Source organism: Sinomonas atrocyanea (assembly GCF_030811715.1).
GTDB lineage: Bacteria > Actinomycetota > Actinomycetes > Actinomycetales > Micrococcaceae > Sinomonas > Sinomonas atrocyanea_A.
In genome coordinates, this window is sequence record NZ_JAUSRH010000001.1 from 503,919 (window position 1) to 558,892 (window position 54,974).

Consider the following 54,974-nt stretch of genomic DNA (forward strand, 5'->3'; position numbering starts at 1 on the left):
CTCATCATGAACGACCTGTCCAAGTCGTTCGGCAAGGACTCCGCCTACACCGTGGGCCTGGTGCTGCTCCCTGTGGTCTTCCTGCCCATGCTCGGTTACGGGCAGGCGCGCTACCTCGGCAAGGGAGCCCTCATGGCCCCCGGCGGCTACGGCCAGCAGCCCCAGCAGTACGGCCAGCCCCACCAGGGCTACGGGCAGCAGGGCTACGGGCAGCAGGGGTACGGCCAGCAGCAGCCCGGACCGTACGGCCAGCAGCAGCCCGGACCGTACGGCCAGCCGCAGCAGGGGTACGGCCAGCAGGCCAGCCCGTATGGCCAGCAGCCCGACGGGGACGAGCAGCGCCGCTGACCTGAACCGGTCCCTCCGGAAGCGCGGCGCTGGCGGTCAGCCCCAGCCGGCCAGGCGCAGGAGCGCCGCAGCGGCGGCGCCGGCGACCACGACGACGAGGAACGGGGCCCGCAGCAGCAGTGCGACGGCGGCTGCGGCGAGGGAGCCGAGCCTGGCGTCGAGCACGAGGGACTGCCCGCTCGCGAACGTGTTGACGGCGGTCAGGGACGCCAGCAGGCCGATCGTGACGGTGCCCGCGACGCGCAGCATGCGCTCGTTGTCCATCCACCGGCGCGGCAGCAGGTAGCCGAGCAGCTTGAGCGCGTAGGCGGCGGCGCACGCGAGAATGATCCACGCCCACAGGCTCACGCCCGGCCCCCGTTCCGGCCGTCGTCCGCGTTCCGGCCGTCATCCCCGCTGTCCCGGTCGTCCCCGTGGGGATCGCGGCGGGAGTAGGGGTCCAGGTCCGGCCCCAGACCCTCGACCCCCGCGCCCGCGGCGGGCCGTCCCGCGGCCGCCCTCGCATGGCTCAGCCACCCGAGCACGGCGGCGACGAGCGCGGCGATGAGGATCGGGACGCCGGGCGGCACGAACGGCACGGCGAGCACGGTCGCGAGGGCGCAGACCACGGCGATGGCCCACGGCTCGCGGCCCTTGAGCCGCGGCCACAGGAGCCCGAGGAAGGCGGCCACGGCGGCGCCGTCGAGCCCCCACTGCTTGGGGTCGCCGAGCGCGTTGCCCGCCAGGGCACCGATCGCGGTGAAGACGTTCCAGAGCACGAACACCCCGACGCCGGCCACCCAGAATCCTCGCCGCTGCTCGGCCGGCGCCTCCTGGCCCACAGCCGTGGCGGTGGACTCGTCGATCGTGAACTGGGGAGCCACGAAGCGGCGCCAGCCGGCGGGCGCGAACATCGCGTTGAGCTGCATGCCGTACACCGCGTTGCGCACGCCGAGCAGGGTCGCGGCCGCGGTCGCCGCGGCACCCGATCCGCCGCCGGCGACCACCCCGATGAAGGCGAACTGCGAGCCGCCCGTGAACATGAGCAGGCTCAGCGCCACGGTCTGGGGGACATCGAGCCCCGAGGCGACCCCGAGCGCGCCGAACGAGATGCCGTAGAGGCCGGTCGCCACGGCGATCGAGAGGCCGATCCGCGCCGCCGGCGAGTGCCGCAGCGGCACCGGCCCGCCGCCGTCGTGCGCGGGGTCCTGCCGAGGATCCGCCTCAGCCAAGGGCCGCCCCCAGCTGGGCGAGCACCTCGGCGGGGCGGTTCGTGGTGATCTGCTGGATGCCGACGGCGAGGCAGTGCTCCACGTCCTCGGGCGCGTCCACGGTCCAGACGCGGAAGGTGAGTCCGGCCTCGAGCCAGGCCCGCACGCGGTTCGGGTGGTCCCGCACGTAGCGGATCCCGGGGCCGGCGATGCCGGCGCGGCCCTCGTCGAGGATCGCCTCGGCGTCGAGCTGGGCCGCCTTGAGCACGTTGGCGACCGCCCCGCCAGTGAGGGCCCCGAGCGCGGCCGACTGCCGCAGCTCCTCGACCGAGACGTCGTCGACGAGCATGCAGACGTGGCGCGCGGGGACCGAGGCGAGGAGGTACTCGATGGCCTCGGCGTCGAAGCTCATGAAGCTGATCTGGATGCTGCCGACTCGCGAGGACTCGGGCTCCCAGCCGCGCGAGCGCAGCGCCTCGAGCACGCGGTCCTCGAGCGCCCGGCGGTAGGGGCTGGGGTGCTTGAGCTCGATCGCGAGCCCCACCTCGCGCCCGGAGGCCGCCAGCAGGTCCAGGAGTTCGGGCAGCGTCAGCAGCTGCTGGCTCTGGGCTCCGAACTCGTCCGGGACGCGGACGCCCTTCCAGGAGGAGAAGTCGAGCTCGCGGAGCTGGGCGAGGGTCCGCTCCGCCACGGGCCCCGTGCCGCTGGAGGTGCGGTCCAGATTCGGATCGTGCAGGAGGACGAGGTGCTGGTCCCGGGTCAGGTGGACATCGCATTCGACGCCGTCCGCGCCGTCGGCGAGCGCCTGGAGGTAGGCCGCGCGCGTGTGCTCGGCGAAGCGCGCGCTCGCACCTCGATGGGCATAGACAAGGGGGCGGGTGGTCATGGCGCAAGGGTATCGGACCCATCCGACGCCTAGATTGCGCCATACCCCGAGGGGTACTACGCTGGAACCAACAATACCCCTAGGGGTATCCCAGACGGAAGGACAGCCATGCTGCTCGAGCGCATCTACGACCAGGATCTGGCGCAGGCCAGCTACATGATCGGCTGCCAGGCCAAGGGCGAGGCCGTCGTCGTCGACGCCCGGCGCGACATCGCCCCCTACCTCGAACTCGCCGCCGCGAATGGGATGAAGATCGTCGCGGTCACCGAGACCCACATCCACGCGGACTACCTCTCCGGCTCCCGCGAGCTCGCCGCGGCCACCGGCGCCGAGCTCTACGTCTCCGGCGAGGGCGGCGAGGACTGGCAGTACGGCTTCGAGGCCGAGCGGCTCCTGGACGGCAGCACCATCCAGCTGGGCAACATCACCGTCACCGCCGTGCACACCCCGGGCCACACCCCCGAGCACCTCTCGTTCCTCATCAAGGACGGCGCCTTCAGCGACCAGCCCGGCTACCTCCTCTCGGGCGACTTCGTCTTCTCGGGCGACCTCGGGCGCCCCGACCTGCTCGACGAGGCAGCCGGCGGCGTGAACACCCGCTTCGAGGGTGCGCGCCAGCTCTTCACGAGCCTCAAGGAGAAGTTCCTGACCCTCCCGGACCACATCCAGGTCCATCCCGGCCACGGGTCCGGCAGCGCCTGCGGCAAGGCCCTCGGCGCCATCCCGTCCACCACGGTGGGCTACGAACGGCTGTTCGCATGGTGGGCCCCCTACCTCGCCGCGAACGACGAGGACGGCTTTGTCCGCGAGCTCCTCGACGGGCAGCCCGACGCGCACGCCTACTTCGGCCGGATGAAGCGCCAGAACCGCCTCGGACCTGAGGTCGTGGGCGGCCGCGGGGCGCTCCCCGAGCTCGCCGCCGAGGCCGTCGCCGAGGACCTGGCCGCGGACCTGATCACCTTCGTGGACACCCGCCACCACACCGATGTCCACCGGGGCACCGTGGCTCGCTCCCTCAACATCCCCGCGGGCGGCAAGATGGCCACCTACGGCGGGTGGGCCTACGACCCCGAGACCGACGCCCGGCCGCTCGTGCTCCTCGCCCCGAACGAGGAGGCCGCGGGCCGCATGTGGGACTCGCTCGTGCGGGTGGGGATCGACAACGTGGCCGGCTTCACGCCCACCCTCGAGGGCCTGCCCCTGACGACCCCCCAGAGGGTGGACCCTGCTGACCTCGAGGACTTCGACGCCGCCCTTGTGCTGGACGTGCGCAACAAGACCGAGCACGCCGCGGGCCACATTCCCGGCTCCGCCCAGCTCAGCGCCGGCCGCGTCCTGTGGCACACGGACCAGCTCCCTTCCGAGGGCGTGATCGTGAGCTACTGCCAGAGCGGCGTCCGCAACTCCGTCGCCGCGAGCGCCCTGCGGCGCGCGGGGCACGATGTCGTCGAGCTCGAGGGCAGCTACCTCGGGTGGAAGGCCTTCTCCGACGCCCAGGAGGCCGCCGCGGCCCGCTGAGCCGCGCGCCGCCCCGCCCCTCAGCCCCCGGATGCCCCGCCTGCCCCCCGCAGGCGGGGCATCCGGCTGTCGGCCCCCGCCGGTAGGGTTGAGGCATGGTGACGCTCAACCGCACCCCCCGCCCGCACGCGGGAGCGGAGTCCGGCCCTGGCCCGACCGATCTCGAGCGGGCCGCCGCCCTGAGCCGGATGAAGGCCCTTGCCCTGTCCCTCCTGATCGGGATGGCCGTCATCTTCGCGGTCTCGTTCGCGCTCCAGGACCGCTACGCCTGGCTCCAGTACGTGCGGGCCGCCTCCGAGGGCGGCATGGTGGGAGCGCTCGCGGACTGGTTCGCCGTCACCGCGCTGTTCAAGCACCCGATGGGGCTGCCCATCCCCCACACGGCGATCATCCCCACGCGCAAGGACGCGATCGGGGCATCCCTGAGCGGGTTCGTCCGGGACAACTTCCTCTCCTCCGCGGTGGTGCGCACCAAGCTCGACAGCCTTGACGTCGCGCGGAAGGCGGGCACCTGGCTGGCGAGCCCCGCGGGCGCCGAGCGGGTCGCGAAGGAGGGGGCCGCCGTCGTGCGCGGGGCCTTCACCGTGCTCAACGACGACGACGTGCAGGCCGTGATCGAGGGCATGGTCCGGCGCCACCTGCTCGCGCCGCCGTGGGGGCCGCCGCTCGGCCGGGTGGCCGACCAGGTCCTCGCGGCCGGCCACCACCACCAGCTCGTGGACCTGCTCGTGGACCGCGCGGCGGACTGGGTTGCAGCGAACTACGAGGCGGTGACGCGCGTCGTCTCCGACCGCTCGCCCTCGTGGGTGCCGAGCTTCGCGAACGACCTCGTCGGCGACAAGATCTATATCGAGCTCTCCAAGTTCGTCGCCGCCGTGCAGTCCGACCCCGACCACCAGGTGCGCCGCTCGATCGATGCCTACCTCCGGGAGCTGGCCCAGGACCTCCAGCACGAGCCGACCATGATCGCCCGGGTGGAGGGGATCAAGGCGCAGGTGCTCGGCGACCCACAGGTCCGCAGCCTCGCCGGCCGGACCTGGGCCACCCTGAAGCGGGTGCTGCTCGAGGCCGTCTCAGACCCGCGCAGCGAGCTGCACCAGCGGTTCACGACGGCGGTGCGGGACTTCGGCGCGCGGCTCGTCGAGGACGAGGAGCTGGCCGGGAAGGTCAATGCCTGGGTGGCGGATGCGGCGTCGTACGTCGTGGCGACCTACCGCGACGACATCGCGGGCGTCATCGAGGATACCGTCGCACGGTGGGACGCCCAGGAGACGTCGGAGAAGATCGAGCTCCAGGTCGGCAAGGACCTCCAGTTCATCCGCATCAACGGCACGGTGGTGGGCGCGCTGGCGGGACTGCTGATCTTCGCCGTGGCGCACGCCGTGTTCGGGGGCTAGGCGGACGACGCCGCGCGGCCGCCTCGGGCGCGCGGCGCGGGCCCGGGCGGCCGGTTCAGTTCGCGGTTCAGTCCGCGGTTCAGTCCGCGAGCGGCTCGATGCCGACGCGTCCCCCGAGCAGCCTCGCGCGGCGCTCTTCGATCTCGCGTTCGACGGCCTGCTGGGGCGACTCGACGGACAGCACGTCGGGCGCGGGCCCGAAGGCCTCTTTGGCGGCGCGCACCACGGCGCGGCCCATCAGGAAGTTGCCGGCGCCCCCGACCACCGCGCCGACCCCAAAGGGAAGGGCTCGGCCCACGAGCGCGCCGCCCTGCCGCTTGAGCAGCCACCTGAGGAAGCGCCGCTGCACGGTGCCCTGGATCGCCTTGACGGCCTGCGACGGCATGGAGCGGTTCAGCGCCACGCCCCACGCGCTGGACGGGTGGCCCCCGCGGCCGAGGGCCTGGCCGCCCAGCGCAGAGAGCAGGGCCGTGCCCTCCTCCCCCAGCATGAGGGCCATGATGGTGGTGCGGGCCCGATCCGGGTCCTCGAGGTGCACCCCGTGGAGCTCCGCGATCGAGGCGGCGTACAGGGCCGTCGCCTCGAGGAAGCCCACGGTGGCGGCGGCGGAGAGGCCCAGCGAGGTCATGGTCCCGAGGCCCGGCATCGCCGCGGTCCCGCCCACCGCGGCGCCCGTGCCCCCCACCGCCGTGAGGTAGCGGCGCTCGAGGCGGCGCGCGAGCTGGGCGGGCGAGTCGTTGGGGTACTGGCGGTGAAGCCGGCGCAGGTTGGCCAGCACGAGGGGGCGCTGCACGTCCACCGCCGCCAGGAGGGCCCGGTGGACGCGCGGGGTCGCCTGGCCCTGGGCGTCGAACATCGTCTGGTGCGCTGTGTCCTGCGCGATCCGCAGGGCCATGTTCTTCTTCGCCATCTGGCAAGGCTAGCCCCGGACGCAGGCCATGTCCCGCGCCCTTCGCGCTCGGCGTAGCCCCAAGGGCCCCTGGGCCGCCGGGACGGCGCGCGCTGTTTCAGAAGACGGCAGGCGGGGAAAAGGACCGGCGACCCGCGCCCCGCGGGCTTGGAGCGCTGCCAGTGCACCGGCAGCGGCGGAAGGAGCTCATTATGGGCATCGGTGCGTCAATCTTCCTCATCGCCATCGGCGCGATCCTCGCATTCGCGGTGACGCCTGGCCTCATCCCCTTCATCGACCAGACGCTCGTCGGCTACATCCTGATCGGCGTCGGCGTGCTGGGACTGATCGTCTCGCTCGTGATGATGAGCGGAACCCGCCCGAGGCGGCGCGTGACGGAGTCGCGGCAGCTCGTGGACCCGGACACCGGGGAGGCCGTCACCCGGCGCGACAGCCGCGAGATCTAGCAGCAGTCCCAGAACCCTCTGGGCCCGGCGGAGCAGGCGCTCCGCCGGGCCCATCTGCGTTTATGTGGAACCTCTTGACTTTCCAACATAAACGCAGATACAGTCAATCAATCCCACATACGTGTGATGGGGACCACAGGCTGGATCAGGGCTCAGAGAGGAGAGGTGCCGGGCATGTCGATGTTCGCCGAAGAGCGTCAGCGGCTCGTCGCAGACCGCGTCGCCGAGGCAGGCCGGGTCAGCGTCACCGAACTCGCCGAGCGCTTCTCCGTCACCACCGAGACCGTGCGCCGCGACCTCGCCGCGCTCGAGTCCGCCGGCGTGCTCCGCCGCGTCCACGGTGGCGCCGTCCCCGCCGAGCGCGGGGCCACCGCGGAGGCGAGCCTCCTCGAGCGGCAGATCCAGAACCTCCTCGAGAAGCGGGCCATCGCGGACGCCGCGGCGGACCTCATCGAGTCCTCCCGGGCCGGCAGCATCCTCCTGGACGCCGGCAGCTCCACCGAAGCACTCGCGGAGCGCCTCATGGGCGCCCCGCTGGACGGCCAGGCCCTCGTGGTCGTGACCAACGCCCTGCCCATCGCGGACAAGCTCGCGGCGGACGCGAACCTCAACGTCCAGCTGCTCGGCGGCCGGGTCCGCCCGCTCACCCGGGCGGCGGTGGGGCCCGCGACGGTCGACGCCGTCGAGCGCCTCCGCCCCGACCTCGCGTTCGTCGGGACGAACGGCCTGCACGCCCAGTTCGGGCTCAGCACGCCGGACGCCGAGGAGGCCGCCGTCAAGGCCGCCTTCGTGCGCTGCGCGCGCCGCGTCGTGGCCCTCGTGGACCACACCAAGTTCGGCGTCGAGACGCTCGTGCAGTTCGCGCGCCTGGACCAGCTGGACACCATCGTGACCGATCGGGCACCCGAGGGGGACGTCGCCGACGCCCTCGCGGAGGCCGGAGTCGACGTAATTGAGGCAGGCAAGCCATGATCGTGACCCTCACCGCGAACCCGAGCCTGGACCGCACGGTCGAGCTCGGCGCGCCCCTGCTGCGGGGCGAGGTGCAGCGCGCCGTGTCGGTGCGGCAGGAGTCCGGGGGCAAGGGCGTGAACGTGGCCCGCGCGCTGCGGGCCTCCGGACTCGACACGCTCGCCGTCCTCCCGGGCGATTCCGCCGACCCCGTCCTCGCCGGCCTCGCCGCCACCGGCGTGCCGTACGCGGCGCTGCCCATCGGGGCGCCGCTGCGCTCGAACGTGGCCCTCACGGAGCCGGACGGGGTCACCACCAAGGTCAACGAGCCCGGGCCGGAGCTCTCCCAGGCCCTCCAGGAGGCCCTGCTCGCCCTCCTCGTCGACCGCGCCCGCGGGGCGTCCTGGGTGGTCCTGGCGGGATCGCTGCCCCCGGGTGTGCCCGAGGACTTCTATGCCACGGCGGCCGAGCGCCTGCGCTCGGCCGCCGACGGAAGCGCGCCGAAGATCGCCGTCGACTCCTCCGGCGCGCCGCTCGCGGCCTCCCTCGCGGGCAGGCCCGAGCTCCTCAAGCCCAACGCTGACGAGCTCGCGGAGCTCGCCGGCCTCGTGGGCCTGCAGGACACCGGCACGCCGGCCGAGCTCGAGGCCTCCCCGGCCCTCGCCGCGAAGGCCGCACGGGCGCTCGTGGATGCCGGGGTCGGAGCGGTGCTCGCGACCCTGGGGTCGAAGGGCGCCGTGCTCGTCACCCGGGACGGTGCCTGGCACGCCACGCACCTTCCCATCAAGGCCGTCAGCACCGTCGGTGCCGGCGACTCCTCTCTGGCCGGATACCTCCTGGCCGACTCGACTGGGGCGGACGCCGAGGGCCGCCTGCGCCAGGCAGTGGCCCACGGGGCCGCCGCCGCGTCCCTGCCGGGATCCACCGTCCCGGCAGCGAACCAGACCACCCCCTCTGCCGTGACCGTCACGGCCCTCTGAGAAGGACTCACCATGACCGAACTCATCGCCCCCGAGCTCGTGGTGCTCGATGCGTCGCTGGGCTCTTCCCCCGCCGATGTGATCAGGCACCTGGCCGGCCTCGTTGCCGACACCGGGCGCGCCACCGAGGTGGACGGGCTGTTCGCGGACGCCTGGGCGCGCGAGCAGAAGACCGCCACCGGCGTCCCCGGAGGCATCGCCATCCCCCATTGCCGCTCCGCCGCCGTGACCGAGCCGTCGCTGGCGATGGCCCGCCTGTCCCAGAAGGTCGGGTTCGGCGCCAAGGACGGCGACGCCGACCTCGTCTTCTTCATCGCCGCCCCGGAGGGCGCCGACCAGGAGCACCTCAAGCTCCTCGCGAAGCTCGCCCGGAGCCTCATCAAGAAGGACTTCACCGCAGCCCTGCGCGCGGCGGCGACCCGCGAAGACGTCGTGGCGCTCGTCAACGACGCCCTCGGACTCACCACCACCGCCCCGGCCCACGCGGGCGCAGCGGCTGGAGCCGACGGCGGGGCAGCGGGTGTGGCTTCGGGCGTCCGCGAAGCGGGCGGCAGCCCCGCCGTCGGCGGAAGCGCCGGAGGCAACCAGAAGCGCATCGTCGCCGTCACCGCGTGCCCCACCGGGATCGCCCACACCTACATGGCCGCCGACTCCCTCGTCGCCGCCGGAAAGGAGAAGGGGATCGACGTGCAGGTCGAGACCCAGGGCTCCGCGGGCTCGACCCCGCTCCCGCAATCCGTGATCGACGCAGCGGACGCCGTGGTCTTCGCGGTGGACGTGGACGTGCGCGACAAGGAGCGCTTCGCCGGGAAGGCGTACGTGCAGTCGCCGGTCAAGCGCGGCATCGACGAGCCGGGCGTCATGCTCGACGAGGCCCTGGCTGTCGCTGCCGACCCGAGCGGGCGGCGGATTGCCCGCGGAACCGCCGGTGCGGCGTCGTCCGCGTCGGGCGCGGAGGGCCGCGAATCCGGCGGGGCGAAACTCAAGCGGGTGCTGCTCACCGGCGTGAGCTACATGATCCCGTTCGTCGCGGGCGGCGGCCTGCTCATCGCCCTCGGCTTCCTCCTCGGCGGCTTCGACATCACGAAGTACGCGGACACCATCGTGGTGAAGAACAACCTCTTCAGCCTGCCGACCGAGTTCGGCCCGCAGGCCCTCGGCCCGCTGGGCGCCTACCTGGGCGCGGTGCTGTTCAAGATCGGCGCGCTCTCGATGGGCTTCCTGGTCCCCGCGCTGGCCGGCTACATCGGCTACGCGCTGGCGGACCGCCCGGGCATCGCCCCCGGCTTCGTGGCCGGCGCCGTGGCCAGCTTCATGGGCGCAGGGTTCCTCGGCGGCATCGTGGGCGGCCTCCTCGCCGGCTACACCGCGCACTGGCTCGCGACGCTGCCGGCACCGCGCTGGCTGCGGGGCCTCATGCCGGTGGCCATCATCCCGCTCATCGCCTCCATCATCGCCTCGGGGCTGATGTTCGTGGTGCTCGGCGGCCCGATCGCGTTCGTCACCAAGGCGCTCAACGACTGGCTGACGGGCATGAGCGGCGCGGCAGCAGTGATCCTCGGCATCATCCTCGGCCTCATGATGTGCTTCGACCTCGGCGGCCCGGTGAACAAGGTCGCGTACGCTTTCGCCGTCGCCGGCCTGAGCGCCGCGAGCGAGGCGAACCCGGCGCCGTACCACATCATGGCCGCGGTCATGGCTGCGGGCATGGTCCCGCCGCTCGCCATGGCGCTCGCGACGGTGCTCGACCACAGGAACTTCAACGCGACCGAGCACGAGAACGGCAAGGCGGCGTGGCTCCTGGGTGCCTCCTTCATCTCCGAGGGCGCGATCCCGTTCGCCGCCGCGGACCCGCTGCGGGTCATCCCGGCGTCGATGCTCGGCGGCGCGCTGACCGGGGCGCTGTCGATGGCGTTCAACGTCTCCTCGAAGGCACCGCACGGCGGAATCTTCGTCTTCTTCGCGATCGACAACTTCTTCCTGTGGGTCGTCTCGATCGCCGCAGGCGTCGTGGTGACCGCTCTGGCCACCATCGCCCTCAAGCGATACGTTGGCAAGAAGGCGCCCGAGGCCGCGGAGCCAGTCCCCGTCGCCGCCTAGCGAGAGAGAGTTCGAGGTCTTGATGATGGAGCAGTTTCACGGTGTCGGTGTCACCCCGGGGCGTGTGATCGGGCGGGTGCGGCAGATGCCCGCACCGGTCGCCGAGCCCGCGGCGGGGCCCGTCTCCGGCGGCGTGGACGCCGCCGCGGAGGGCGAGCGGATCCGCTCGGCGTCCAAGGCGGTCCAGGCGGCGCTGAAGGCCCGCGCGGCGTCGGCCTCGGGGGACGCGAAGGGCGTCCTCGAGGCGACCGCCCTCATGGCGGCGGACCCGATGCTCGTCAAGGGCGCCGTGAAGTTGCTCGATGCGTCCGCGGACGGCGGGGCCCGCTCCGCCGAGCGGGCCGTGTGGGAGTCCGGCGCCGCCGTCGCGGACAAGCTCAAGTCCCTCGGCGGCTACATGGCCGAACGGGCCACCGATGTCCTGGACGTCCGCGCCCGGATCGTCGCAGAACTGCGCGGGCTCCCGGCGCCGGGCATCCCGGCCTCGGACGAGCCGTTCGTCCTCGCCGCCGAGGACCTCGCCCCCGCGGACACCGCGACCCTCGACCCCGCCAAGGTCACCGCCCTCATCACGAGCGGCGGCGGCCCGCAGTCCCACACCGCGATCCTGGCCCGGGCCCTCGGCCTCCCGGCCGTCGTCGCAGCGGCCGGCGTCGAGGCGATCGCGGACGGCGCCGAGGTCTACGTCGACGGGGCCGCGGGCACCGTCCAGACCGAGCCCGGCCAGCACGAGCGGGACGCGGCCGCAGCCTGGACCACGCAGGCGGCCGCCCTGGCCGCGGGGTTCGCCGGAGACAACAGGCTCGCCGACGGGCACGCCGTGCCGCTGCTCGCCAACGTCGCCACCGGCAAGGACGCGGCCAAGGCTGCCGCCGCCGGCGCCGAGGGCGTGGGCCTGCTCCGCACCGAGTTCTGCTTCCTCGACCGGGACACCGAGCCCACCCATGAGGAGCAGGTGGCCGCCTACACGGCCGTGTTCAAGGAGTTCGGCGGCAAGAAGGTCGTGATCCGCACCCTCGACGCCGGAGCGGACAAGCCCCTGCCGTTCCTGACCAACGCGGACGAGCCCAACCCCGCCCTCGGCGTGCGCGGCTACCGCACGGACTGGACCAGCCCGGGCGTCCTCGCCCGCCAGCTCGCCGCCATCGCGCAGGCGGCGCAGGAGAACGAGGCCGAGATCTGGGTCATGGCCCCGATGATCGCCACGACGGACGAGGCCGCCCACTTCACGCGTTTGGCGAAGGACGCCGGCCTGAAGACCGCCGGCGTCATGGTCGAGGTCCCGTCCGCGGCCCTCACGTCCGCGCACATCCTGCAGAACGCGGACTTCGCCTCGCTCGGCACGAACGACCTCACGCAGTACGCCATGGCAGCGGACCGCATGCTCGGCCCGCTCGCGCACCTCAACGACCCGTGGCAGCCGGCCGTGCTGCACCTCATCAAGGCCACGTGCGACGGCGCCTCCGCGGCTTCCGCGGCGACCGGCACCGCCAAACCTGTAGGGGTCTGCGGCGAGGCCGCGGCGGACCCCGCCCTCGCGGCAGTGCTCGTGGGCCTCGGCGTCACGACCCTGTCGATGTCGCCGCGCGCCCTGCCCGCCGTCAACCGGGTCCTGGCCACCATCACCGTGGACGAGGCCAGGCAGCTCGCCGCGGCGGCCCTCGCCGCGCCGACGGCCGAGGCCGCCCGGGACGCCGTACGCGCGAGCCTGCCCATCCTCGACGAGCTAGGACTCTAGCCGCCGGTACCGGCCCGCCGCGCCGACGCAGTACGCTTCCCCCACCAGCCCGACCCCCCCCAAGAACAAGGAGAACCACATGGCAGAACGCACCGCAACGATCGGCTCGCGCGTGGGCCTGCACGCCCGGCCGGCGGCCATCTTCGCCGAGGCCGCAGGCGAGGCCGGCCTCGACGTCACGATCGCCAAGGTCGGGGAGCCTGCCGACGAGGCCATGGACGCCTCGAGCATCCTCTCGCTCATGAGCCTGGGCGCCGAGTACGGCCAGCAGGTTGTGCTGCGGGCCGAGGGCCCGGGCGCCGACGAGGCTCTCGCGAAGCTCGTGACGGTCCTCGAGACGGACCACGACGCCGAGTAACGCCACCGCTCCCCGCCTGGACGGGGACACGAGTGCGGCCGGATCCCTGCGGGGGCCGGCCGCACTCGTGTCTGATCAGGTGCCGGCGCCCTCGGTGGCACGGCCGTGCCGCAGCCCCGTCGGGAAGCCGATCGAGACGGGCGTCGGCTCAGGGGTACTGCAGCAGGCTCCGGCCAGAGCGGCCTCGTCGGCGCTGCCGTCCGATCCGATCCCCGAGCACACGCCCGTTGCCGGGAGCTCCAGCTCGACCGCCTCGGCGGCCGGAGCATCGCCCGCGAGCGCGGCGGCAATGGAACGGACCTGCTCGTAGCCGGTGGCCATGAGGAAGGTCGGCGCCCTGCCGTAGGACTTCATGCCGGCGACGTAGAAGTCCTTCTCAGGGTGGGCTAGGACTGCTGCGCCATGGGGCTCGACGGTTCCGCAGGAGTGGAAGTCTGGGTCGATGAGCGGCCCGAGACGCCGGGGCGCGTCCACCGCCGGATCGAGGTCGAGGCGAACCTCTGACAGGATCGAGAGGTCGGGACGGAATCCGGTGGCGGGGATGAGCCGGTCGACCTCCAGGGTGCGCCCGTCCGCGGCGTGGACCCGCAGACGCTGTCCGTCGATCGTCTCGAGCCGTTCGGTGCGGAAGCCGGTGACGAGCCGGACGGCGCCGGATTCCACCATGGTCTGCAGGCGCGTGCCGAGCTGGCCGCGCGCGGGGAGCTCGTCAGCACTCCCGCCGCCGTAGGCGCGGGCGGGAGCCGCAGCGCGGACGGCCCACACGACCTCCGTCCCGGGGTGCGTCCGGGAGAGCTGGGTGAGCGCGAGGACGCTGTTCGCGGCGGAGTGGCCGCCGCCCACCACGAGGGTCCGGCGGCCGCCGAAGCCGCCGGCGGTGACGTCGGCCAGCGGCGCCGTGACGAGGGCCGCCGCCGTGGCGTCCTCCTCCCCGAGCGCTGGCAGCCCCGAGGTCCCGAGCGGCGCGCGGTGCTCCCAGGTGCCGGAAGCATCGATCACGGCCCGGGCGAGGACCTCCGCTACGGCCCCGTCCGGGCGCTGCACCCGCAGGAGGAAGGGCGCCTGGTCGCGGCCGAGGCTGCTGCCCCTGTCCCGGTCCTTCCGGGTGACGGCGAGGACGCGGTGGCCGGTGCGGATGCGGCCCGCGAGCTCGGGGGTCGCGGCGAGGGGCTCGAGGTAGTCCTCCACGATCTGGGCGCCGTACGGGAGTGCCGTGGGCCGTGGTGCTTCCCAGCCGTGCCGCTCGAGCAGGCGCACCGAGGCGGGGTCGAGGTTGTAGCGCCACGTCGAGAAGAGCCGCACGTGCCCCCACTTGCGCACGGCGGCCCCGACGGAGGGGCCTGCCTCGAGGACGAGCGGTTCGAGGCCGCGCTCGAGGAGGTGCGCCGCGGCGGCGAGGCCGACCGGTCCTGCTCCGATGACGGCGACGGGGTGGTCGGTGCGGATGGCGGTCACCGGTCAGCGCCTCCGGCCGGGAGCAGCTCGGCGATGAGGGCCTCGATGCGGGACTTGATCTCGTCACGGATGGGGCGGACGGAGTCGACGCCCTTGCCTGCCGGGTCCTCGAGCTGCCAGTCCTCGTAGCGCTTGCCGGGGAAGACAGGGCAGGTGTCCCCACAGCCCATGGTGATGACCACGTCCGAGTCCTTCACGGCCTCGGTCGTGAGCACTTTCGGCTTCTCAGCGTGGATGTCGATGCCCTCCTCGAGCATCGCCTCGACGGCGGCCGGGTTGACCGCCTCGGCGGGCTCGGACCCCGCGGAGCGGACCTCGACTCGGCCCCCGGAGAGGTGATTGAGGTAGGCGGCGGCCATCTGGGACCGGCCGGCGTTGTGGACGCAGACGAACAGGACCGAAGGCCTCTCGCTCATGCTGGCACCCCTTTCAGGAGGGCCGCGAGGCTTCCCAGCGCCTCGGTCCGGGCCCGGTAGTACACCCAGACTCCGCGCTTCTGGCGTTCGAGGAGTTCTGCGTCGTGGAGGATCTTCAGGTGGCGGCTGATGGTGGGCTGGGAGAGGTCGAAGCTCTCGTTGAGGTCGCACACGCAGGCCTCCCCTCCCTCGTGCGCGGCGATGAGGGACAGGAGCCGGAGGCGTACCGGGTCGCCCAGGGCCTTGAGCACGGGCGCGGCCTTCTCGGCCTCAGTCTGGGAGAGCGGCATGCCGGAGACAGGAGAGCAGCATGCCGCGGCGGGTGCTGGCGTGGCGTCGAGAGCTGACATATCGAAATATTCACATGTTTCTATGTCTTAGCGCAAGGGCATCGTCAGTGCATGCCCCTACCCCATCGAAGGTCACAACTCAATAACCATCAGTCGGTGATGTTCACCACGCCGTGGTGCGGTGCAGGCGGCAGGTGGCCGGCCGGCGTCGTACGGCCGGAAACCCGCGACTTCATGCGGATTGTGGCGCCCCGCAACCCCCTCGCGCGGAGGTCAGGATAGTGCCCGGGCGCACGCGCGGGCGTGAGTCAGACCACGGTGAAAACCGATCTTCAACTCTCAGATCGAAAGACCCTGCACTAGACTTGAATGCCATGTCACGAGACCAGCGTCAGATGACCGAGCCACAGCGCCCCCGGCGCGTGGTGTTCCGCAAACGCAAGCTGAGGGTCGACGACGTCAACGTCGTCGACCAGCCGATGCTCAAGAGGGCCATCGGCGGGACCATCGTGGGCAACACGATGGAGTGGTTCGACGTGGGTGTCTTCGGATACCTCATCACCACCATGGGACCGGTGTTCCTGCCCGAGGCCGACCGCACTGTCCAGACCCTCTTCCTCCTCGGGACGTTCGCAGCGACGTTCATCGCCCGTCCGGCCGGCGGCGTGTTCTTCGGCTGGCTCGGCGACAAGATCGGGCGCCAGCGCGTGCTCGCGATGACCCTGATCACGATGGCGTCCGCGACGTTCGCCCTGGGCCTCCTGCCCGGCTATGCGCAGATCGGCATCTGGGCGGCGATCCTCCTCGTCGCCATCAAGCTCATCCAGGGCTTCTCGACCGGCGGCGAGTACGCCGGTGCCACGACCTTCGTGAGCGAGTACGCGGCGGACAAGCGCCGCGGCTTCCTCGCGAGCTTCCTCGACATGGGCTCCTACATCGGGTTCGCCCTCGGCGCCGCGATCGTCTCCGTCCTCCAGCTCACCCTGGGCCAGGACGCCATGGTCGCCTACGGCTGGCGCATCCCGTTCCTGATCGCGGGCCCGCTCGGCGCCGTCGCGATCTGGTTCCGCCTCCGCATCGAGGAGAGCCCCGCCTTCCAGGCGGCCCTGGACGCCCAGGAGAACATGAGCCGTGAGCTCGCCTCGCAAGACGAGATCGCCACGAAGGGCCCGCTGCAGATCGTGCGCAGCTACTGGCGCCAGATCGTCGTGGCCATGGTCCTCGTTGCCGCGGCGAACACGGTGGGCTACGCGCTCACCTCCTACATGCCGACCTACCTGACCGAGTCCAAGGGCTATGACGAGCTGCACGGCACCATCCTCACCATCCCGGTACTGGTGGTCATGAGCCTGTGCATCCCGCTCACCGGCAAGCTCTCCGACAAGATCGGCCGCCGCCCGGTGCTCTGGATCGGCGCCGTGAGCACGATCGTGCTCTCGATCCCGGCGTTCCTGCTCATCGGCGTGGGCTCCATCCCCGCGACCCTCGCGGGCCTCGCGCTCATCGCGTTCCCCGTCACGTTCTACGTGGCCAACCTCGCCTCGGCCCTGCCGGCGCAGTTCCCGACGGCGAGCCGCTACGGCGCCATGGGCATCGCGTACAACTTCGCGGTGGCGATCTTCGGCGGCACCACGCCGTTCATCATCGACGCCCTCATCCAGTCCACCGGCAACGACATGATGCCGGCGTACTACCTGATGGCCACCTCGGTGGTCGGCGCGGTGGCGATCTGGTTCCTGCGCGAGTCGTCGCAGCGCCCGCTCCCGGGCTCCCTGCCCAGCGTGGACACCGAGGCCGAGGCGCGCGAGGTGGTCGCACACCAGGAGGATGACCCGCGCATCGACCTCGAGCACATGCCGCTGCCGGAGGTCCCCGTCGCGGTGGCGGACGACGGCGTGGCGCTGCAGCTCCCGCTCGACCACCCGGCTGCCGTCGAGGCCGCCGAGGAGGCCGGCGTGGACCTGGAGGCCACCGCGCTCGAGGCGCAGGTCTCCGGCGAGGCCCCCGTCGCGTCCGGCCCGATCTCCGGCCCGGTGCCCGAGGTCCCGCTGCCGCCGACCCCGGTCAAGAACTAGGCCGGTCAACGGCCAGAGGGCCTCAGCCCTCCACGGCGATCCCGAGCCGCGCGGCCATGAGCTCCGCGAGCTCGGCGGCCTGAAGGCTGCTCAGGGTCGCCCCACGCAGCCCGTCGATCCCGGACACCCGGGAGAGGCGGGCTCCGCGCATGTCCACGTGCTCGAGGGACGCGCCCCTGACGTCAAGCGCGTCGACCTGGGTGCCCTCGAAGGCGACGCGCAGGGCCGAGGCGTGGCCGAGGTCCAGCTCCTCGATCGCGCAGTCCTCGAACTTCACGTCTCGGAGGCGCGCGCCGCGCAGGTTGACGTAGCCGAGCTTGCAGCCGCGCACGAGGACGCCATTCAGCTCGGCGTCGTAGAGCTCTGCCGAGCCGATCCGGGAGGCCTCGATCTCCACGCCGCGCCAGCGGCTCCGCGGTGCCGGCAGGCTCGGGGCGCTGAGCCGCTCGAAGCGGCAGTCGAGGAACGAGACCGAGCGGAGGTCGGCGTCGTGCGCCGTGACGTCGCGGAAGGCGCACTCGGAGAAGGTTGCGGCGCCGAGCTCGAGGCCCGTGAAGTCCACGCCGTCGAACGCGAGCCCCTCGGTGCGGTGCCCGGCCTCCGGGTCGCCCGCAAGACCGGGTTCGAGCCCCTCGAGGACGAGCGGTTCGAGGCGTGGGGCGCTCTGGTCCCGGGCGGCGCGCGGGCCGGCGTTCCGGGCGGTGCGGGGGGAACGGGTCGAGTCTGCCATGGGTTGAGGGTAGCGGTGCCGCGGCGAACCCGGCAGGGCCCTTCCGCACGCGCCTGAACTGGGCTGGGCGGAACTAGGCTGGGCGCATGGCTTCCCCCACAGGCATCCAGGGACTGAGGATCGCGGTCCTCGACGACTACCAGGGCGTGGCCCGGGAGATGGGCGGGTTCGCCCGGCTCGAGGACGCGGGCGCCAACGTCACCGTGTTCCGCGAGCATCTGGGGCACGACGACGACGCCGTGACCGCCGCGCTCGCCCCGTTCGACGTGCTCGTGGCCATGCGCGAGCGCACGCCCCTGACGGCGGCGCGGCTCGAGCGGCTGCCGAACGTGAAGCTCATCGTCTCGACGGGCCGGCGCAACGCGTCGATCGACCTCAAGGCGACGGCCGCCCGCGGCATCCCAGTCTGCGGCACCGGCTATCTCCCCTCTCCCGCCGCCGAGCACACCTGGGCGCTCATCCATGCGGCCACGCGCCGGCTCGACGCCGAGCTCGGCTCGGGCGGATCAGGCTGGACCGAGGACGGAGGCTGGCAGAGCACCGTGGGCCGCGGACTCGAGGGCGCGCGGCTGGGCCTGCTCGGCCTGGGGAACCTCGGCAGTCGGGTGGCGCGCGTGGGCCTCGCGTTCGGGATGGACGTCATCGCGTGGAGCGAGAACCTCACCGACGAGCACGCCGCGGAGGTCGGCGTGCGGCGCGTCGACAAGGAGGAGCTCTTCGCCGAGGCGGACATCCTCTCGGTCCATCTGGTGCTGTCGAAGCGCACGCGCGGACTTGTCGGCGCAGCGGAGCTGGCGCTGATGAAGCCCGATGCGCTGCTCGTGAACACCTCGCGAGGCCCGATCGTGGACGAGGCGGCGCTCGTGGACGCCCTCGAGGCGGGGCGGATCGGCGGGGCGGCCCTCGACGTGTACGACGTCGAGCCGCTGCCGGCTGACCACCCCCTGCGCCGTGCGCCGCGCACCTTCCTGACCCCGCACATCGGCTACGTCACGCGCGAGCAGTATGGGGTGTTCTACCGGGACGCTGTGGAGGACATCGAGGCCTGGGCCAGCGGGGCCCCGGTGCGGCTCATGGAGCTTCCGCCCAAGTAGGCTGGGCCGCCGCACCGTCAGCCAGAAGGGGCCGGAAATCCCGGAATCTGCTTCTCGAACCCATTCTATTCGAATGCATGTTCGAATAGAATGGGGAGACGCGAAGGGGGTGGAGCGCATGGCGAGCGCAGTGCAGTCGGCGACGAAGGGCGCCCCGCCGGACGAGCTCTCGTTCGCCTCACGGAACCCGGGCGTGCTCGCGGGCGCCCTCCATCTGGATCCAGCGGCCCTCCACTGCGCGCGAGGGGTCGCAGACGCGCTTCGCGCCTTTGCGGACTTCGATGCCTACAGCGCCGCGATGCGCGCCTTCCTCGTGGACCGATGTGCGCAGCTGATCGCCGAGGAGCCGCTCGAGGGGCGTGGCGGCCAGCCCGCCCGGCTCAACGGAGAGGTCGCCCACGCCGCCGCGGTGTCCGAGGTCGCCCTCCTCTAGGGAACCTCCGAGGCTGCCGCTGCACGCGCGGTGAACTTCTCCCGAGCGCTCGTGGGCAGGCACCCCGCGGTCCACGAGGCCCTCCTTTCAGGTGATCTGACCGAGGCGCATGCGAGAGTGATCGTCGAGCAGGCGACGACGCTGCCGGAGGGCGCCGCCGAGCAGTTCGGAATCGAAGCCCTGAGGCGCACCCGGACGCGCAAGGGCCATCCTCGGACGCCGGGCGAGCTGCGGCGGGTGGTGCTCGCGCTGCGGGAGCGGCTGCACCCGGAGTCGATCGCCCGGCGGCGGGCCCGGGCCGCAGCCGATCGTGGAGTCTGGCTACGTCCCGAGGACGACGGCATGTGCACCGTGGCCGCCCTCCTGTCAGCCGAGGTCGGCATGGCGGCCTACGAACGCATCGATGCGATCACCCGCGCCGCCCACGCCGCCGATGGCGAGCACCGTACGATGCCGCAACTCCGGGCAGACGCGTTCGCCCAGGCCCTGCTCGAAGCGGGCGCCGCGCCGGGGGATCGCGCACTCGTGACGGACGACGCCGGCTCCTCGCCGGCGGCTGTACTGCCCGCCGATGACCTCGCTGACCTCGTACGGCCCGAGGTGGTGGTGCATGTCCCTGCCGCGGTGCTCCTGGGATCCTCGGACGATGTGGCCGAGCTCGAGGGCTATGGCGTGATCGACGCGCACACCGCGCGCGAGCTGGCGGCCGCCGCGCCGACGTGGCAGCGCCTCTTCACCGATGCAGGAGGGGCGCCGCTCACCCTAGGAAGAACGGCCTACCGGCCTCCTGACTCGCTCCGACGCTTCATCCGCTACCGGGATGGAGCCTGCCGTGTGCCGGGATGCATGCGCGCTGCCCGGCGTTCGGAAGTCGACCACACGGTCGAGTGGCAGGACGGCGGCACGACCGATGCCGAGAACCTCGCCCTCCTGTGCTGCAAGCACCACGCGCTCAAGTCGCTCGCGCTGTTCGCGCTCCGGCGCGAGGGCCCGGACGACGGGCTCGTGTGGACAACACTCCTCGGCTTCGACCACCCGGCTGAACCCCTCGACCGCGACCACATCCTCGGGCCGCGCGCCGTGGATCTGATGGTCGGGGCCCACCCATCGGCCCAGCCGCCGGAACCGTCTGGGCCAGAGCCTCTACCGGACGGGGCTGCTCAGCCGCTTGACCGGCCTCCCGAGCCCCCGCCGTTCTGAGCGGGTAGGCCGCCGCGGAGCAGGACCCTCAGCGCTTGGGGCGCCGCGCCGGCCCGCCGAGGACGCGGTCCGGCAGCACGGCCGCGGCCGCGCGGACGGCCTTGTACCGCAGAGACGGGACGGACACGGACCGGCCGGCCAGGTTGTCGCGGAGCCCGTCGCGGACCACCCGCTCGGCGCGCAGCCAGGCCCAGCCGGGGATCCAGCGCGTCTCCATGCCCATGCGGGCATGGAACTCGGTGCGCACGAGTCCCGGGCACAGGGCCGTGACGAGCACCCCGGAGCGCCGGTAGTGCACGTTGGCCCAGCGGCTGAAGGCCAGCAGCCATGCCTTGGCCGCGGAGTAGGTCCCGCGCGGCAGGAAGGCGGCAACGCTGGCCACGTTGACGATCCGCCCCTCCCCCCGTGCGAGCATGCCCGGGAGTACGGCCCTGGCGGTCTTCAGTGCGGCCTCGACATGGAGCCGGAGGTGGTGCACCTCTTCCTCCACCGGGGTGTGGTGGAAGTCGTGGAGGAGTCCGAGGCCGGCGTTGTTGACCAGGATGCCGATGGGCCGCGAGGGGTCGGCCAGCCGCGTGGTTACGGTGCCCAGATCCACGGGATCTGTGAGGTCCGCAGCGATCACCTCGGTCGCGACCCCGTGCCGGCTGCCGAGCTCCCGTGCCAGGGCGTCGAGGCGGTCCTGGCCGCGCGCCACGAGGACGAGATCGTGTCCCTGGGCCGCGAGCTGCCGCGCGAACTCGGCCCCGAGGCCGCTGCTCGCGCCGGTGATGAGCGCCGTCGTCATGCGCACCAGCCTACCGACCCGGCTCAGGCTGCCCCTCAGCCTGCCTGCTCAGCGCTCCGCGGGGAGGGTGCAACGACCTTGATGACGGCGGAGTCGTCCGCGGCCGCGAGGCCCTGGGCCGCGCCGAGCAGGTAGAGCTGCTCCGCGGCCGCGGCGACGGGCGCCGGGAGCCCCACCGAGCGGGCCGCCTTGCCGACGATCCCCATGTCCTTGACGAAGATGTCCAGGCGCGAGAGGACCTCGGCGCCGTCCTCGGTGTAGGCCTCGAGCATGCGGGGGCCGCGGTTGGAGAGCATGAACGATCCCGCCGCGCCGGCGCCCAGGGCCTCGAGCGTCTTGGCGGTGTCGAGGCCGAGCGCGTCGGCGAGCGCGAGCGCCTCGGCGGCGGCAGCGATGTGGACACCGCACAGGAGCTGGTTCACCGTCTTGAGGGCCTGGCCGTCGCCGGGCCTGTCCCCCACCACGGTCAGGGTCGAGGCGAGGAGCTCGAGGATCGGGCGGGCCTTCTCGAGGTCGGCCGGCGCGGCGCCCACCACGATCAGGAGGTCGCCCTCGCCGGCGCGCACGGGGCCGCCGGAGAGCGGGGCGTCGACGAGGCCGACTCCGCGTTCGGCGAGGCGGGCGGCGGTGCCGGGGATGGCGTCGGTCCCGACCGTGCTCGTGAGGATCACGACGGCGCCGGGGCTCAGCGCGGCGGCGACGCCGCCCTCACCGAACAGGACCTCGTCGAGCTGGTCGCCGTTGCGGACGGCGAGCAGGAGCGCGTCGGCTCCCCTGACGGCTTCTTCCGCAGAGCTGAAGGTCCGGATGCCGGCCGCGGCGGCGAGGTCGAGCCGGGGCTGGGCGATGTCGAAGCCGTGGACGGTGAGGCCGCTGGCGAGGCGGGTGGCCATGGGCAGCCCCATCGCGCCCAGCCCGAGGACGGCCACGGTGGTGGCGGAGGTGTCAGTCATGGGTCTCTCCTGTCAGAGCGTCGCGCTGAGGGTCCGGGTGACCTGGGCGAGGGACTCGTCGTCGCCCACGTTCCCGGCGAAGACGATGTAGGGGATGCCGCGTGCGGGCCCGTCGACGGGCTCCCACAGCGAGACGATCCCGGGGAGCATGGGCCCGCGCACGATCGCGTGGCGGATCTCGAGGCCGTGCGCGGCCACGTCGGAGGACGTGATGCCGCCCTTGGCGATGACGAACCGCGGGGGTGCGGCCGTCAGGACGCGGTTCACGACGCTCACGACGGCGGCGCTCACCGTGCGGGCGATCTCGAGGCTCTTCGCGGGGTCGTCCGCCTTGACGAGGGCCCGCGAGGTGTGGAGGATCACGTCCCCGTCGGCGAGGGCGCGGACGACGGCGTCGACGGTCGCCTCGAGGTGCCCAGCCGCCCCGACGGGCTCGAGGAGTTCGTTCACGTCGAGCTCGACGGTGCGCGCGGAGGAATGCTGCGCGGTCAGCCGGTCGAGCTGGCGGGTGGTGAGGCCCACATGGGATCCGACCACGATCAGGCCCCCCGCGGCGAGGTCCTCGCGCTGGGCCCCTGACGCAGGACCCCCGTACACGTCCTCGGCGGTGAGGGGAGCGCGGACCTCCTGGCCGATGCGGCCGCGGACGAACGGCGGCCCGACGCGGTAGAGGAGCGATGCGCCGCGGCGCTCTGCCTCGTCCAGGCCCAGGGCCAGCGCGCGCAGGTCGTTCTCGCCGGTGACGTCCGCCACGATGGGGGTCGAGCCGCGGGCCGGGGCGATCGCGTCGGCGATGGCCTCCGCACCCGCGCGGATGGTCCCGAGGTCGAGCACGATCACGTCCTCGGCGCGCACTCGGCCGGCGGTCTTCTCCTCGACGTAGGCGGGGAGGTACGAGGTGGAGAAGCCGAACGTCGCGTCCCCCGCGAACTCCGTCTCGCTCACGGGGGTGAGCGTGCCGTCCCCGCTGCGGACGTAGTGCTCGCCGCCGATCGTGACGCGTCCGGCGTCGGGGAAGGCCGGGACCATGACGACGCCGTCCACTGGCTTCCCGCCCTGCGCCGCGATGGCCTCGGCGAGCACGTCCGTCTCGAGCGGGAAGTGGCCGCGGAGGGTGGAGTCGCTGCGGCTGACGAAGGCGAGCGGGATCCCCGCCTCCTCGGCCGCCTCGGTGGCGGCGGCGACGACCTCGCGGTTGCGCTCGGCGGCCTCGGCGGGGCCCAGGCTGCGCGTGTTGGTGAGGACGTAGACGGCGGCGGGGCGGCTGCCGCCGACCCCGGCGGCGAACGCCCAGCGGAAGTCCTCGGCGTCCCAGCGGGTGAGGACGGGCAGGTCGGCCACGGACTGCGTGCCGGTGGGGTCGTCGTCGAGGACCACGAGGACCCGGCCCGAGCGGGCGACGGCGGCCGCGACCTCCCCTGCGGCGATCTCCCGCTCGGCGGGGTAGGCGGCGAGGGCATCTGCTTCGAGGAGCATCGGACACTTCCTTGTGCGGGGCCGGCGATCTGTAAGATGTCTGACATCTAATGTCGATGCTAGAGTTGCACACACTCCGTGCCGGTGCAAGCCGCGCGGAGACTGGACGGGAATCCGGGCGGCCGCCGCAGCGCCGGCCCGGCGGCTGTGAGAAAGGGACCCCGTGGCGCGCAAATCCCTCGTGGGCGAGGTGGCCGACGGGTTGCTGGACCGGATCGTGGCGGGCGAGTTCCCTCCCGGCTCCGCGGTGCCCGGCGAACTCGAGCTGAGCTCCCGGTACGACGTGAGCCGGATGACCGTCCGCGAGGCCATCCGGACCCTCACGGCCCAGAACATCCTGCGGATCGAGCGCGGGCGGGGCACCTTCGTCAACCCGGTGAACCGCTGGAGCTCGCTGCACGCCGTGCTCCGCGCGACGAGCGAGGGAGCGGACGCGGGGGACGCCGCCGTGCAGCTCATCGAACTGCGGCGGATGCTCGAGGCGGGCGCCTGCGGGCTCGCCGCAGAGCGGATCTCAGACCGGGACCTCGCCGCGCTCGACGCGTCCGTGGCCCGGATGCGCGAGGCGCGGGGGGCCCAAGACCTCGAGCGCTTCGTCGAGGCGGACCTCGCCTTCCACGACGTGATCCTGCACGCCTCCGGCAACCCGTTCGTCGCGGTGCTGTTCGAGCCGCTCAGCCGAGTCCTCGCCGAACGCCGGTCGGAGACCTCGGCCGTGCCCGAGATCCAGGAGCACGCGATCGCCATGCACGTGGCGGTGAGCGAGGCGCTGCACCGGCGTGACCCCGAGGCGGCCCGGGCGGCCATGGACGCGCACATGCAGCAGACCCTCGACGACCTGAGGACCTACGTCCTCAACCGCTGACGGCCACCACCGCCGTGGCGCCGAGGTCCTCGTCCTCCTCCGGGAGCGCGGCGAGGCCGGCCTCCGCCAGGATCCCGAGCGCCGGGGCGACCTGCCTCCGGCCCACCTCGATCACGAGCGAGCCGCCGGGCGCCAGCCACTCGCCGGCCCCGGCGGCGATGCGGCGGTGCAGGGCCAGGCCGTCGGCCCCGCCATCGAGCGAGGCGCGCGGCTCGTGGTCACGGGCCTCCGGCGGCATGAGCGCGATGGCCGCGGTCGGGACATACGGGGCGTTCGCGACGATGGCCTTAACGCGCCCGCGCAGTGCGCCGGGGAGCGCCGCGAAGAGGTCCCCGGTGTGCACGCGGCCGCCCCACGGAGCCAGGTTGCGGCGCGCGTACGGGGCGGCCGCCGGGTCGAGGTCGGCGGCGTGGAGCTCGAGCCGTCCGGGCGCCCAGCCGCGCGCCGCGAGCGCCGCAGCCACCCCGGCCCCGAGCGCGGCCGAGCCGCAGCAGAGGTCGACGACGACGGCCGGCGCGGGGCCGCCGTCGTGCGCCAGGGCCGCCACAGCGAGCCGGACGAGCAGCTCGGAGCGGCGCCGCGGGACGAAGACGCCGGGGCCGACGGCGATCCGGAGCCCGGCGAACTCGGCCCAGCCCACGAGGTATTCGAGCGGCTCCCCCGCCGCGCGCAGGGCGACGAGCCGCTCGAGGCCCGCACGGTCTTCCGCGGCCTCGAGGAGGAGGGCGGCCTCGTCCTCGGCGAACACGCAGCCGGCGGCCCGCAGCCGCTCCGCGACGTCCGCGAGGAGCGGCCCCGCCGACTCTGGCCAAGCACTGGTCACGGGGTTAGTCTGCCAGCACTGATCCCACCCCCAGCCGAGGAGGAGCCATGGCAGGCAACACCTACAGCATCTCGGAGATCGTCGGTACGAGCCCGGACGGGATCGATGCGGCCATCCGCAACGGCGTGGCCGCGGCGTCGCAGACGCTGCGCAACCTCGACTGGTTCGAGGTCCAGTCGGTGCGCGGCCACCTCGAGGAGGGCGAGATCAAGGACTGGCAGGTCACCCTCAAGATCGGCTTCCGCCTCGAGCGCTGACCCCCTACTGCGTCCGGGCCAGGAGGGCCTCGCTGAACACCTTCGAAATGTCGGCGGGGTCCTTCGCCACGTAGCTGGAGCCGCCGGTGGCCGCGGCGATCTGCTTGAGCACGGGCTCGTCGGCGTCGGCCGTGATGCCGATGGTCACGAAGATGACAGGCTTGGCCGGGTCCTTCTCCCGGGCGAACGCCGCGAGGAGCTGATCGAGCGTCATCGAGTTGGGCTTCTCGTTGGAGCCGTCCGTGAACAGGATCACCGAGTTCACGGCTCGGGGATCGTAGTTCGCCTTGACGGTGCGGAACGCCGCGAGCGCGGTGTCATAGAGGCCAGTGCCGCCGCCCACGAGGCCACCCAGCGAGCCGATGTCGCCCTGGATCCGCTCGCGCTGGGTCCTGCCGTCGGTCACCGCGTCCATCCGGCGGATCGGGTCCAGCTCCTGGTAGTCCTGCCCCGGGCCGCCGAGGCCGACGGAGAACGCCCACATCCCGAGCTGGGCCGTGTCCGGGAACAGTGCGGCGCCCTTCAACGCCGCCTCCTGGGTGAGCTGCATGCGGGTCTTCCCGCCGGCGTCGAGGCCCATCGAGCCGGAGACGTCCATGACCACGAGCGAGCGGAACGGCACCGCCTGGAGCGCCCACATCTTGGTCGCGCGGGTGAGGGCGTCGGCGGACGGGGCGAGGGCCCTGACGGCGCCGACGAACCCGGCTGCGCCGTCGGGGACGCTGCTGCCGGGGCCCCTCAGTCCGCGGGCGGCGAGGGCGGCGCGGCCGGTGCTGTCGGTCAGGGCCGCAGCGAGCGCCTTCGCGGCATCCGCGGCTCCGGCCCTGCGCGCTTGGTCAGGGGACGTGACCGCGATCGGGTAGTCGGCGAGGGCCGAGCCGCTGGCGGGCGGGGACGCGGCGAGCTTGGTGGACGGCCGCGACGAGGCGTAGTCGATCCACGAGCTCTCGGTCACCACGGCCATCGAGTCCGAGCGCTCGGCGCTGTCGAGGAGGGCCGAGTCCGACTGCGTCCCGGACGGCTTCTGCGCGGCGGTCTGCGCGAGCCGCCCGAGCGAGCCCGCGAGCGCCTTCGGGTCGGACGCCCCGGACTGGCCCTCGGCCACGGCGCCCGCGAGCGCGGTGGCCGCGCTCGCGCTCGAGAGCGGGTCGCCGAGGAGCACCCCGGGGGCGGCCAGGACGTCTGACCACGTCGCGGGGGCCTTCGCCCCCTTGGCCTGGGCGACGACGGCGGGCGAGGAGGCCACGGACGGCACCGCGATCTCGGGCTTGGGGGCGGCGCTGACCGCGGAGACGCGCGCGGAGGTGTCCGCCAGCCAGAGGTCGGGGGCCTGCGTGCCGGCGGCGACCTTCGCGGCGATGGCGGGCTGGTCGGCGACGTCGACCGTGAACTTCGCGCAGGCGGACGGGCTGACCCGGCCGAGGGCGTCGTTGACCGCGGGAAGCGTGGTCGAGTCAGCGAGGAGAGTGTAGGTCTGGGTCGTGGCGCAGTTCGCCGCCGCGGCCTGGGTCAGGCGCGGGACGAGCGCCCAGGCGGCGAGGCCCACGACCACGAGCGCGGAGGCGGCCACGATGCCCAGCAGGGCAAGCCGGCTCCTCCGGCGCCTCGCCCGCCAGCTGCCCTTCGTCCTGACCCGGCCTGCGACCCTGCGTCCCATTCCTGCACTCCTCCCACCACCCCCCTGGTCCGCTTCGGTTGTCGGGCGCACGGAAGCCCCGCGGGGTGCCGCCCCGCCGTCCGCGCGCCAAAATGATCCCGTCCATCATAGGCGGACGGGACCGAACCGGGTGACCGCTCTCACAGGAGCCACGGGATGTCCCGCCCTTCCCACGGGTTCACACAGTCCACAGCCTTCACTCGGGACAGGGCGCGCTGATAGCCTCGTCCCCGCGCGGCATGCCGCCACTGCTGGGGAGTGGTGCGGAAGTCGTTGTCGCGCCAAGGCGCCCGGGCACCGTGGTCAACGGGCCCGGGCGCCTCGGTCGTCAGGGGGTGTGGTGGTGGGCCCCGTGGGTCTCGAACCCACGACCCGCGGATTAAAAGTCCGCTGCTCTACCAACTGAGCTAGAGGCCCGGTGCCCGGCATGCGCCGGACGGCACAACTCTAGCGCAGGGCAACCGTGCGTCGCCGTGCGCCCGCGGCCCGGTCCGGGAGCCCTCATGGGCACGCCCCGGCGAGAGGAGTACCGTACTGGGCATGGACGAGGCAGCCGCATGAGCGAGAACCCAGCATCCAGCGGATCGGGACCGGTCAGGCACCACAAGCCGAAGCCGTTCGCGCCGATCGACTTCGAGCCCTTCGCCGGGGGCGCCGACCCCGCCCGCGTGTCCGAGGCGGCGCACCTCGCCGCGCAGGCGCTGGTGCGTCGCGGGCGCGAGAGCGACGACCCGGAGGTGACCCGCAGGCTCGTCCGGCTGGCCGACGAGCAGGGCCTCGACGCCATCGCCGAGATGTGGTCCGAGAGCCCCGCGCGGTCCCTCCCGGGCGCCCTGTGGCGCCTGTACGCGCTGCGCGCGGCGACGAAGCAGGACCCGGAGCGCATCTCGGTCTACTTCAAGGCGGGCAAGGACACCGCCCAGGTCTCGCACGCCGTGGCCGGCGTGGCCGAGCCTCCCGGCGCCGAGGAGCTCACCGCGATGGCAGACGCGATCCTCTCCGGCGCGTTCGACGGCGAGTTCGACGTCGCGCTCGAGCGCTCGGCGGCGTTCTGCCGGGTCGTGGCGCTGGGCCAGGCCACCGTTGCCGACAGCGCCGAGTGGGCCAATTCGCAGCATGCGAGCAAGCTCACGCGCAGCGCCAACCAGCTCGTGAAGACGGCGGAGGACCTCGAGGCGTCCGCCAAGGCGTGGCGCCGCGGGCAGCTGGACTGAGCGCGCCCGCCCAGCACGCCGCCAGGGGCAACCGAAGCTTGCGACCGGGTTGACTCTCCCCCAACGGCCGTAGAACACTGGTTGTGGCGTCGGACCGCGGCACCCCCGGGCTCCAACTCTCAGCCGCTTCGAGCGGCCTTCCGCCGAGAGGCGGTCCCGGTTCGGCGCCTTTGCTTCCCTCGTCGGGGGCCCGCGCTGGAGCGGGCCCGGCGAGGACCAGCCCCAGTCAGGGCGTTCACCCCGGTCACGTAAGATGCGAGGGCCGGCATCCCGCCGGCACGAGGCCATCGCGCCGGGGACAGCGGCGGCCGGAAGGCCGCACCGCCCCCGCTCGGAGACCCATGAAGTTCAGGCTGTTCCCCCAGGAGACGGCAGGCCTCGAGCTGCTCGCCTCCATGGCGCAGCAGTCCATGCTCGGGGTGCAGACGCTCTCGGAGATGTTCGGCGCCGGCCGCGCCGACTACGACCAGCTCGTGGACACCCTCATCGCGAACGACGCGCGCACCACAGAGTTCCGCCGCACCCTCCTCACGCGCCTCCGCACGAGCTTCGTCAACCCGCTCCCCCGCGAGGACCTGCTCATCCTCTCCGAATGGCTCTCCCAGGCGGTGGGGCACCTCGTGGCCGTCGGCGAGCTCATCCAGCTCCACGCCATCGACAGGCTCCCCTCCGAGGCGGCGGACATGCTCGACATCGTCAACCGGCAGGCCGAGCTCACCACCGCGGCCATGCGCGGCCTCACCCGGCTCGAGGACCTCGAGGACTACTGGGCGGACACGGTCCGGCTCTCCAAGCGCGCCGAGCACACCTACCGGGTGTGGAGCGCGAACGCCCTCCGCGAGCTGTCGATCACCCAGTTCGCCCGCACCGTCGAGGTCGCCAGGGCGCTGCTCGAGGCCGTCCACGCGTTCCAGTCCGTGGCTGTCCAGGTGGGGCGCATCATCGTCAGGGAGTCCTGACGTGGCCGCTGCGCTCGTCGGCGCATCGATCGTGCTGGTCTGCGCCTTCGGCTTCCTCAACGGCTTCCGCGACGCCTCCAACGCCGTGGCCCTCACGGTCCGCACCCGCGCGCTCACGCCGGGCATCGCCGTCGTCCTCACCGCGGCGTTCAACGTGCTCGGCACCCTCGCCGGCGCCTGGCTGCTCCGGGCGCTCGGCACGGTGTTCGTGACGGTCCCGGCCGGCAGCGGGGGGCTCACGGTGCTCGCGGCGACCCTCGTCGCGGCGATCCTGTGGGGCGTCTGGGGCTGGTGGAAGGGCTACCCGTCCTCGTCCACCCACGCGCTCGTGGGCGGCCTCATCGGCGCGAGCGTCGCCTCCGCGGTCCTCGGCGGGGGCCTGCCGGGCGGCCTCGACCACGTGTTCTGGCTCGCGATCGGGCTGCCGCTCATCCTCTCGCCGCTGCTCGCCTTCGGTGCCGCGTTCGTCCTCACGCCCGCGGTGACGTGGATGGTCCGCTACACCCAGCCGAGCCAGGCGCACGCGGGCCTGCGCGCAGCGCAGTCGGTGGGCGCCGCCATCGTGGCGTTCGGGCATGGGCTCCAGGACGGCCAGCGGCTCGTGGCGCTCCTCGTGATCTCCGCGCTCGGCTCCGGCGCGAGCTTCGACCACGTCCCCGTGTGGGCGGCGGTGCTGGGCGCGCTGGTGCTCGGCGCGGGCACGCTCGCCGGCGGGTGGCGCATCACCTACACGCTCAGCCACCGGCTCATCCGCATGGACCCGCTGCGGGCCTTCGTGTCCCAGCTCGTCACGAGCGCGACGCTCGTCTTCGGATCCCTCGGGCTGCACATGCCGCTCTCGACCACGCACACCGTGGTCGCCTCCGTGCTGGGCGCCGGCGCGAACCAGGACTACGCGTCCGTGAACGGGCCGCTCGTGGTCCGCCTCATCCGCTTCTGGCTCGTGACCCCGCTGACGACGGCGGCCCTCGGCCTGGTCTTCGCGCTTGCCTTCGCGCCGCTCGCCGGCCTCGGCTGAGGCGGCAGCCACCGAGGAGGCGGGCTGCCGCGCCCGAGGCGCGGCAGCCCGCCGTCGTGCGCTGCAGGTGCGCGGATCAGCCGAAGCGGCCGGAGACGTAGTCCTCGGTGGACTTCTGGGCGGGGTTGTTGAAGATCGTGGTCGTGTCCGCGTACTCGATGAGCTTGCCCGGCTTTCCCGTGCCCGCGATGTTGAAGAACGCGGTCTTGTCCGAGACGCGGGCCGCCTGCTGCATGTTGTGCGTGACGATGACGACCGTGTAGTTCTCCTTGAGCTCCTCGATGAGGTCCTCGATCGCGAGCGTGGAGATCGGGTCCAGAGCCGAGCACGGCTCGTCCATGAGGATCACGTCCGGCTTCACCGCGATGGCGCGGGCGATGCACAGGCGCTGCTGCTGGCCGCCGGAGAGGCCGGAGCCGGGCTTGCCCAGGCGGTCCTTGACCTCGTTCCACAGGTTCGCGCCGCGCAGCGACTGCTCCACGAGGGAGTCCGCGTCCGCCTTGGAGAGCTTGCGCCCGTTGAGCTTGACCCCGGCCAGCACGTTGTCGCGGATGGACATCGTGGGGAACGGGTTGGGGCGCTGGAAGACCATGCCCACGTGGGTGCGCACCGCGACGGGGTCCACGCCGGGGCCGTAGAGGTCGTCGCCGTCCAGGAGGACCTCGCCCTCCACGCGGGCGCCCGGGATGACCTCGTGCATGCGGTTGAGCGTGCGCAGGAACGTCGACTTGCCGCAGCCGGAGGGCCCGATGAACGCGGTCACCGACTTGGGCTCGATGTTCATGCTGACGCCCTCGACGGCGCGGAAGTCGCCGTAGTAGACGTTCAGGTCCTTGACGTCGATTCGCTTGGACATGGTTTCCTTCGTAGTTCGGTGCGTGCCGTCAGCGGCCGGTCTTCGGGGCGAAGACTCGGGCGATCAGCCGGGCGATGAGGTTCAGGAGCATCACGAAGATGATGAGCACGAGGGCCGCGCCCCACGCGCGCTGCGTGCTCGGATCCGGGTTGGACGGCGAGGTCGGGTTGAGGATCTGCGTGTAGATGAACGTCGGCAGCGAGGACATCCAGTCGGAGAACACGTTGAGGTTGATCTTCGTGGCGAACCCGGCGGTCACGAGGATCGGTGCCGTCTCGCCGATGACGCGGGCGATCGCGAGGGTGACGCCGGAGGCGATGCCGGAGATCGCCGTCGGGATCACCACCTTCAGGATGGTGCGCCACTTCCGCACGCCCAGGGCGTAGGAGGCCTCGCGCAGCTCGTTGGGGACGATGCGCAGCATCTCCTCGCTCGAGCGGACCACCACGGGGATCATGAGCACGGACAGCGCGACGGCCGCCACGAAGCCGGTCTTGGTCCCGGGGCCCAGGAGCGTGGCGAAGAAGGCCGCGGCGAACAGGCCCGCGACGATCGAGGGGATGCCGGTCATCACGTCGACGAAGAAGGTGATGGCCCGCGACAGGGGGCGGCCGTTGCCGTACTCGACGAGGTAGACCGAGGTGAGCAGGCCGATCGGCACGGAGATGATCGTCGCCCAGAGGGTGATGAGCAGCGTGCCCATGAGGGCGTGGTAGATGCCGCCGAGCACGCGGGTGCCGTTGTTGACGGACTCGTTGTCCTGGATGCCGCTGACGCCGTTCATGGACGTGCCGAGGAAGCCCGGCGTCGTGAGGCCCTTGAGGCCCTCCACCACGACGGTCCACAGGACGGAGACGAGGGGCAGGAGCGCGATGAGGAACGCGCCGACCACGAGGCACGTGGCGAGCTTGTCCTTGGCCTTGCGCGGGCCCTCGACGACGGCGCTCCAGCCCGCGTAGACCACCGTGAAGGCGATCGCGGCGAAGATGCCCCACCCGAAGAGGGTGAAGCCCACGAGGGAGGCGGCGGCCGCGCCGAGGACGAGGGCGACGGCGAGCGCGGCCCAGGGCGCGAAGCGGGGCAGGCGGTTGCGGGTCAGCGCGGAGCTGCGCCGCTGCAGGACGGTCGTGGCCATGTCAGTTGGCTCCCGAGAATTCCTTGTGGCGGCTGATGACCCAGCGCGCGATGACGTTGACCAGGAGGGTGATCACGAACAGCACGAGGCCAGCCGCGATGAGCGTGCTGAGGCTGAGGCCCGAGGCCTCCGGGAAGTTGAGGGCGATCTCGGCGGCGATCGTCTGGTTGCCGGACCGGATGAGGCTCGCGATGAGGGGCCCCGAGGAGAGCACGAGCGCCACGGCCATCGTCTCGCCGAGCGCGCGGCCGAGTCCGAGCATGATCGCGCTGATGACTCCGGGCCGGGCGAACGGGAAGACGGCCATGCGGACCATCTCCCAGCGGGTCGCGCCGAGCGCGAGCGCGGCCTCCTCGTGGAGCTTGGGCGTCTGGAGGAAGATCTCGCGGGAGATCGAGGTGATGATCGGGATGACCATGACGGCGAGGACGATCGCCGCGGTGAGGATCGTCTTGCCGGTCGCGGAGGCCGGGCCGGCGAAGATCGGGAGCCACCCGAGGGTGGAGGCGAGCCACGTGTAGCCGGGGACGACGGCGGGCGCGAGGAACAGGATGCCCCACGCCCCGAAGATGACCGACGGGATGGCCGCGAGGAGGTCGATGACGTAGCCGAGGACCTGCGCGAGCTTCCGCGGGGCGTAGTGCGAGATGAAGAGCGCCACGCCGATCGAGATCGGCGTCGCGATGACGAGCGCGATGGCCGCGGCGATCACGGTGCCGATGACGAGCGGGAGGATGTACGCCCAGAAGCCCTGGCCGCCGGCCACCTGGTCCTGCGGCGCGACGAGCGCGGGCACGGCCTGGGCGACGAGGAATGCGGCGACAGCGAACAGGACGACGAGGATGATCACGCCCGCCGCGAGGGCAGCGCCGGAGAAGATCCTGTCCCCCGAGGCCCCGCCGCGGGACCCGAAGGGGCTGCGGCCGCCGGACTGCTCGGAGTTCGTATCGGTCTGGGTGGTTGTCACGTCCGGTCCCTCGAGTGCGGCATCGAGATGCCCGCCGTCAGTTCTCGTCATCTTGTCACGTCCTCTGGTACCCAGTGCAATGCCCGCCCCAGCCGGAATCGGCCGGGGCGGGCGGTCACGGCGCGGAAGGTCAGGACTTGGCCTTGATCGACTCGATCGCGGTCTTGGCCTTGGCGGCGAGGTCCGAGGAGAGCGGGGCGCTCTTCGCGGCCGAGGCGGCGGCCTTCTGGCCGGCGTCGGAGACCACGTAGGTCTCCCAGGCCTTCACGAGGTCGGCCGTGGCCTGGTCCTTGTAGGTCGTGCAGACCACGTGGTAGGACACGAGCACGATCGGGTAGGCCGAGGAGTCCGTGGGCGTGCGGTCCAGGTTCAGCGCCAGATCGTTCGCGGCGCGGCCGGCAGCCGGCTTGGAAAGGGCCACGGCCTTCGCGGCGCCCTCGGCGGAGAGGGCGACGAACGTGTTGCCTACCTTGACCTTGGCCTTGCCCAGGCTGCTGGTCACGGCGGAGTCGTCGGCGTAGGCGAAGGCACCGGGGGTGTCGGTGACGGTCTTGACCACGCCGGAGGTGCCCTTGGCGTTCTCGCCCGGGAGCGAGGACGGCCAGGTCTGGGCGCCCTTGTCGGTCCACACGGACGGGGCGGCCGCGGCCAGGTACTCCGTGAAGTTCTGGGTGGTGCCCGAGTCATCGGAGCGGTGCACCGGGGTGATCTTCAGGTCCGGGAGGCTGACACCCGAGTTGTCCGCGGCGATCGCCGGGTCGTTCCACTTGGTGACCGTGCCGCGGAAGATCTTGGCGATCGTGTCCGGGGTGAGGTTGAGCTCCTTCACGCCCGGGACGTTGAACGTCACGGCGATCGGGGAGATGTAGACGGGGATGTCCAGCGCGCCGTCCGGGCCGCAGACCTGCTTGGCGGAGGTGAGCTCCTCGGCCTTCATGGCCGCGTCGGAGCCGGCGAACTGGCTCGCGCCGGAGATGAAGGTCTTGCGGCCTGCGCCGGAGCCGTCCGGGGAGTACTGGACGGTCACGCCGGGGTTGGCCTGGGTGAAGCCCTGCTTCCAGGCGTCGATGGCGGAGGCCTGGGCGCTCGAGCCGGTGCCGGTGAGCGTGCCGGTGACCTTGGAGCCGGATGCGGCTGCGGTGTTCTGGGTGCCGGTCGCGTTGTCAGAGCCGCAGGCGGAGAGCGCGAGAGCCCCGGCAGCGACGACAGCGACGGCCGAGAGGCGGCCGAAACGGAGTGCCTTCACGAATGATGCCCCTTCTTGGGTGGTTTGGGTGCGTACGAGCCGTACTGTTGTCGAAGCTAGGGCCGACAGGTAACGAGTCTGCTCGCGCATGGTTAACGAAAGATGAACTGCGCACGGATTCCGCGTGACGGGGGCGCCGCAGGCTTGCCATCTTCATCACACCGCACTAATGCAGCCTCCCCTGCGGCCCTCGCGGGCAGGGGCCGTCCCTAGACTTGGCCTCTATGGACACGAAGGGCGCGCCGGCCGTCGCGGGAGCGTGGTCGCTCGCGCGCGACTACCTCAAGGACCTCAGGTCCTCGGGCATCGTGCGCGTGCGCCGGTCCCTCATGCCCGCCGTCGCGATGACGCTCGGCGCCGTGTCCGCGTACTTCATCGCCGAGTACGGGCTCGGGCACACGGCCCCGATCTTCGCCGCCACCTCCGCGCTCGTCTCGCTCGGATTCGGGCGGGACCTCACGGTGCGCAAGGTGCTCGAGGTGGCCGTCGGCTGCACCCTCGGCATCGCGGTGGGCGACCTGCTCATGCACCTGCTCGGCGCGGGGCTCTGGCAGGCCGGGATCATCCTGTTCATCTCCATCCTGCTCGCCCGGTTCATCGACCGCGGGGTCATCCTGGCGACCCAGCTCGGCGTCCAGTCGCTGTTCGTCGTGCTGCTGCCGCCGGCGAGCGGCGGCCCGTTCACGCGCAGCCTCGACGCGATCGTGGGCGGCCTCATGGCCCTGGCCATCACCGCCCTCTTCCCCCGGGATCCGCGGGTCCAGCCCCGGCGGGACCTGCGGGAGCTCGTGGACACGTTCTCCACGATGCTGCGCGAGTGCGCCGGCGCCCTCGCCGAGGCCGACTCGACCCAGGCCTGGCACGCCCTCGTCCGCGGCCGCGGCTCGCAGGGAAAGGTCGACGCGATCCGGGCGAGCCTCGTGACGTCTTCGGAGGTGACCCGGCTCGCCCCGGCCTACCGCCGCCACCGGGCAGAGCTCGAGGAGATCGAGACGGCGGTCGAGTACCTCGACCTGGCGCTGCGCAACGGCCGGGTCGTGGCGCGCCGGCTCGCCTCCGTCATCAACAACGCGGCCCTGGCCCAGGCCGCGGCCGAGAGCATCGCCCAGCTCCTCGAGGACACCGCCGACGCCCTCGAGGACATGGCCCGGGGCCTCATCGCCGAGCGCCACGAGGAGCGCAGCGCGCAGATGCGCTCGGCCCGGCTGGCCCTGTCCGAGATCGCGGCCCGCACGCACCCCCGCCAGCTTCGGGTCGAGCGGCTCGAGGGCGAGGCCCTCGTGATCCTGCTGCGGCCCATGGTCATCGACCTGCTCGAGGCCACCGGCTACGACCGGCAGGAGGCGGTCGCGCTCCTGCCCCGGCTCTAGGCTGGGGGCTCGCGTCCGCCGGGCCGGCGCGAGAAGTGTCGGCGGCCTGGAATAGCCTTGGCGCATGGCGACGAAGACCTCTACGCGCACGGCGGCACGCTCCGGGAAGGCGCCGGGCTACCGCTGCGCGGAGTGCGGATGGACCACCGCCAAGTGGGTTGGCCGCTGCGGCGAGTGTCAGGCGTGGGGCACCGTGGAGGAGGTCGGCGGGGTCGTGGCGCGCACGACGGCGGCCGCGACCGTCCTCGAGGCGGCGCGCCCGATCGCCGAGGTCGACGCGACCGACGCCGCGTTCCTGCCGACCGGGGTCGGCGAGCTCGACCGCGTCCTCGGCGGGGGCCTCGTCCCCGGTGCGGTGATCCTGCTCGCCGGCGAGCCCGGGGTCGGCAAGTCCACGCTCCTGCTCGACGTCGCGGCCAAGGTCGCCGGGGGCGGAAAGGACGTCCTCTACGTCACGGGCGAGGAGTCCGCCGCCCAGGTCAAGCTGCGGGCCGAGCGGATCGACGCCGTCGCGCCGCGGCTGTTCCTCGCCGCGGAGACGGACCTCTCCCAGGCGCTCGGCCACGTCGAGAAGGTCTCACCCCAGCTGCTCGTCGTGGACTCGGTGCAGACGCTTTCGAGCCCCGAAGTGGACGGGAGCGCGGGCGGCGTCTCGCAGGTGCGCGAGGTCGCCGCCTCGATCATCGCGGCGGCGAAGCGGCGCAACATGACCACCCTCCTCGTCGGGCACGTCACGAAGGACGGCTCGATCGCCGGCCCGCGGCTGCTCGAGCACCTCGTCGACGTGGTCTGCCAGTTCGAGGGCGAGCGCCACTCGCGCCTCAGGCTCCTGCGCGCGGTCAAGAACCGGTACGGTCCCACCGACGAGGTGGGCTGCTTCGACCTGGCCGAGACCGGGATCATGAGCGTGGCGGACCCGTCCGGGCTGTTCGTCTCCCGCACCAAGGATCCCGTCTCCGGCACCTGCATCACCGTCACCCTCGAGGGCCGCCGGCCGCTGCTCGCGGAGGTGCAGTCGCTGCTCGCGGAATCGGCCACCTCCCAGCCGCGGCGCGCCACGAGCGGCCTTGACTCCTCGCGGGTCTCGATGCTGCTCGCGGTACTCCAGCAGCGCGCGGGCTGCCTCCTGCACAAGGACGACACCTACGTGGCCACGGTGGGGGGCGTGCGGCTGAGCGAGCCGGCCACCGACCTCGCCATCGCGCTCGCCGTCGCCTCCGCGAAGACCCGCACGGCCCTCCCCCAGCGGCTCATCGCCTTCGGCGAGGTGGGCCTCGCCGGCGAGGTCCGGCCCGTCCCGGGGATCGGGCGGCGCATCCAGGAGGCGCACCGCCTCGGCTTCACCCACGCGGTGGTGCCCGCGAGCCCGAACGGACCCGGTGAGGTGCCCCCCGGCTTCCGGGTCAAGGAGGTCAGCCACGTCGCCGAGGCCCTCGAGCTCCTCATCCCCGGCGCGGAGTAGGGGCCCGGTCGTGCCCGAATCGTTGCCTTCCGTGCCCTGACAACCGGCTCCGCCTGCGACACGCGCGGATACCATGGGAACCGTGCCCCGCGCCACGCGCGGCGCAGGAAAGGGAAACACTCATGGCTCGGACCCCCGAGGACGTGCTCAAAGCCACCTTGGCCCGGGTCGCACCCGGAACCGGCCTCCGCGACGGCCTCGAGCGCATCCTGAGGGGCCGGACGGGCGCCCTGATCGTCCTCGGCTATGACCGGACCGTCGAGTCGCTGTGCTCGGGCGGCTTCGAGATCGGGATCGAGTTCTCCCCCACCCGGCTGCGCGAGCTGGCCAAGATGGACGGCGCGATCGTGTGCGACCGCGACGCCCGCACCATCGTCAAGGCCGCCGTGCACCTCGTCCCCGACTCCTCGATCGAGACCCACGAGTCGGGCACCCGCCACCGCACCGCGGAGCGCGTCGCGAAGCAGACCGGGCTGCCGGTCATCTCGGTGAGCCAGTCCATGCAGATCATCGCCCTGTACGTGCAGGGCATCCGGCACGTGATCGAGAACTCCGAGCGGGTCCTCGCGCGCGCCAACCAGGCCCTCGCGACCCTCGAGCGCTACCGCGCGCGCCTCGACCAGGTCACCCACTCCCTGTCCGCCCTGGAGATCGAGGCCATGGTCACGGTGCGCGACGTCGCCCAGACCCTCCAGCGCCAGGTCATGGTCCAGCGCATCTCGGAGGAGATCGCCCAGTACGTCCTCGAGCTCGGCGACGACGGCCGTCTCCTGGCGCTCCAGCTCGAGGAGCTCACCACGGGGCTCGGGCCGGGTGCCGACGTCGTGATCCGCGACTACGCCGGGGACGGCGTCCCCCTCGAGACGATCGACGCCGCGGCCACGGCCCTGACCCAGCTTTCGAGCGTGGACCTCATCGACCTCAACAAGATCGCGGGGATCCTCGGCTACGCCGGCGGCACCGAGACCCTCGACGCCGTGGTCCAGCCGCGCGGCTACCGCCTCATCTCGGGGCTCAAGTCCGTGCCCCGCGCGGTCTCGGACCGTCTCGTGGACCACTTCGGCGGACTGCAGAACCTCATGGCCGCGACCATCGAGGACCTCATGACGGTGGACGGCATCGGCGAGCAGCGCGCCCGCACGGTCCGCGAGGGCCTCTCGCGCATGGCCGAGGCCAGCCTGCTCGACCGCTTCCTCTGAGCCGGGTGCCCAGCGCTACTTGAGCTCGAACACGGCCTTGGAGCTCGTGACGGGGCCCAGCGAGGCCGTCAGCACATAGACGCCCGGCTTCGGCTCGCCGGTCACGGCCTTGCAGCCCTCCGTGCTGCGCACGCGCTGCCACGGGAAGTTCGCCGTCTCTGAGCCGCCGGCCGGGATCGTCTTGATCAGGTCCTGCGCGTCCGCCTGGCAGTCCTTCGACGAGAAGATGCGGTCGGCGCCGCTGACCACGAGGAACTCCATCTGCGTGGTGCCGACGTTGACCCCGCACGGGACGGTGTTCCCGTTGGTCACCTTGAGGGTGAACACGGGCTTGTCGGCGGGCGCGTAGCTCGCCTTGTCCGTCGCTGCGGAGACGGTGATGAGGTGGGGGTCGCAGGCCGGCGTGGCGCTCGGGCTCGGGCTCGCGGAACCCTGGTCCGACGAGGCGGATGGGCTGGCCGCGGACGACGCCGGCTGGCTGGCTCCGGCGGTGCCGGTCGCCGAAGCGCTCGGGCTGGCAGCGGCGGCCAAGGACTGCTGAGCCTCTGGTCCGGGTCCCCCCGCGGTCGAGCTCACGGCAGCGACGGCGGCCCAGACGCCGATGCCGAGCACGCCCAGGATGAGGACCACGAGGACGCCCACAGCGATGCGCCGGCGCCGGTACACCTCGGGGCTCTGACGCCGCGTCCCCTGCGGTGTGCGCGTACGCGCCCTGTCGTTGCCCTGCCCTGCCATGCTCCTAGGTTACGTAAGAGGTGGGCGGCCTGCCCCGCCCGGCGCGCCGCGGGCCGCTACAGTGGGACGAACCCCTCACCGTCCGGACCGCCGCGAGGCGTCCGCGTCCTGAAAGGCCCCCGTGACCGCTCCAGCTGCGACTCGCCGTCGTGCGCCCGGGCCTGACGCGCCCGGGTCCGACGAGGCCGGGCCCGACGAGGCCGCATCCGGTGAGACCGGTGCGCTCGCGCGCCTCCACACCGAGCTCGCCGACTGGTTCGCCCGCGAGGCCCGGGACCTGCCGTGGCGTGCCGAGGACCGCACGCCGTGGGGCGTGCTCGTGAGCGAGGTCATGCTCCAGCAGACCCCGGTGGGGCGGGTCCTGCCGGTGTGGCGCGAGTGGATGGAGCGATGGCCGAGCCCGGCGGACCTCGCGGCCGAGCCGGCCGGCGAGGCGGTCCGCGCCTGGGGCCGCCTGGGCTATCCGCGCCGCGCGCTGCGGCTGCACGCGGCCGCGGCCGTGATCGCGGCCGAGCACGGCGGGACGCTGCCGGACACCGAGGAGGCGCTGCGCACGCTGCCCGGCGTGGGCTCCTACACGGCGGCCGCGGTCGCTGCGTTCGCCTTCGGGCGGCGGGCCACCGTGGTGGACACGAACATCCGCCGCGTGCATGCCCGGCTCCTGGGCGGCGAGGCGCTGCCCGCCCCGGCGCTCACGGCGGCCGAGCAGCGGCGGGCGGCCGCGCTGCTGCCCCAGGACACGGCCCTCTCCGTCGCGTGGAACGCGGCGGCGATGGAGCTCGGCGCGGTGGTGTGCACGGCCCGCGCGCCCCGGTGCCCCGCCTGCCCCGTGGCCGCCGCGTGCGCCTGGCGGGCCGCGGGCGAGCCGCCGCCCACGTACACGCCGCGCGGGCAGGCGTGGCACGGCACGGACCGGCAGGTGCGCGGTGCCGTCATGGCGGTGCTCAGGGCCGCCGAGCACCCGGTGCACCGCGCCCTGTTCGAGCCGCCCGTGCCCGGCGCTCCCCCGTGGCCGTCCGAGGGCGGTGCCGTGACGGCCGCGCTGGGCAGGCTTCACGCCCTGGGAAGCGGGCCGGACCAGCTCGCGCGGGCCGTTGCGGGGCTGCTCGCCGACGGCCTCGCCGTGGAGGACGACGGCCGGCTGCGGCTGCCCTGACCCTGCGGGGCATTTCGACACAACCCACCGGCCTCAGAGCCGCATCCGGCCGAGTATCGGCCGCGAGTTGTGTCGATATGCCCGCCTCCTACTCGCGGGCGCGCCCGGGCAGCCAGCGGATCATGCGCGTGTTCCCGAGGGTGTTGGGCTTGACCCGGGCGAGGTCCAGGAACTCGGCGACGCCCTCATCGTGCGAGCGCAGCAGCTCGGAGTACACCTCGGGGTCCACGCCGGACTGGTCGGCCATGACCTCGAAGCCGTGCCGCTCGAAGAAGCCCACCTCGAAGGTGAGGCAGAAGACCCGCTGCACCCCGACATCGCGCGCCTCCTGCAGCAGCTGCTCCACGAGCGCGTGCCCCACTCCGCGCCCGCGCCACGAGTCCGCGGCCGCGAGGGTGCGGATCTCGGCGAGGTCCTCCCACATGACGTGGAGGGCGCCGCAGCCCACCAGCTCGCCGTCCGGCGCCTCGGCGACGCGGAACTCCTGGATGGCCTCGTAGTACGCCACGGACTCCTTCGAGATGAGGATCCGCCGCTCGGCCAGCGGGGCGACGAGGCGCTTGATCGCCGCGACGTCGCCCGTCCGCGCCCGCCGGAGGGTGAAGGGCAGGGCGGGGGCGTGGGCGGTCTCGGTCATGCGCTCCATCCTAGTTCGGGCACATGGCCGAGCCCGGCCGGCGCGGGATGGCCCCTCGCCGGCCGGGCGGGACCGCTGCTAGAGGCCGAGCTCCTTCGGCAGCTGGCGCTCCTCGCCCAGGAGGTGCTCGGCGAGGAAGGCGGACACCACGCCGTACCAGACCTTGGCGTGCTGGGGCTGCAGGATCCAGTGGTTCTCGTCGGGGAAGTACAGGAACCGGTGCGGGGTCCTGCCCTCGTCGTCGGCCGCGAGCTGCGAGGCGGAGAGGAGCTCCCACCACAGGCGCAGGCCCTCGCCGATCGGCACGCGGTAGTCCTTGTCACCGTGGATCACGAGCATGGGGGTGCGGATCTCGCCGACCGAGTGGTGCGGGGAGTTGGCCTGCATCATGGCCTCGTCCATCTCCTTGGCCCAGTACAGGGCCATGTCGGTGGTCGGGCCGAAGGCGTCGAGGGCCCACAGGCTCGCGTGCGTCACGATCGCCCGGAAGCGGTCCGTGTGGCCGGCCACCCAGTTGGCCATGTACCCGCCGAAGGAGCCGCCCATCGCCGCCGTGCGCTCGGGGTCGAGGTCGCCGCGCTGGAGGGCCGCGTCAGTGACGGCCATGAGGTCGGTGTAGGGCTCGGCGCCCCACCGGCCCCAGCCGCGGTCGATGAAGTGCTGGCCGTAGCCGGTGGAGAGGGCCGGGTCCGGCAGCAGCACGGCGTAGCCCTGGGCCGCGAGGAGCCACGGGTTCCACCGCCACGTCCAGGCATTCCACGAGCCGATCGGGCCGCCGTGGATCCACAGGAGGAGGGGGTGCTTCCCGCCCTCGGGGGACTGCTTCCCCTCCGGCGCGGCCGGCAGGGCGAGCCACGCGCGCAGCGGGGTCCCGTCCTCGGCGGTCGCGGTGACCTCCTCGAGGCGGCCGGGGACCTCCGGCCGTTCCACCGGGTTGCCCAGCCGCGTGGTCTCGCCGGTGGCGAGGTCGATCCGCACGGCCTCGGGCGGGAAGAGGTAGGAACTGCGCAGGGCGTACGCGGCCGCCCCGTCCGGGGAGACGAGGACGTCGGTGTAGGCCGCGTCGTCCTGCGTCACCGCGGTGGCCTCCCCGCTCGCGGGGTCGAGGCGGAACACGGGCGAGCGGCCGGCGTCGTCGGCGGTGACGAGCAGCGCGGAGCCGTCCGGAAGCCACGCCTCGGGGTGCGGCATGCGGTCCCACGCGGGTGCGAGCCGGCGGAGCTGCCCGGTCTCGACGTCGAGGAGGTGCACTTCGCAGCGGTAGGCGCTGGTCGGCGTCGTGTGCGGCTCGACGACCACGGCGACGGTCCGCCCGTCCGGGCTCACCGGGCCGGCGGTGTAGTCCATGCGGTCCTCGGACAGGAGGGTGCGGCGCGTGCCGGAGGCGACGTCGATCGCGACGAGTTCGCTGCGGAGGTCGCCCTTCGCGAGGGGCTTGGAGACGGAGGCGTAGATGGTGCGGCCGTCGGGGCTCGCGTGCGCCTCGCCGAAGCGGAGCGCCGGGCCGATGTCGGCCGTGAGGTTGCGGAGCTCGAGCGCGGGCTCCGCGTCCACCGTCGTGGGCTTGCCGGGCTCGGGCTCGGCCGCCGAGCGCTCGACGGCGAACAGCCGCGGCTGGGCGGGCCCGAGGTCGGAGTCCCAGAAGCGCACCGGGTAGGAGGAGTGCAGGATCGCCGCGACCTTGGCCTCCTTGCGGCCCTTGCGGCGCGCCTCGTCGTCAGCCTCGTCGGTGCTCCCCGCCAGGACGGACGCCTGGACGAAGGTGGCGTCGGCCTTCTGGGCCGTGATGACGCGCTCGACGCCGCCCGCGCGGCTGAGCGCGACCCTCGCCTCCCCGCCGGCGTGCGGCAGCAGCCAGAGCGCGTTGACCGGCTCCTCGTCGGGCTTGTCAGGGTCCGGCCGGGCCGAGGTGAAGTAGAGGTCCCCGTTCGCGGCGAACGCGGCCCCGGCCTCCCCCTTGGCGCTGCGGGTGATGCGGCGCGCGGGTGCCTGGCCGGCGGGGTCGATCTCCCACAGGGCGGAGCCGTACTCGGTGCCCTTGCCGTTGAGCGTCGCCACGGTGGTGACGAGGCGGGCGCCGTCGGGGCTGAGGGCCAGCCCCGAGAGGCGGGGCATGGCCACGTAGTGGTCGAGGTCGTGGAACGGCGTCTCGGGCCGGGTGGCGGGCTCTGCGGACGCGGGCGTGGTGCCGGCCATGGTGGCGGCGGCGGTCTCGGCAGTCATGCCTCCGATTCAACCCGGGATGTGGCGTGAAGCACAGGGCCGTTCACTCTTGGTGAAACAGTCCTTTCACACCTCAGTGCTCGCCGAACCCGGCCTCGACCTGCTCTCGGACGAACGCGAGCGCCTGCGCGGCCTCGGGCCCGGACGTCTCGACGACGAGCTGCTCGCCCTGACCCGCCCCGAGCGCCATGAGCGCCATGACGGACTGGCCGTCGACGCCGTTGACGGTCACCGCCGCGTCGAACGCGGACAGCCGACCCGCGAGGACCGCGGCGGGCCGGGCGTGCAGGCCCAGCCGATTCTTCAGCGTGAGGACGGCCGATTCGGTGGGCTCCGCGAGCTCGGGTGCCTCCTCGGCCTCGGCGCCGCGGACGGCCTCCTCCGCCGCGCGGGTCACGCCGTCCAGGCCCGCGCCCGCCTTCGACGCCACAGCGGCGGCGACCGCGCCCTCCACGAGGGCCGCGTCGGCGATCCGGACCTTGGCGCGCTGCTCCTCGTCGAGGAATTCGAGCACGGACTCGGCCGTCATCACGGCGGAGCCGAGGTCGGTCAGGACCACGACCCCCTCCCCCGTGTCGGCGGCCCCGATGCCGTCCATCACCTTCTCGAACGAGGTGCCCACCCCGCCGTCGTCCGTCCCGCCTGCCGCGACGAGGGGAACCCCGGCGGCCATCTGGGCGGCGACCTCGACCACGCCCTCGGCCAGGCGCGCGCTGTGGGAGACGATGAGCAGTCCGACCGGCGTCACGCCATGTCCCCGCTCGTGGCGGCCGTGACCGCGGCGCGCAGGATGTAGGCGCTCGAGACGGCCCCCGGGTCGAGATGGCCAGCGCTGCGCTCGCCCAGATAGCTGGCCCGGCCCTTCCGGGCCACGAGGGGCTTGGTGGCCTGGGCACCGGCCTCGGCGGCGTCCGCGGCGGCGGACAGGGCGGCCACGCCGTCCCCTGCGTCCTGGGCGGCCTCGGCGGCCGGGGTCCAGGCGTCCACCATGGTCTTGTCCCCGGACTCGGCCTTGCCGCGGGCCACGATCCCGTCCCTGCCGGCCGTGAGCATGGCGGCGACGGCGGGCCCGTCGAGGGCGTCCGCCCCGCTGACCGCCGTCGAGGCGCGCAGGTAGGCCGTGCCGTAGAGCGGCCCGGCGGCCCCGCCCACCTTGCTCATGAGCATCATCGCCGCCAGCTTGAGCGCGGCAGCGACGGAGTCCGGCGTCTCCTCGTCGAGCTTGGCGACGATGGCCCTGAAGCCCCGGTCCATGTTCTCGCCGTGGTCGCCGTCCCCGATCGCGCGGTCGAGGTCGATCAGCTCCTCGCGGTGCTCGGCGACGACCCGCGCGCTCTCGCGCAGCCACCGCTCGGCCCAGGCCGCGTCCAGTGCCGGCATCAGGCCCCCCACCGCAGGGCGGGTGTGTGCACCGGAGCGTCCCAGAGCTCCGTGAGCTCGTCGTCGAGCCGCAGGACGGTGACGGAGCAGCCCTGCATCTCGAGCGAGGTGATGTAGTTGCCCACGAGGCTCCGCTCGATCGTGATGCCCCGGTCGGCCAGCAGCTGCGCGGCCCGGCGGTACACGATGTACAGCTCGGACAGCGGGGTGCCGCCCATGCCGTTGACGAACAGGAGCGCCTTCTCGCCCGAGCCGATCCCGAGGTCCTCGACCACGGGGGTGAGCAGGTGCTCGGTGAGCGCGTCGGCGGGTTCGAGGCCCACGCGGTGGCGTCCCGGCTCGCCGTGGATGCCGATCCCGATCTCGATCTCGTCCTCGGCCAGCTCGAAGCTCGGCTTGCCCGCGTGGGGGACGGTGCACGGGGTGAGGGCGAGCCCCATCGAGCGCACGTTGGCCACGACCCGGTTGCCCACGGCCTCAACGGCGTCGAGCGAGTCCCCGCGCTCCGCCGCCGCACCGGCGATCTTCTCCACCAGGACCGTGCCGGCCACGCCGCGCCGCCCTGCCGTGTAGAGGGAGTCCTCGACCGCCACGTCGTCGTTGACGAGCACGGTGCGGACCTCGATGCCCTCGGCGGCGCACATCTCGCCCGCGGTCTCGAAGTTGAGGACGTCACCCGTGTAGTTCTTCACGATGTGCACGACGCCGGCCCCGCCGTCCGCGGCCTGGGTCGCCGGGATGATCGCATCGGGGGTGGGCGACGTGAAGACCGCACCGGGGACCGCGGCATCGAGCATCCCGCGGCCCACGTAGCCGCCGTGGAGCGGCTCGTGGCCGCTGCCGCCACCGGAGACGAGCCCGACCTTGCCCTGCACGGCACCGCCTGCCCGGCTGATGAAGATCGGATCGGTGTGGACGGCGACGAGGTCCGCGTGGGCCAGGCCGAAGCCCTCCACCGATTCGTCGACCACCTTCTGCGGATCGTTGATGAGCTTCTTCATGGCGCGCTCCTTCGCACGGTTTTCGCACGGTGTCCCGGGTGTGCTTCGGAGCGTACCGCCCGCTGGCGTGCTTTGGACAGTGCGCACGACGGCGCCCTGCGCACCTTCCGTGCGGGGGGCGCCGTCCCTGCGTGCCACTCGGGGAGGGGAAGGATCAGCCGGGGCTTTCGGCCTGGCCGGGACGGAGGCTCTCGCCGGTGACGGGATCCTGCTGCTCTCCGGCGCGTTCCTCCGAGGCCGTCGCCTGATCCGGCCTGCCCTCCTGCCCTTCCTCGCCGCCCTGGGACGGCTTTCCCTGCTGGGCGTGGCTGGCCTGCTCGCCCGGCTTCTGGCCCAGCTCCTGCTCCGGGCTCGGCTCGCCGTATCCGCCGCCCCCGCCGGTCTCTGTGGTCTCCGGCTTCTCCGGGTTCTGGCTGCTCATCGAGTCCTCCTCTTGCCCTGGTGCGTGTCTTCCGGTCGCCGGGACACTGCCCCCTGCCGGCCGCGGCGAAACAGACCCGTGGGTGCCTCCGCCCCGGCTCAGCGGACGAGCAGGCCCTCGGGGTCGAGCTCTGCGCGGGCGGCCGCGAGCCGCGCCGCGACCGTGGCGGACCATGCCGGCGTGAGGTCGCTGCGGTCGCCGAGGAAGTTCCTCGGGCAGCGGCCGTTGCCGAAGGGTGCCATGGCGGCCAGGATGTCCGCGATGGCGCCCGGGACCGCCTCGGCGATCGGGGGCGCGAGGACCCCCACCACGTGCAGCGCGTAGGCGAGGCCGTGCGCCGACGCCGTGCGCGCGTCGTCGGACGTCATGGCGCCGCCGAGGAGCCGGAAGTCGACGAGCGGAAGGATGCACTCGGCGTCCGGCCCGGCGACGGCGAGGACGGCCCGGATGGCTGCCTCGTCGAGGTCCACGACACCCGCACCGCCGGCGAGGAACGGCATCGGCTGGTCGGGGTCGGAGTAGACCCGGTCGACCTCGGCGTAGGGCAGGTCGTCGACGAGGTCCAGCAGCACCGGGGCCGCAGCCCGCATGGGTGCGAGCGCACGCTCACCGCCGCGGCCCACATGGGCGAAGTTCACGTGGACGGTGAGCCTGCCCGCCAGCTCCCGCGGCACCTCCGGCGAATCCGGGGCGCGGAGGAAGCGGATGGCCGAGTTGGAGGCGTCGGAAAGCGTGGGCGCCCAGGCCGCGAAGGCCCGCAGCACGTCCTCCGCGTGGCGGCCCTCGAACACGAGCGCGCCGCCGTAGACGAGGGCCACGGGGTACAGGCGGAAGGTCATGCCGGTGACGACGGCGAGGCCGGGGCCGCCGCCGCACAGGAGATCGAACAGCTCGGGCTCCTGGGTGCGGCTCACCGTGCGCGCATCGCCGTCGAGCGTCACGATGTCGAGGCTGAGGACCGAATCGGCCGCGAAGCCGTAGGTGCGGCCCAGGACCGGGAGGCCGCCGCCTAGCGTGTAGCCGACGACGCCCACGTCCGAGCTCGAGCCGTTGAGCGGCGCGAGGCCGTGCTCCGCGGCGGCGTCGATGACCTCGCGCCAGCGGGCGCCGGCTCCCACGGTGGCCGTCCGCGCCGCGGGATCGACCGAGACCGAGCGCAGGTGCTTGGTGCTGACCAGCACACCGCCCGGGATTCCTCGCTCTGCGCCGTGGCCGGTGGCCTGGACGGCCACCTTCACCGAGTTCAGCGATGCCCAGCGCACGGTGGCGACCACATCCGCGGCGTCGGCGGCCGCGACCACGACGTCGGGCCGGTGCGTCACGGCCGCGTTGAAGGCCTCGGCCTCGTCGGCGAAGCGCGGATCGCGCGGGTCGAGCACCTCACCGCGCACGAGGTCCTGCAGGGTGATGAAGTCGAGCTGGATGGTCATGGTGTCTCTCTGGTGGAAATCGGGGGCGATGGTTTCCGAGACCACGAAAGACGTTACGCGCGGGATGAGGGTTTGTCTAGCGATTGGATTTATTCGATCGCCGGGACCCTGCCCGGCTTGCCCGGAGACGCGGAACGGCCCCCCACCTCGAGGAGGTGGGGGGCCGCCGTCGTCCATCGGATCCGGCCTCGCGGGCCGACCGTCAGGACCGGTCGCTAGGCGCCGAGCTCCTTGCCGCCGCCCTTGCCCAGGGAGACGACCTCGGGGACCTCCGGGCGCGGGGTGCCGGTGAAGGTGAACTTCGCCGCGTCACCCTCGCCCTCGACGTCGACCACCACGATGTCACCCGCGGAGAGGTCGCCGAAGAGGATCTTCTCCGACAGCTGGTCCTCGATCTCGGACTGGATCGTGCGGCGCAGCGGGCGGGCACCCATCGCCGGGTCGTAGCCGCGCGTGGCGAGCAGGACCTTGGCGGCCTGGGTGAGCTCGATGCCCATGTCCTTGTCCTTGAGGCGCTTCTCGAGGCGGACGACCATGAGGTCGACGATCTCGATGATCTCCTCCTGCGTCAGCTGCGGGAACACCACGACGTCGTCGACGCGGTTGAGGAACTCGGGCCGGAAGTGCTGCTTGAGCTCCTCCGTCACGCGGGCCTTCATCCGCTCGTACCCGGTCTTGGTGTCCGTGCCGGACTGGAAGCCCGTCATGACGCCCTTGGAGATGTCCCGCGAGCCGAGGTTCGTGGTCATGATGATCACAGTGTTCTTGAAGTCCACCACGCGGCCCTGGGAGTCCGTGAGGCGGCCGTCCTCGAGGATCTGCAGGAGCGAGTTGAACAGGTCCGCGTGGGCCTTCTCCACCTCGTCGAACAGCACCACGGAGAACGGGCGGCGGCGGACCTTCTCGGTGAGCTGGCCGCCCTCCTCGTAGCCCACGTACCCGGGAGGGGCACCGAAGAGCCGCGAGACGGTGTGCTTCTCGGAGAACTCGGACATGTCCAGCGTGATGAGCGCGTCCTCCTCGCCGAAGAGGAACTCGGCGAGCGCCTTGGCGAGCTCGGTCTTGCCGACGCCGGTCGGGCCGGCGAAGATGAACGACCCGCCGGGACGCTTCGGATCCTTCAGGCCCGCACGCGTGCGTCGGATCGAGCGGGAGAGCGCCTTGATGGCGTCGTCCTGGCCCACCACGCGCCGGTGCAGCTCCTCCTCCATGTGGAGCAGGCGGGTCGACTCCTCCTCGGTGAGCTTGAACACCGGGATGCCCGTCGAGTTCGCGAGGACCTCGGCGATCAGGTCCTCGTCCACCTCAGCCACGCCGTCCATGTCGCCCGACTTCCAGGCGCGCTCACGCTCGGCCCGCTCGGCGATGAGCTTCTGCTCCTTGTCGCGCAGCGACGCGGCGCCCTCGAAGTCCTGCGCGTCGATCGCGGACTCCTTCTCGAGCTTGAGCCCGGCGATGCGCTCGTCCAGGGCCTTGAGCTCCGGCGGCGCCGTCATCCGGCGGATGCGCAGGCGCGCGCCGGCCTCGTCGATCAGGTCGATCGCCTTGTCCGGCAGGAACCGGTCGGAGATGTAGCGCTCGGCGAGGTTGGCCGCCGCGGCGAGGGCCCCGTCGGTGATGGTCACCCGGTGGTGCGCCTCGTAGCGGTCCCGAAGGCCCTTGAGGATCTCGATCGCAAGCGCGACGGACGGCTCGGAGACCTGGATCGGCTGGAAGCGGCGCTCGAGCGCTGCGTCCTTCTCGATGTGCTTGCGGTACTCGTCCAGCGTGGTCGCACCGATGGTCTGCAGCTCGCCGCGCGCGAGCATCGGCTTGAGGATGCTCGCGGCGTCGATCGCGCCCTCCGCGGCGCCCGCCCCGACGAGGGTGTGGATCTCGTCGATGAACAGGATGATGTCGCCGCGGGTGCGGATCTCCTTGAGGACCTTCTTCAGGCGCTCCTCGAAGTCGCCGCGGTAGCGGGAGCCGGCCACGAGGGAGCCGAGGTCGAGGGTGTAGAGCTGCTTGTCCTTGATCGTCTCCGGCACGTCGCCGCGCACGATCGCCTGGGCAAGGCCCTCGACGACGGCGGTCTTGCCGACGCCGGGCTCGCCGATGAGGACGGGGTTGTTCTTGGTGCGGCGCGAGAGGACCTGCATGACGCGTTCCATCTCGTGCTCGCGCCCGATCACCGGGTCCAGCTTGTTCTCGCGCGCGGCCTGGGTCAGGTTGCGGCCGAACTGGTCCAGGACCACAGAGCCAGCGGGTGTGCCCTCGGGCTGGCCCGAGCTCGAGCCGGTGGCAGCCGTCTCCTTGCCCTGGTAACCGGACAGGAGCTGGATCACCTGCTGGCGCACGCGGTTGAGGTCGGCGCCGAGCTTGACCAGCACCTGGGCGGCGACGCCCTCGCCCTCGCGGATGAGGCCGAGGAGGATGTGCTCGGTGCCGATGTAGTTGTGGCCGAGCTGGAGCGCCTCGCGGAGCGACAGCTCGAGGACCTTCTTGGCACGCGGCGTGAACGGGATGTGCCCGCTCGGGGCCTGCTGGCCCTGGCCGATGATCTCCTGCACCTGCTCGCGGACGCCGTCGAGCGAGATGCTGAGGGACTCGAGAGCCTTGGCCGCGACCCCTTCGCCCTCGTGGATCAGCCCCAGGAGGATGTGCTCGGTCCCGATGTAGTTGTGGTTGAGCATGCGGGCCTCTTCTTGGGCCAGCACCACCACGCGGCGGGCGCGGTCTGTGAATCTCTCGAACATTGCTCGGACTCCCCGGTTTAGCTTGGGTGCACTGCGTAGTTCGATGCTACGTGCCGGTGGCCCTGCCGGTAGGGCTGTTCGCCACAGGGTGAACGTCCCACTGCCGGGTGGGCCCATGAGCAGGCGCTCCTAGCATGGCCCCTGCCAGGAGCGCAGTCACTGCCGACATCCTGATCCGCCGCGCTCGTCGTGAACCCCGTCCTTCTCGGACCGCGGCACGAGCATTGGAATAGGCATTCCAAATGGTGGTTATGCGCCCGAAAACAGGAATTCCCGGTGCGATGCACCGGGAATTCCCGTTGGCCCTCTTCATGGGCCTTCTCTGAATATCCGGAAGGGATCAGCCGTTGGCCTGGCGATAGGCCTCCTGGATCTCCTGCTGAATCCGCCCGCGGGCATTCACGTTGTACCCGTTGTCACGGGCCCACTGCCGGATCTTCGCGGAGTCCGAATTGCGGGACCCCGAGGAGGCCGCACGGGCCTTCGGGGCGGCGCCAGTGCGTGCCGCCGCCTTGCGGCCTGCCGAGATGTACTGTGCCAGCGCGCTGCGCAGCTTCTCGGCGTTGGCCGAGGAGAGGTCGATTTCGTAATTCGACCCATCGAGGCTGAAGCGGACGGTCTCGTCAGCCTTGCCGCCGTCGATGTCATCCTCGAGGATGATCTGGACCTTCTGTGCCATCTTGGGCTCTCTTCTCTGTCATCGCCGGGGGGACTCAGCAAATGTGAGTTCAAGCAATCAGCGTCGGGGGCCCCTGAGGCGCCGGATCGGCTGAGCAATTACAGTATGAAGGCACAAAAGGCTGCGAGTCAAAAGGACTCGCGTGCGTCAATTCTCGGCACGCTCCTGCGATTCGCGTTCGGCACGGGCGAGCGCCTCGCGCTCAGACTTGTCCGCATTGAAGATTGCGCGCATGGCGAACCAGAAAATGAGCCCGACCACCACCGGCGGGAGCAGGGCAAGGACGTAATCCATCAGTTGGCCTCTGGCTTCAGAAGGGGGAAGAGGATTGTTTCGCGAATACCCGCCTGGGTGAACAGCATGACCAGGCGGTCGATCCCGAGCCCGATCCCGCCCATGGGCGGGGCACCGTACTCGAGGGCGCGGAGGAAGTCCTCGTCGAGGGCCATGGCCTCGTCGTCGCCCTCGGCGGCCAGCCGTGACTGCTCGGTGAGCCGCTCGCGCTGGACCACGGGGTCGATGAGCTCGGAGAACGCGGTGCCACGCTCCATTCCGCCGATGATGAGGTCCCACGCCTCGATGAGGCGCGGGTCCTCCCGGTGGGGCCGGGCCAGCGGCTGGGCGGAGGGCGGGTAGTCGTAGACGAACGTCGGGTTCAGCAGGGTCGGCTCGACGATCTCGCCGAACAGCTCGATCACGGCCTTCTCCTGGGTCCACAGCGGGTCCGTCTTGACGCCGTGCGCGTCGCCGATCTCGAGGAGCCGCTCGAGCGGGGTGTCAGGGGTGATCTCCTCGCCGACGGCCTCGGACAGGCCCGGGTACACGCCGATCCACTTCCACTCGCCGTCCAGGTCGATCGTGCCCTCCGGCGTCTCGATCCGGCGCGTGCCCATGACGTCGGCGACGTTGAGGATGATCTCCTTCATGCGCTCCGCCATCGTGAACTGGTCGGCGTACGCCTCGTAGCACTCGAGCGTGGTGAACTCGGGGCTGTGGGTCGAGTCGACGCCCTCGTTGCGGAACACGCGCCCGATCTCGTAGACGCGCTCGATCCCCCCGACCACAGCCCGCTTGAGGTACAGCTCGGTGGCGATGCGCAGGGTCATGTCCTGGTCGAAGGCGTTCAGGTGGGTCGCGAACGGGCGGGCCGTCGCGCCGCCGTGGACGAGGTTGAGCATGGGCGTCTCGACCTCGACGTAGCCGTGGGAGTCGAGGGTGTCGCGCACGCTCTTGGTGATCCTGGAGCGCGTGTACACCATCTGGCGCGCCTCCTCGCGGACCAGGAGGTCCACGTAGCGCTGGCGGACGCGCGTCTCCTCGTTCAGGCCGGCGTGCAGGGTCGGCAGCGGGCGCAGGGCCTTCGAGGCCATCTGCCAGGACTCGACCATGACGGAGAGCTCGCCGCGCCGGGAGGAGATGACCTCGCCGCGGACGAAGACGTGGTCGCCGAGGTCGACGAGGGCCTTCCAGTCCGCGAGTCGCTGCTCGCCCACGTTCGCGAGGCTGAGCATGGCCTGCAGGCGCGTGCCGTCGCCTTCCTGCAGGGTGGCGAAGCACAGCTTGCCCGTGTTCCGGATGAACACGACGCGGCCGGCGACGCCGACCGTCTCCCCCGTGGCGGTGTCCGGCTCGAGCTCCGGGTACTTCGTGCGGACCTCGGCGAGCGAATGCGTGCGCGGCAGCTTGACCGGGTAGGGCGCCTCACCGTTCGCGAGGAGCTTCTCCCGCTTGTCCCGGCGGATGTGCATCTGCTCGCTGGTGTCGGCGGGCCGGGCCTCGGGTGCGGGGTTCTGTGCAGTCACAGCATTCAATTCTAGGCCAGCCGCCTGTGAGCTCCGGCGGGGCCCTCGGGCGGGCGCGCACGCCCTGTGGTGGATGGGGCTGCTGCGGCGATAGCGGCTAGGCTCTGTGCATGGGTGTACTGCAGCTGACCTCGTCCACCGTGGCCACCAAGGACGGCGCTTCCCTCGAGCTCTTCACCGCCCCCGAAGGCGGGATGACCGCACGGGGAGGCGTCGTCGTCGTCCACGGATCGATGGTGACCGCCGAGCTGTACAAGGACCTCGCGGTCCGCCTCGCCGAGGAGCTCCACGTGCCCGTCCACGTGTACAACCGCCGGGGCCGCGGCGCCTCCTCCCCGCAGCCGGCGGACTACTCGCTGGCCACCGAGATCTCGGACCTGGCCGCCGTCCTCGCCCACACCGGCAGCGACGCCGTGTTCGGCCACAACTACGGCGGGTGCATCGCGCTGCACGCCGGACGCGAGCTGCAGATCGGGCAGATCGCCGTCTACGACCCCATCATCTCCTTCGAGGGCAGCATCAAGGCCGCCTGGATGCCGGAGTTCGAGGAGGCGCTGCGGGCCAAGGACGAGGAGAAGGCCCTCGCCGTGCTCCTGCGCGGGCTGCAGACGGCCGGGCCGATCTCCAAGCTCCCCCTGCCGATCCTCACCGTGCTCAACCGGATCGGCAGCCGGACACCGCTCGGGAAGGAGCTCTCGAGGCTCCTTCCGACCGGTCCCGCCGAGATCCGGGCGGTCGTCGCAGCCGACGCCGAGGCCAAGGGCTTCGACGAGCTGCCCCTCGAGACGCTCTTCCTCGTGGGCGGCGCGAGCCCCGAGTACTTCGCCGAAGCGGCCCAGAAGCTCGACGGCGTGCTGCCGGCCTCGGACATCGCGATCCTGCCCAAGCTCGCGCACGACGCCCCGACCCGCGCCGCGAAGCCGCTCGTCGATCGGCTCGCGGAGTTCTTCGCCAGCTGAGCCGGCGCGTCAGCGGGCGCGCAGTGGCATATTGTCGATGAGGCGCACGGGGCCGACGGCGGCCGCGACGATCGCGAGCGCCTCGCCCGTGAACGGGGTCTCCCGGCAGGCGAACGCGAGCGGTTCGAGCGTGTTGGGATCCACGACGTCGAGGTAGTCCAGCTCCACGAGGGGCTGGGACCGGACGAGTGCCTCGGCGTCGTCGGGATTGAGCGGCTCGTGCGCGCTTGCCCGGTCCTCGAGGAGCTTCAGGGCCCGCGAGAGGACGAGCGCGGCGTCGCGCTCCTCCTCTGACAGGAAGCGGTTGCGGCTCGAGAGGGCCAGGCCGTCCGCGTCGCGCACGATCGGCACCGCGACGACCTCCACAGGGAAGTCCAGGTCCCGGACCATGCGCCGCACGACGGCGACCTGCTGGGCGTCCTTCTGTCCGAAGTAGGCGCGGTAGGCGGCCCGTGCGCCGTCGAACCCGCCCGGCATCGCCAGGTGGAGGAGCTTCGACACCACGGTGCACACCCCGTCGAAGTGTCCCGGGCGGGAGGCTCCCTCCCACTTCTGCGCGAGCGGGCCCGCGACGACCCGCACCTCGGGCTCCCCACCCGGGTACATCTCCTCGACATCCGGGGCGAAGACGAGGTCCACCCCGGCCTCTGCCAGCAGCGCGGCGTCGGCATCGAGGGTGCGGGGATAGCGTTCCAGGTCCGTGGCGTCGCCGAACTGGAGGGGATTGACGAACACGCTCGCGACCACGACATCGTTCTCGGCGGCTGCGGCTTCCGCGAGGGCCCGGTGGCCCGCATGCAGGGCGCCCATGGTCGGCACGAGCCCGAGGGCCGGGGTGCCGGGCCCGCGCTTCGCCGCGAGGTGGCGTGCAATGGCCGGCTGGAGCTCTGCGCGGGTGCGGACGATCTCGATCGCCGGAACGGGCTCAGCGGGCATCAGAGGTCCTCTCGTGTCTCGTCGTCGGGCTCCGTGCCCTCCAGCGCCTTCTCGATGGCCGCGCGGGCCGAGGCGGCGAGCCGGCCCCTGCGCTCCGCGCGGACGGCGGTCGCGTGGGCCA

54 protein-coding genes, 1 tRNA gene and 1 pseudogene (2 of these 56 cut by a window edge) are annotated in these 54,974 nt (G+C 72.4%); 24 read left to right on the forward strand and 32 right to left on the reverse strand.

Annotated elements, in window-relative coordinates; translation table 11 throughout:
* Positions 1–348, forward strand: partial view of a DUF5684 domain-containing protein gene (locus J2W21_RS02460; RefSeq protein ID WP_307112914.1) — the 3' portion only. The gene continues 312 nt to the left of window position 1, outside the view; the window shows 348 of its 660 coding nt (coding positions 313–660); the start codon falls outside the window, past its left edge; it ends in the stop codon at positions 346–348.
* Positions 349–384: 36 nt separating this feature from the next.
* On the opposite strand, the gene J2W21_RS02465 is transcribed toward J2W21_RS02460, so the two are convergent.
* The 3 genes from J2W21_RS02465 to J2W21_RS02475 are packed head-to-tail and all read right to left on the reverse strand — an operon-like array spanning position 385 to position 2,424.
* Positions 385–696: an AzlD domain-containing protein gene (locus J2W21_RS02465; protein ID WP_307112915.1), complete on the reverse strand. Its 312-nt coding sequence runs from the start codon at positions 694–696 to the stop codon at positions 385–387.
* A complete protein-coding gene (locus J2W21_RS02470; protein ID WP_307113006.1) occupies positions 693–1,508 on the reverse strand; it encodes an AzlC family ABC transporter permease in 816 nt (271 codons plus the stop codon). The genes J2W21_RS02465 and J2W21_RS02470 overlap by 4 nt, the downstream gene beginning before the upstream one ends.
* A gap of 43 nt (positions 1,509–1,551) precedes the next feature.
* Positions 1,552–2,424: a glycerophosphodiester phosphodiesterase gene (locus J2W21_RS02475; RefSeq protein ID WP_307112916.1), complete on the reverse strand. Its 873-nt coding sequence runs from the start codon at positions 2,422–2,424 to the stop codon at positions 1,552–1,554.
* A gap of 108 nt (positions 2,425–2,532) precedes the next feature.
* Between J2W21_RS02475 and J2W21_RS02480 the strand changes: the two genes are divergently transcribed.
* Both J2W21_RS02480 and J2W21_RS02485 read left to right on the forward strand, forming a co-directional pair.
* The gene (locus tag J2W21_RS02480) at positions 2,533–3,942 is read left to right on the forward strand and encodes an MBL fold metallo-hydrolase (protein WP_307112917.1); all 1,410 of its coding nucleotides are present in this window, start codon (positions 2,533–2,535) and stop codon (positions 3,940–3,942) included.
* A 188-nt stretch (positions 3,943–4,130) separates the two neighbouring features.
* A complete protein-coding gene (locus J2W21_RS02485) occupies positions 4,131–5,339 on the forward strand; it encodes a DUF445 domain-containing protein (protein ID WP_307113007.1) in 1,209 nt (402 codons plus the stop codon).
* 79 nt (positions 5,340–5,418) lie between these two features.
* On the opposite strand, the gene J2W21_RS02490 is transcribed toward J2W21_RS02485, so the two are convergent.
* Positions 5,419–6,249: a hypothetical protein gene (locus tag J2W21_RS02490; protein WP_307112918.1), complete on the reverse strand. Its 831-nt coding sequence runs from the start codon at positions 6,247–6,249 to the stop codon at positions 5,419–5,421.
* 191 nt (positions 6,250–6,440) lie between these two features.
* Here J2W21_RS02490 and J2W21_RS02495 point away from each other — a divergent pair, with 191 nt between their 5' ends.
* From J2W21_RS02495 to J2W21_RS02520, 6 genes are all read left to right on the forward strand, one after another.
* Positions 6,441–6,695: a DUF6458 family protein gene (locus tag J2W21_RS02495; protein ID WP_307112919.1), complete on the forward strand. Its 255-nt coding sequence runs from the start codon at positions 6,441–6,443 to the stop codon at positions 6,693–6,695.
* 180 nt (positions 6,696–6,875) lie between these two features.
* Positions 6,876–7,667 carry a DeoR/GlpR family DNA-binding transcription regulator gene (locus J2W21_RS02500; protein WP_307113008.1) on the forward strand — a complete coding sequence of 264 codons (792 nt, stop codon included), beginning with the start codon at positions 6,876–6,878 and terminating at the stop codon, positions 7,665–7,667.
* Positions 7,664–8,626: a 1-phosphofructokinase family hexose kinase gene (locus tag J2W21_RS02505; RefSeq protein WP_307112920.1), complete on the forward strand. Its 963-nt coding sequence runs from the start codon at positions 7,664–7,666 to the stop codon at positions 8,624–8,626. Before J2W21_RS02500 ends, J2W21_RS02505 begins: the two co-directional genes overlap by 4 nt.
* Positions 8,627–8,638: 12 nt before the next feature.
* A complete protein-coding gene (locus tag J2W21_RS02510) occupies positions 8,639–10,726 on the forward strand; it encodes a PTS fructose transporter subunit IIABC (protein ID WP_307112921.1) in 2,088 nt (695 codons plus the stop codon).
* A gap of 25 nt (positions 10,727–10,751) precedes the next feature.
* Entirely contained in the window at positions 10,752–12,464 is a 1,713-nt protein-coding gene (gene ptsP / locus J2W21_RS02515; RefSeq protein ID WP_307112922.1) for a phosphoenolpyruvate--protein phosphotransferase, read from the forward strand.
* A 79-nt stretch (positions 12,465–12,543) separates the two neighbouring features.
* Complete coding sequence (locus J2W21_RS02520; RefSeq protein WP_066494625.1) at positions 12,544–12,822, forward strand: HPr family phosphocarrier protein; 279 nt, start codon at positions 12,544–12,546, stop codon at positions 12,820–12,822.
* Positions 12,823–12,897: 75 nt separating this feature from the next.
* Here the strand turns inward: J2W21_RS02520 and J2W21_RS02525 are convergent, their stop codons facing one another.
* The 3 genes from J2W21_RS02525 to J2W21_RS02535 are packed head-to-tail and all read right to left on the reverse strand — an operon-like array spanning position 12,898 to position 14,983.
* Positions 12,898–14,277 carry an FAD-dependent oxidoreductase gene (locus J2W21_RS02525; RefSeq protein ID WP_373423052.1) on the reverse strand — a complete coding sequence of 460 codons (1,380 nt, stop codon included), beginning with the start codon at positions 14,275–14,277 and terminating at the stop codon, positions 12,898–12,900.
* On the reverse strand, positions 14,274–14,693 hold the full coding sequence (locus J2W21_RS02530) for an arsenate reductase ArsC (protein WP_307112923.1): 420 nt from the start codon (positions 14,691–14,693) through the stop codon (positions 14,274–14,276). The genes J2W21_RS02525 and J2W21_RS02530 overlap by 4 nt, the downstream gene beginning before the upstream one ends.
* Entirely contained in the window at positions 14,690–14,983 is a 294-nt protein-coding gene (locus tag J2W21_RS02535; RefSeq protein WP_307112924.1) for an ArsR/SmtB family transcription factor, read from the reverse strand. The genes J2W21_RS02530 and J2W21_RS02535 overlap by 4 nt, the downstream gene beginning before the upstream one ends.
* A gap of 395 nt (positions 14,984–15,378) precedes the next feature.
* Between J2W21_RS02535 and J2W21_RS02540 the strand changes: the two genes are divergently transcribed.
* Positions 15,379–17,058 carry an MFS transporter gene (locus J2W21_RS02540; protein ID WP_373423055.1) on the forward strand — a complete coding sequence of 560 codons (1,680 nt, stop codon included), beginning with the start codon at positions 15,379–15,381 and terminating at the stop codon, positions 17,056–17,058.
* A gap of 22 nt (positions 17,059–17,080) precedes the next feature.
* On the opposite strand, the gene J2W21_RS02545 is transcribed toward J2W21_RS02540, so the two are convergent.
* On the reverse strand, positions 17,081–17,788 hold the full coding sequence (locus tag J2W21_RS02545) for a pentapeptide repeat-containing protein (protein ID WP_307112926.1): 708 nt from the start codon (positions 17,786–17,788) through the stop codon (positions 17,081–17,083).
* A gap of 86 nt (positions 17,789–17,874) precedes the next feature.
* Here J2W21_RS02545 and J2W21_RS02550 point away from each other — a divergent pair, with 86 nt between their 5' ends.
* The 4 genes and pseudogenes from J2W21_RS02550 to J2W21_RS02565 all read left to right on the forward strand — a co-directional run bounded on the left by J2W21_RS02550 (position 17,875) and on the right by J2W21_RS02565 (position 20,515).
* The gene (locus J2W21_RS02550; RefSeq protein ID WP_307112927.1) at positions 17,875–18,882 is read left to right on the forward strand and encodes a D-2-hydroxyacid dehydrogenase family protein; all 1,008 of its coding nucleotides are present in this window, start codon (positions 17,875–17,877) and stop codon (positions 18,880–18,882) included.
* Positions 18,883–19,000: 118 nt separating this feature from the next.
* Entirely contained in the window at positions 19,001–19,315 is a 315-nt protein-coding gene (locus J2W21_RS02555) for a hypothetical protein (RefSeq protein WP_307112928.1), read from the forward strand.
* 15 nt (positions 19,316–19,330) lie between these two features.
* Positions 19,331–20,125: pseudogene (locus J2W21_RS02560) on the forward strand (DUF222 domain-containing protein); the annotation flags it as partial.
* 36 nt (positions 20,126–20,161) lie between these two features.
* Complete coding sequence (locus J2W21_RS02565; RefSeq protein ID WP_307113010.1) at positions 20,162–20,515, forward strand: HNH endonuclease signature motif containing protein; 354 nt, start codon at positions 20,162–20,164, stop codon at positions 20,513–20,515.
* 28 nt (positions 20,516–20,543) lie between these two features.
* Here J2W21_RS02565 and J2W21_RS02570 read toward each other — a convergent pair whose 3' ends face one another.
* Genes J2W21_RS02570 through J2W21_RS02580 form a run of 3 tightly spaced genes read right to left on the reverse strand, consistent with a single transcriptional unit; the run spans position 20,544 to position 23,731 of the window.
* Positions 20,544–21,302, reverse strand: coding sequence for an SDR family NAD(P)-dependent oxidoreductase (locus J2W21_RS02570; RefSeq protein WP_307112929.1), 759 nt, complete (start codon positions 21,300–21,302; stop codon positions 20,544–20,546).
* Positions 21,303–21,337: 35 nt separating this feature from the next.
* Positions 21,338–22,255 (reverse strand): NAD(P)-dependent oxidoreductase, encoded by a 918-nt coding sequence (locus tag J2W21_RS02575; protein WP_307112930.1) that lies wholly within the window; start codon positions 22,253–22,255, stop codon positions 21,338–21,340.
* Between the two features lie 12 nt (positions 22,256–22,267).
* On the reverse strand, positions 22,268–23,731 hold the full coding sequence (locus tag J2W21_RS02580) for a four-carbon acid sugar kinase family protein (protein WP_307112931.1): 1,464 nt from the start codon (positions 23,729–23,731) through the stop codon (positions 22,268–22,270).
* A gap of 163 nt (positions 23,732–23,894) precedes the next feature.
* Between J2W21_RS02580 and J2W21_RS02585 the strand changes: the two genes are divergently transcribed.
* Positions 23,895–24,596, forward strand: a complete 702-nt coding sequence (locus J2W21_RS02585) for a FadR/GntR family transcriptional regulator (RefSeq protein WP_307112932.1) — start codon at positions 23,895–23,897, stop codon at positions 24,594–24,596.
* On the opposite strand, the gene J2W21_RS02590 is transcribed toward J2W21_RS02585, so the two are convergent.
* Positions 24,586–25,419: a putative protein N(5)-glutamine methyltransferase gene (locus tag J2W21_RS02590; protein ID WP_307112933.1), complete on the reverse strand. Its 834-nt coding sequence runs from the start codon at positions 25,417–25,419 to the stop codon at positions 24,586–24,588. The genes J2W21_RS02585 and J2W21_RS02590 overlap by 11 nt on opposite strands.
* 47 nt (positions 25,420–25,466) lie before the next feature.
* Between J2W21_RS02590 and J2W21_RS02595 the strand changes: the two genes are divergently transcribed.
* Positions 25,467–25,676, forward strand: coding sequence for a dodecin (locus tag J2W21_RS02595; RefSeq protein WP_307112934.1), 210 nt, complete (start codon positions 25,467–25,469; stop codon positions 25,674–25,676).
* Positions 25,677–25,680: 4 nt separating this feature from the next.
* Here the strand turns inward: J2W21_RS02595 and J2W21_RS02600 are convergent, their stop codons facing one another.
* Positions 25,681–27,333: a substrate-binding domain-containing protein gene (locus J2W21_RS02600; RefSeq protein ID WP_307112935.1), complete on the reverse strand. Its 1,653-nt coding sequence runs from the start codon at positions 27,331–27,333 to the stop codon at positions 25,681–25,683.
* A gap of 341 nt (positions 27,334–27,674) precedes the next feature.
* Positions 27,675–27,750 (reverse strand) — tRNA-Lys (locus tag J2W21_RS02605).
* 140 nt (positions 27,751–27,890) lie between these two features.
* Here J2W21_RS02605 and J2W21_RS02610 point away from each other — a divergent pair.
* From J2W21_RS02610 to J2W21_RS02620, 3 genes are all read left to right on the forward strand, one after another.
* A complete protein-coding gene (locus J2W21_RS02610) occupies positions 27,891–28,547 on the forward strand; it encodes a hypothetical protein (protein ID WP_307112936.1) in 657 nt (218 codons plus the stop codon).
* Between the two features lie 341 nt (positions 28,548–28,888).
* Positions 28,889–29,506: a nuclease PIN gene (locus tag J2W21_RS02615; protein ID WP_307112937.1), complete on the forward strand. Its 618-nt coding sequence runs from the start codon at positions 28,889–28,891 to the stop codon at positions 29,504–29,506.
* Position 29,507: 1 nt separating this feature from the next.
* Positions 29,508–30,524: an inorganic phosphate transporter gene (locus tag J2W21_RS02620; protein WP_307112938.1), complete on the forward strand. Its 1,017-nt coding sequence runs from the start codon at positions 29,508–29,510 to the stop codon at positions 30,522–30,524.
* Positions 30,525–30,600: 76 nt separating this feature from the next.
* Here J2W21_RS02620 and pstB read toward each other — a convergent pair whose 3' ends face one another.
* The 4 genes from pstB to pstS form a co-directional block, all read right to left on the reverse strand.
* Entirely contained in the window at positions 30,601–31,380 is a 780-nt protein-coding gene (gene pstB / locus J2W21_RS02625; RefSeq protein WP_307112939.1) for a phosphate ABC transporter ATP-binding protein PstB, read from the reverse strand.
* Positions 31,381–31,408: 28 nt separating this feature from the next.
* Positions 31,409–32,515 carry a phosphate ABC transporter permease PstA gene (gene pstA / locus J2W21_RS02630; RefSeq protein WP_307112940.1) on the reverse strand — a complete coding sequence of 369 codons (1,107 nt, stop codon included), beginning with the start codon at positions 32,513–32,515 and terminating at the stop codon, positions 31,409–31,411.
* Between the two features lies 1 nt (position 32,516).
* Positions 32,517–33,533, reverse strand: coding sequence for a phosphate ABC transporter permease subunit PstC (pstC, locus tag J2W21_RS02635; protein WP_307112941.1), 1,017 nt, complete (start codon positions 33,531–33,533; stop codon positions 32,517–32,519).
* Positions 33,534–33,612: 79 nt separating this feature from the next.
* Entirely contained in the window at positions 33,613–34,728 is a 1,116-nt protein-coding gene (gene pstS, locus J2W21_RS02640; protein WP_307112942.1) for a phosphate ABC transporter substrate-binding protein PstS, read from the reverse strand.
* 224 nt (positions 34,729–34,952) lie between these two features.
* Here pstS and J2W21_RS02645 point away from each other — a divergent pair, with 224 nt between their 5' ends.
* The 3 genes from J2W21_RS02645 (at position 34,953) to disA (ending at position 38,759) form a co-directional block, all read left to right on the forward strand.
* Positions 34,953–36,098 (forward strand): FUSC family protein, encoded by a 1,146-nt coding sequence (locus J2W21_RS02645; protein ID WP_307112943.1) that lies wholly within the window; start codon positions 34,953–34,955, stop codon positions 36,096–36,098.
* A gap of 64 nt (positions 36,099–36,162) precedes the next feature.
* On the forward strand, positions 36,163–37,560 hold the full coding sequence (gene radA / locus J2W21_RS02650; RefSeq protein ID WP_307112944.1) for a DNA repair protein RadA: 1,398 nt from the start codon (positions 36,163–36,165) through the stop codon (positions 37,558–37,560).
* Positions 37,561–37,682: 122 nt separating this feature from the next.
* On the forward strand, positions 37,683–38,759 hold the full coding sequence (disA, locus tag J2W21_RS02655) for a DNA integrity scanning diadenylate cyclase DisA (RefSeq protein WP_307112945.1): 1,077 nt from the start codon (positions 37,683–37,685) through the stop codon (positions 38,757–38,759).
* A 15-nt stretch (positions 38,760–38,774) separates the two neighbouring features.
* Here the strand turns inward: disA and J2W21_RS02660 are convergent, their stop codons facing one another.
* Complete coding sequence (locus tag J2W21_RS02660) at positions 38,775–39,494, reverse strand: hypothetical protein (protein WP_307112946.1); 720 nt, start codon at positions 39,492–39,494, stop codon at positions 38,775–38,777.
* A 277-nt stretch (positions 39,495–39,771) separates the two neighbouring features.
* On the opposite strand from J2W21_RS02660, the gene J2W21_RS02665 reads away from it, so the two are divergent.
* The gene (locus J2W21_RS02665) at positions 39,772–40,650 is read left to right on the forward strand and encodes an A/G-specific adenine glycosylase (RefSeq protein ID WP_307113011.1); all 879 of its coding nucleotides are present in this window, start codon (positions 39,772–39,774) and stop codon (positions 40,648–40,650) included.
* A gap of 88 nt (positions 40,651–40,738) precedes the next feature.
* Here J2W21_RS02665 and J2W21_RS02670 read toward each other — a convergent pair whose 3' ends face one another.
* The 11 genes from J2W21_RS02670 to lysS form a co-directional block, all read right to left on the reverse strand.
* Positions 40,739–41,287: an amino-acid N-acetyltransferase gene (locus J2W21_RS02670; protein WP_307112947.1), complete on the reverse strand. Its 549-nt coding sequence runs from the start codon at positions 41,285–41,287 to the stop codon at positions 40,739–40,741.
* Positions 41,288–41,365: 78 nt separating this feature from the next.
* The gene (locus J2W21_RS02675; RefSeq protein ID WP_307113012.1) at positions 41,366–43,483 is read right to left on the reverse strand and encodes a S9 family peptidase; all 2,118 of its coding nucleotides are present in this window, start codon (positions 43,481–43,483) and stop codon (positions 41,366–41,368) included.
* 100 nt (positions 43,484–43,583) lie between these two features.
* The gene (gene dhaM, locus J2W21_RS02680; protein WP_307112948.1) at positions 43,584–44,258 is read right to left on the reverse strand and encodes a dihydroxyacetone kinase phosphoryl donor subunit DhaM; all 675 of its coding nucleotides are present in this window, start codon (positions 44,256–44,258) and stop codon (positions 43,584–43,586) included.
* The gene (gene dhaL / locus J2W21_RS02685; RefSeq protein WP_307112949.1) at positions 44,255–44,890 is read right to left on the reverse strand and encodes a dihydroxyacetone kinase subunit DhaL; all 636 of its coding nucleotides are present in this window, start codon (positions 44,888–44,890) and stop codon (positions 44,255–44,257) included. The genes dhaM and dhaL overlap by 4 nt, the downstream gene beginning before the upstream one ends.
* The gene (gene dhaK / locus J2W21_RS02690) at positions 44,890–45,891 is read right to left on the reverse strand and encodes a dihydroxyacetone kinase subunit DhaK (RefSeq protein WP_307112950.1); all 1,002 of its coding nucleotides are present in this window, start codon (positions 45,889–45,891) and stop codon (positions 44,890–44,892) included. The genes dhaL and dhaK overlap by 1 nt, the downstream gene beginning before the upstream one ends.
* Before the next feature lie 154 nt (positions 45,892–46,045).
* Entirely contained in the window at positions 46,046–46,312 is a 267-nt protein-coding gene (locus J2W21_RS02695) for a hypothetical protein (protein ID WP_307112951.1), read from the reverse strand.
* Between the two features lie 98 nt (positions 46,313–46,410).
* Positions 46,411–47,742 carry an FAD-binding oxidoreductase gene (locus J2W21_RS02700; protein WP_307112952.1) on the reverse strand — a complete coding sequence of 444 codons (1,332 nt, stop codon included), beginning with the start codon at positions 47,740–47,742 and terminating at the stop codon, positions 46,411–46,413.
* A gap of 215 nt (positions 47,743–47,957) precedes the next feature.
* Entirely contained in the window at positions 47,958–50,477 is a 2,520-nt protein-coding gene (locus tag J2W21_RS02705; RefSeq protein ID WP_307112953.1) for an ATP-dependent Clp protease ATP-binding subunit, read from the reverse strand.
* A 340-nt stretch (positions 50,478–50,817) separates the two neighbouring features.
* Entirely contained in the window at positions 50,818–51,156 is a 339-nt protein-coding gene (locus J2W21_RS02710) for a histone-like nucleoid-structuring protein Lsr2 (protein WP_307112954.1), read from the reverse strand.
* 147 nt (positions 51,157–51,303) lie between these two features.
* A complete protein-coding gene (locus tag J2W21_RS02715; protein ID WP_307006897.1) occupies positions 51,304–51,450 on the reverse strand; it encodes a hypothetical protein in 147 nt (48 codons plus the stop codon).
* The gene (gene lysS / locus J2W21_RS02720) at positions 51,450–52,904 is read right to left on the reverse strand and encodes a lysine--tRNA ligase (RefSeq protein WP_307113013.1); all 1,455 of its coding nucleotides are present in this window, start codon (positions 52,902–52,904) and stop codon (positions 51,450–51,452) included. The genes J2W21_RS02715 and lysS overlap by 1 nt, the downstream gene beginning before the upstream one ends.
* A 164-nt stretch (positions 52,905–53,068) precedes the next feature.
* Here lysS and J2W21_RS02725 point away from each other — a divergent pair, with 164 nt between their 5' ends.
* On the forward strand, positions 53,069–53,917 hold the full coding sequence (locus tag J2W21_RS02725; RefSeq protein ID WP_307112955.1) for an alpha/beta fold hydrolase: 849 nt from the start codon (positions 53,069–53,071) through the stop codon (positions 53,915–53,917).
* 9 nt (positions 53,918–53,926) lie between these two features.
* Here the strand turns inward: J2W21_RS02725 and panC are convergent, their stop codons facing one another.
* Together panC and J2W21_RS02735 are read right to left on the reverse strand one after the other, a co-directional pair.
* The gene (gene panC / locus J2W21_RS02730) at positions 53,927–54,853 is read right to left on the reverse strand and encodes a pantoate--beta-alanine ligase (protein ID WP_307112956.1); all 927 of its coding nucleotides are present in this window, start codon (positions 54,851–54,853) and stop codon (positions 53,927–53,929) included.
* Positions 54,853–54,974, reverse strand: partial view of a Rossmann-like and DUF2520 domain-containing protein gene (locus J2W21_RS02735; protein ID WP_307112957.1) — the 3' portion only. 835 nt of this gene lie beyond the right edge of the window; the window shows 122 of its 957 coding nt (coding positions 836–957); its start codon lies beyond the right edge, outside the window; it ends in the stop codon at positions 54,853–54,855. The genes panC and J2W21_RS02735 overlap by 1 nt, the downstream gene beginning before the upstream one ends.

Coding starts and splice junctions, on each gene's coding strand:
- J2W21_RS02550 (WP_307112927.1), top strand. CDS start 17,875: ATGGCTTCCCCCACAGGCATCCAGGGACTGAGGATCGCGGTCCTCGAC.
- J2W21_RS02595 (WP_307112934.1), top strand. CDS start 25,467: ATGGCAGGCAACACCTACAGCATCTCGGAGATCGTCGGTACGAGCCCG.
- J2W21_RS02660 (WP_307112946.1), bottom strand. CDS start 39,494: ATGGCAGGGCAGGGCAACGACAGGGCGCGTACGCGCACACCGCAGGGG.
- J2W21_RS02480 (WP_307112917.1), top strand. CDS start 2,533: ATGCTGCTCGAGCGCATCTACGACCAGGATCTGGCGCAGGCCAGCTAC.
- J2W21_RS02725 (WP_307112955.1), top strand. CDS start 53,069: ATGGGTGTACTGCAGCTGACCTCGTCCACCGTGGCCACCAAGGACGGC.
- J2W21_RS02540 (WP_373423055.1), top strand. CDS start 15,379: ATGACCGAGCCACAGCGCCCCCGGCGCGTGGTGTTCCGCAAACGCAAG.
- J2W21_RS02675 (WP_307113012.1), bottom strand. CDS start 43,483: ATGGCCGGCACCACGCCCGCGTCCGCAGAGCCCGCCACCCGGCCCGAG.
- J2W21_RS02615 (WP_307112937.1), top strand. CDS start 28,889: ATGAAGTTCAGGCTGTTCCCCCAGGAGACGGCAGGCCTCGAGCTGCTC.
- J2W21_RS02710 (WP_307112954.1), bottom strand. CDS start 51,156: ATGGCACAGAAGGTCCAGATCATCCTCGAGGATGACATCGACGGCGGC.
- J2W21_RS02570 (WP_307112929.1), bottom strand. CDS start 21,302: ATGACGACGGCGCTCATCACCGGCGCGAGCAGCGGCCTCGGGGCCGAG.
- J2W21_RS02580 (WP_307112931.1), bottom strand. CDS start 23,731: ATGCTCCTCGAAGCAGATGCCCTCGCCGCCTACCCCGCCGAGCGGGAG.
- J2W21_RS02475 (WP_307112916.1), bottom strand. CDS start 2,424: ATGACCACCCGCCCCCTTGTCTATGCCCATCGAGGTGCGAGCGCGCGC.
- J2W21_RS02705 (WP_307112953.1), bottom strand. CDS start 50,477: ATGTTCGAGAGATTCACAGACCGCGCCCGCCGCGTGGTGGTGCTGGCC.
- pstA (WP_307112940.1), bottom strand. CDS start 32,515: ATGGCCACGACCGTCCTGCAGCGGCGCAGCTCCGCGCTGACCCGCAAC.
- radA (WP_307112944.1), top strand. CDS start 36,163: ATGGCGACGAAGACCTCTACGCGCACGGCGGCACGCTCCGGGAAGGCG.
- disA (WP_307112945.1), top strand. CDS start 37,683: ATGGCTCGGACCCCCGAGGACGTGCTCAAAGCCACCTTGGCCCGGGTC.
- J2W21_RS02520 (WP_066494625.1), top strand. CDS start 12,544: ATGGCAGAACGCACCGCAACGATCGGCTCGCGCGTGGGCCTGCACGCC.
- J2W21_RS02565 (WP_307113010.1), top strand. CDS start 20,162: ATGCGCGCTGCCCGGCGTTCGGAAGTCGACCACACGGTCGAGTGGCAG.
- dhaK (WP_307112950.1), bottom strand. CDS start 45,891: ATGAAGAAGCTCATCAACGATCCGCAGAAGGTGGTCGACGAATCGGTG.
- J2W21_RS02670 (WP_307112947.1), bottom strand. CDS start 41,287: ATGACCGAGACCGCCCACGCCCCCGCCCTGCCCTTCACCCTCCGGCGG.
- J2W21_RS02645 (WP_307112943.1), top strand. CDS start 34,953: ATGGACACGAAGGGCGCGCCGGCCGTCGCGGGAGCGTGGTCGCTCGCG.
- lysS (WP_307113013.1), bottom strand. CDS start 52,904: ATGCACATCCGCCGGGACAAGCGGGAGAAGCTCCTCGCGAACGGTGAG.
- J2W21_RS02510 (WP_307112921.1), top strand. CDS start 8,639: ATGACCGAACTCATCGCCCCCGAGCTCGTGGTGCTCGATGCGTCGCTG.
- J2W21_RS02700 (WP_307112952.1), bottom strand. CDS start 47,742: ATGACCATCCAGCTCGACTTCATCACCCTGCAGGACCTCGTGCGCGGT.
- J2W21_RS02600 (WP_307112935.1), bottom strand. CDS start 27,333: ATGGGACGCAGGGTCGCAGGCCGGGTCAGGACGAAGGGCAGCTGGCGG.
- J2W21_RS02610 (WP_307112936.1), top strand. CDS start 27,891: ATGAGCGAGAACCCAGCATCCAGCGGATCGGGACCGGTCAGGCACCAC.
- J2W21_RS02485 (WP_307113007.1), top strand. CDS start 4,131: ATGAAGGCCCTTGCCCTGTCCCTCCTGATCGGGATGGCCGTCATCTTC.
- J2W21_RS02530 (WP_307112923.1), bottom strand. CDS start 14,693: ATGAGCGAGAGGCCTTCGGTCCTGTTCGTCTGCGTCCACAACGCCGGC.
- J2W21_RS02545 (WP_307112926.1), bottom strand. CDS start 17,788: ATGGCAGACTCGACCCGTTCCCCCCGCACCGCCCGGAACGCCGGCCCG.
- pstC (WP_307112941.1), bottom strand. CDS start 33,533: ATGACGAGAACTGACGGCGGGCATCTCGATGCCGCACTCGAGGGACCG.
- J2W21_RS02490 (WP_307112918.1), bottom strand. CDS start 6,249: ATGGCGAAGAAGAACATGGCCCTGCGGATCGCGCAGGACACAGCGCAC.
- panC (WP_307112956.1), bottom strand. CDS start 54,853: ATGCCCGCTGAGCCCGTTCCGGCGATCGAGATCGTCCGCACCCGCGCA.
- dhaL (WP_307112949.1), bottom strand. CDS start 44,890: ATGCCGGCACTGGACGCGGCCTGGGCCGAGCGGTGGCTGCGCGAGAGC.
- pstB (WP_307112939.1), bottom strand. CDS start 31,380: ATGTCCAAGCGAATCGACGTCAAGGACCTGAACGTCTACTACGGCGAC.
- J2W21_RS02715 (WP_307006897.1), bottom strand. CDS start 51,450: ATGGATTACGTCCTTGCCCTGCTCCCGCCGGTGGTGGTCGGGCTCATT.
- J2W21_RS02500 (WP_307113008.1), top strand. CDS start 6,876: ATGTTCGCCGAAGAGCGTCAGCGGCTCGTCGCAGACCGCGTCGCCGAG.
- J2W21_RS02495 (WP_307112919.1), top strand. CDS start 6,441: ATGGGCATCGGTGCGTCAATCTTCCTCATCGCCATCGGCGCGATCCTC.
- J2W21_RS02695 (WP_307112951.1), bottom strand. CDS start 46,312: ATGAGCAGCCAGAACCCGGAGAAGCCGGAGACCACAGAGACCGGCGGG.
- J2W21_RS02505 (WP_307112920.1), top strand. CDS start 7,664: ATGATCGTGACCCTCACCGCGAACCCGAGCCTGGACCGCACGGTCGAG.
- J2W21_RS02535 (WP_307112924.1), bottom strand. CDS start 14,983: ATGCCGCTCTCCCAGACTGAGGCCGAGAAGGCCGCGCCCGTGCTCAAG.
- J2W21_RS02575 (WP_307112930.1), bottom strand. CDS start 22,255: ATGACTGACACCTCCGCCACCACCGTGGCCGTCCTCGGGCTGGGCGCG.
- J2W21_RS02555 (WP_307112928.1), top strand. CDS start 19,001: ATGGCGAGCGCAGTGCAGTCGGCGACGAAGGGCGCCCCGCCGGACGAG.
- ptsP (WP_307112922.1), top strand. CDS start 10,752: ATGGAGCAGTTTCACGGTGTCGGTGTCACCCCGGGGCGTGTGATCGGG.